This is a genomic window from Methylobacterium sp. J-048 (genome assembly GCF_022829515.1).
Classification (GTDB): Bacteria; Pseudomonadota; Alphaproteobacteria; order Rhizobiales; family Beijerinckiaceae; genus Methylobacterium.
Window position 1 is genome coordinate 1 of the sequence record NZ_JAKSYL010000223.1, and the last position, 56109, is coordinate 56109.

Genomic DNA, 56109 nt, shown 5'->3' on the forward strand with positions numbered 1-56109 from the left:
GTCCGGGGTCGTGGAAGGAACGGGCAGGCTCCCAAGCTGAGGTGCGGGCTTCAGTGCCCCAGGATGAGCCGGGGTCCTGCCCGTCGCCGCGGATCCGACCTTACCAGATCGGACGCCGACTGACTTACAAGGATGAGGGGATCTGGGTTGGAGACGCCGCGCTCCTCAAAACTTCCCCAGCATCGGGAAATCCGCCGTCAGCGTCGATTCCGCCGCGATCGGGGCGTCGCGCTTGCGCGGCTTGCGGTTGAGCACCTGCTTCAGCTTGCTTTTCAGCACCGCCATGTCGAACGGCTTGAGGATGAAGGCGTCCGCCCCGGCCTGGTGGGCGAGGTTGATGTCCTCGAAGTCGAAGGACGATTCGGTCAGCATGAACGGCGTGTTCATCAGCGCGTCGTCGGCGCGGATCTCGCGCAGCAGGCTCAGCCCGTCCATCGGCTCCATGGTCAGGTCGGAGATCACCAGGGCGTAGCGGCGCGTGCGCAGCCGCTCCAGGGCCTCGGCGGCCGTGGTGACCCCCTCGACGTCGGGGAAGCCGATCCGGGTCATCAGCATCACCTCGAGACGCAGGAGCTTCTCCTGGTCGTCGACGATGAGGATCGGGGGCGTATCGCTCTCGGGCATCGTTGCGCTCAGATGAAGAGGTGATCGATGCCCTGGCGGGACATCGCGTCGTTCTGGAGCGCCAGGCAGAGCCCGTGGATCGCCGTCGCCTTCGGAGTCCCGCGCTGGAGCATCGGCAGAAGGTTGGCCTTGGCGAACAGGCCGTCATTCGCCGCACTGCGCTGGGCGCTCTTGAAGGAGTGGACGAATTCGCGCTTGGCGATCTCCCGCCACTCGTTGATCTGGACGTCGCGGTGGCGCTGGTCGGCGCTGACCCGGTCGAAGGTCTCGTGCACCGACGAGCGCTCGCCCTCGATCACCTGGCAGGCGAAGTTGCCCTCGATGATCAGGAAGCTCGTGATCACCGAGAACTCGTTCTTCTTCTGTGCGACCCGGCCGATCTCGGCGATCTGCTCCGACCGCTTCGCGGGGTCCGACGACAGATTGAGGCGCGAGAAGTAGATGATGTGGACGAGGCTCGTCCGTTTCGCCCGCATGACCTCGAGATCCGCAATCCGTTCCGCTTCAGCGTGTTCGGGCAGGACGCGCCCAGCCCAGCTTAGTCCGCCTGCCATCCTCGCGCGAGCCGGATAACGCCCCGTAAACGCACAGACCCCACCCGTTCACATCGGCGTGGTTTCCGGTCCGGCAGAAATTGCCGGGTCGGCATCTCCGGCCGGTCAGCGTTGCCGAGCCCACTGCGCTCCAAGCCTTATCCGGCAAAGACTTAGCTCTGGCACGACGGTTGCGCTCGCTGGATCCTGCGGGCCATTGCGGCGCGTATCGGGATCGCATGCCATGGATCTTTTTACCGCCCTGCAGACCTCGGTCTCCGGACTGCAGGCGCAGTCCTACGCCATCAGCAACATCTCCGGGAACATCGCGAACTCGCAGACGACCGGATTCAAGCGGATCGACACCAGCTTCGTCGACATGATGTCCGAGACCACGCCGAAGCGCGAGGTTTCCGGCTCGGTCCTGGCCCAGTCGCAGCTCACCAACACGATCGCCGGCAACGTCGTGGCGTCGAGCGTCCCGACCAACATGGCGATCAACGGCACCGGCTTCTTCACGGTTGTGCAGAAGACCGGCGATTCGAACGGCGCCGCGACTTTCAGCGGCACGAACGTCTACACCCGCCGGGGCGACTTTTCGCAAGACAAGGACGGCTACCTGGTCAACGGCGCCGGCGGCTACCTGACCGGCACGAATCTCGACCCGGTCACCGGCCAGGCGACCAGCACCGGGCTGCTCAAGATCGGGAACACATCGCTTCCGGCCCAGCCCACGACCTCGATCACCTATGCGGCCAACCTTCCGGCGACGCCGGCCACCACCGCGTCGACCACGTCGGGCTCCGACGTCTACAACCAGCTTCCGGCGGCCGTGGTCCTGAGCGGGACCGGCCAGACCGGCGTCTCGGTGCCCTCGACGGGGGCCGGGACCTTCGTGAACAACAGCGTCGCGGGACCGTCCCTCACAGCCTACACGCAGACCGGCGCGCCGGTCACCTTGAGCACGCGCTGGGCGAAGGTGCAGGATGCCACCACGACGCCGTCGCAGCCGGCCGTCTGGAATCTCTATTACGCCTCCAATCCCTCGGCTTCGGCGAATTCCACGGCCTGGCAGAATGTCGGGACCGCGTTCACCTTCGACTCGACCGGCAAGCTCACGTCGCCCGCTACGAGCCCGGTCTCGCTCGGCAACGTGACGGTGGGCGACTACACCTTCTCGAACATGACCATGAATGTCGGCACCGCCGGCCTGACCCAATATGCCGACACGTCCGGTGCCGTGACCACGAACACGCTGAGCCAGAACGGCAACAGCGCCGGTACGCTGACCAGCGTCGCGATTGGCGAGGACGGCAAGATCAACGGCACGTTCTCGAACGGTTCGGTGCTGGGGCTCGCCACCGTCGGGATCGCCCAGTTCGCCAATCCCGACGGGCTGAAGGCCGATTCGAACGGCAACTACCTCCAGACCGCCGATTCCGGGCCGGCCCTCGTCGGGCTGAACGGCAGCACGATCACGGGCGCCAGCACGGAGCAGTCGAATACCGACATTGCCACCGAGTTCTCTAAGATGATCGTAACCCAGCAGGCCTACTCTGCGAATACACGGGTCATGTCGACGGCCCAGACGATGATGTCCGACCTGCTCAACGTGATCCGCTGAGTGAGGGCGCGATCCGAACCGCGGAGGCCGTGAGATGTCGCTGAACGCGCTTTCCACCGCGACCGCCGGGCTTGCGGCCACGCAGGCGGCGATCAACCTCGTCTCGCAGAACGTCGCCAATGCGGGCACGGCCGGCTACGTCAAGCGGACGCTCTCGACGGTCGCCACCGGGACCAACAATTCCGGTGTCGCCACCGGGACGATCACCCGCAGCTTCGATGCCGCCGCGCTGAAGCAGCTGCGGCTCGAGACCTCGGGGGCCGCCTATACCAGCACGAAGGCCGGCATCGCGTCCCAGCTCGACACGCTGTACGGGACGCCCGGCAGCTCGGCGTCGCTCGACGGCACGCTGAACACCTTCACCGAATCGCTGCAGGAGCTGTCCGCCAACCCGACCTCGGCGGCCGCCCGCACCACGGTGCTGAGCAACGCCTCGTCGCTGGCCAGCCAGATCAACGGCGCAGCCGCCTCGGTGCAGAACCTGCGCACCGGGGTCGAGGCGCAGCTCGGCACCGACACGCAATCGGCCAGCACCCTGCTGTCCAACGTCGCGAGCCTGAACGCCAAGATCCAGAACACCACCGACGCCTCGTCCCTGGCCGATCTCCAGGACCAGCGCGACCAGGTGATCAACACGCTCTCGAACTACATGGACGTCCAGACCGTCCCGCAGCGCGACGGCACCGTCTCGGTGCTGACCCAGTCGGGCGTGACCCTGGTCGATCGCGGCAATGCCGCGACGCTGAGTTTCGACGGGCACGGGACGCTGAGCGCCAATTCGAGCTACTCGACGGACCCGACGAAACGGACGGTCGGCACCATCACGGCGACGCTGCCGGGCGGCGGCAAGATCGATCTCGGGGCCCCCGGTGCCATCCGGTCGGGGAGCCTCGCCGCCGGGATCGAATTGCGCGACCAGACCCTGCCTCAGGCCCAGCGTCAGCTCGACGACCTTGCAGGCGGGCTCGCCAGCGCGCTCACCGACAAGTCCGTGACCGGCACGGTGACCGGTTCGTCGGCGGCGATCGACCTCACGGGCATCCAGGCCGGCAACAGCCTCACGATCCCGGTCACGGCCGCGGACGGCTCGGTCCGCAACGTCACGCTGATCGCCTCGAACAAGGCGACCACCGGGGTCGATCCGAGCCAGACCGACGATGCCAGCGGGCTCGCGCAGACCTTTGACATCTCCGGCGGTCCCTCGACCTACGCCAGCGCGATTGCGACCGCCCTGGCGGCGCTCAACACCCGGGCGACGGCGGCCGGCATCAAAAATGTCCCGAACCTCACGGCCACCGGCACCGGGGCGTCGGTCACGATCGGGCCGGCGCCTGCCAGCACCGACAAGGTTTCGGGCGCCAGCGCCAACATCACCCTGCCGACATCGCCGAGCGATCTGACCACGGGCTACCCGCAGATCGCTCTGTTCACCGATGTCTCCGCTGCGCCGCCGCCCGTCACCCAGCTGTTCACCGGCTCACTCGACAGCGGCTCACAGCTCACCGGCTTCGCGCAGCGGATCGCGGTCAATCCGGCGGTCTCCGGCAACACCTCGGCGCTGACCGCATCGAGCGCCACGGATACGAGCGCCTCGGGCGGTCGGGCGCAGGCGATCTTCGCGGCCCTGACCTCGACCCAGCAGACGTTCTCGTCGTCGAGCGGAATCGGCGGCGTCTCGGCGCCCTACCAGGCGAGCGTCGTCGGTTTCGCCCAGGACGTGATCGCCTCGCAGGGGGCCGCAGCCTCGAACGCGTCATCGCTCAACGATACCCAGCAGACCGCGCTCTCGACCGCGCAGAGCCGGTTCTCCGCGGGAGCGGGGGTCAATATCGACCAGGAAATGTCGAACCTGATCGCCCTGCAGACGGCTTACGGCGCCAATGCCCGGGTGCTGACCGCCGCCCGCGACATGCTCAACCAGCTGCTGCAGATCTGACCATGACGACGATCTCACCCTTCGCGGCCGGTTCCTACGTCGCCAACCGGAACACCTCGCAGCTGCTCACGCTGAAGAATCAGCTGAACGACCTGTCGAACCAGCTCTCCAGCGGCAAGGTCTCGCAGACCTATGGCGGCCTCGGCACCGGGCGCTCCACGGCGCTCGCCGCCCAGGCGACCTTGAGTGCGCTCGACGGCTACGGCGCCGGCATCACCGCCGCCCAGACCCGGACCGACCTCGCGGTCACCAGCCTGACCCAGGTCGCAAAGCTGGGCACCGACGCCCGCACCGCCCTGAACAACGGCCTGCAGAGCGTGGCGGCCAACACCACCGCGGGCCGCTCGATCGCGCTCGCCAACCTGCAGACGACCCTCGACACGCTCAACCAGTCGGCGGCGGGCAGCTACCTGTTCGGCGGCCGCGACGCCACGACCCAGCCGGTGCTCGATTCCGACACGATCCTCAACGGCACGACCGACAGCCAGGGCAACAAGCTTGCCGGCCTCACCTCACTCATCAACGAGCGTGTCACCGCGGAGCTGGGCTCGGGCGGCAACGGCCGGCTGACGCAGAGCTCGCCCAGCGCTACCTCCGTCCAGGTGACCGACGAGACCAACTCCGCGACCCGCGGCAAGTTCGGCTTCACCCTGACCGGCACTCCGACCACCACCGGAACGGCGCTCAACGCCTCCGTCACCGGCACCGGCCCGGCCTCGCTCAACGTGGGCCTGTCGGCCCAGCCCGCCGCCGGCGACAGCGTCAGCTTCGCGCTGAAGATGCCGGACGGCACCTCGACGACCGTGACGCTGACCGCGGCCACCAGCGCGGATTCGACCTCGACCACCAACTTCGCCATTGGGGCGAGCGTCACCGATACGATGAAGAACTTGTCCGCGACGCTGACCAACGCCCTCAAGGGCGCGGCCACCAGCACCCTGGCGGTGAACGCCACCGCTTCTGTCACACAGGACTTCTTTACCGGCTCGGCGAAGGGCGGCCCGAACGGGACCGGCATCATGCCCCAGCGCATTACCTACGATGCGAACAAGAACCCGGTCGGCTACACGCCCGCGACAGCGACCAACACGGTGCTCTGGTACCAGGGCGAGAACACCTACACGACGCCGGCGGATCCAACCAAGGCCGTGCCGACCTCCGCGCTCGACACGCAATCGGTCCAGGTCAGCGCTACGGGCAAGGTCGGCACCGGCGCGCGCGCCAACGACCCGACGATCCAGAACGTGCTCGCCGGCCTGGCGACCATGGCGTTCGCGCTGCCGACGACGAGCGACGCCAACACCAGCGCGACCTACCAGACGGTGGTCGACAAGGCCGGGACGCTGCTGTCGTCAGCCGACCAGACCAATCCCAGCGTCCAGGACACCGTCACGCAGCTGAGCGTCGCCTCGACGCGGCTCTCGAATGCCGCCACGACCAACACCGCCACCCAGACCACGGTCCAGAATACCCTCGACGGAATCGAACAGGCACCGACCGAAGAAGTCGTCGCCAAGCTGCTCGACGTCCAGAACCGGCTCCAGGCCAGCTACTCGGTCACGGCCTCGCTCTCGAAGCTCTCGCTGGTCAATTACATCAGCTGACGCCTCTCCGTAGGGCAAACGTCCCTCTTCCTGCACCGCGACCATAGTCTCGCCGCTTTCCCGCAGTGAAGCGCGGGTGGCGTTCGGCGCGATCGCCCGATCGAGGAGAGGTCCGCATGGCGCTGTCCGAACCCGTCCGCGCGGTCCGCCGCCTCGGCTCCGCGGCGCAGATCGGCGCGATCGTGATGGCCGAGCCGGCGATCGACGCCTCTCTCGACAATCATGGCCAGCCCGACGACCGCGCCATCGCCCTCGATATCCTGCTGCGCGACCTCGCGCGGCTGCAGTGTCTGGAGCCCGACCTCGACGGCGTCATCGGCGAAGTCGAGCACTACATCGATCTGCCGTACCGGGACCTCTCGCGGCGGGCCGCCTGAGATGCTGCATCTGCCGCTGACCGCCCTGGTTCTCGCGACCGCGGCCCTTGGTCTTGGCCCTGCCGAGGCCCGAGACCTCGAAAAAGCTCAGATCACGCCGTCCGTGATGCCGTGCCCGTCGAATGGCCCCGGCTTCGTGCGCCTGCCGGGCAGTGCGAGCTGTATCCGTGTCTCCGGCCGCGTCGCCGCGGGCGCGGATTTGCGGACCGGCCATGGGATCGGCGCATCGGGCACGCCCGCCGTCACCGGGCGCCTCGCGATCGACAACCGCGCGGATACGGATCTCGGCGAGGTGCGGACCTTCGTGCGGATCGGCAACGGCCGGCGCTGACGCGGCCGTCAAAGATTCCGTGACAGCACCAGCGGCCCGCTGCGCACGCCGCGGCCGTATGGGGAGGGGGCCGGGGCCTGCCGACCATAACCCGACGGCATCTGCGCCCGGCCGATCTCCTCCGCCAGCGATTTGATCAGCCCCTCCGAGACGGATTTCGCGCTGTCGAGGACCGATTGGTTCGCCTCCACGGCGACGGTGAAGCGGCGATGGGCGGCCCGCAGGGTCTCGACGCCGTCCGGGTTGAAGCGCTTCAGCGCCACGGCATTCGCCTTGGCGACTTCGAGGCCCTGCATGTAGGCGGCCGCCAGGGCGGCCTTGGGCTCGGCCGCGGCCAGGCCCTCGCGCAGACGCCCGGCCCGGACATGGGCGGCTTCCTCGGCCAGCACCGCCTCGAGCGCGGCCATGTTGGCCAGCACGCCCCCGACCAGCGCCTCCGCAGTGATCCGGTCGCCGACGCGCAGCGGCTCAGCCCTTTGCATTGCCGGCTCCATTGATGGTCGCGCCCTGCATCTTCATGATCTCACGGAACACCGAATCGGCGATGCCGACACCGCCGCTCTTCACGATCTGTCCCGCGTATTCCTTGGTCAGCATCGAGCGGTAGACGCCGCCGCCGGTGCCGTTCTCGCCGAGCGGGCCTTCGGTCCCGTCCGACTGGGTCATCCGGTCGAGGCTGTTCTCCAGGAACATCGACTCGAACTCGGTGGCGGTCTTGTGCGCCTTGGCCGTGTTGGCGGTCTTGAGGATGCCCTCGGACACGCTGCCCGCGATGGCGTTCCCGACGCTGGCGGCGGCATTGGCCGCGATGGTGGCGAGTGGCAGCATGATTTGGCCCTCCTGTCCTTCCTGGGGCATCGTCCCGAAAGCCGGCAACCGCCTTTCGGGACGATGCACGCGACAATCACATCAGTTCGATATCGGCCTGGAGCGCCCCGGCGGTCTTGATCGCCTGGAGGATCGAGATCAGGTCGCGGGGGCCGACGCCCAGGGCATTGAGCCCGTCGACCAGCTCGCGCAGGCTCACGCCCTCCTTGACCAGGGCCAGCTTGTTGCCGTCGCCGGTATCGACCTTCACGCTGGTGCGCGGCACCACGGTGGTGCGTCCGTTCGACAGGGGCGCCGGCTGGCTGACCTGCGGCTGCTCGCTGATCGTGACCGTGAGGTTGCCCTGGGCGATCGCCACCGTGGAGACGCGCACGTCGCGGCCCATCACGATGATGCCGGAGCGCTCGTCGACCACCACCCGGGCGGTCTGGTCCGGCTCGACCTTCAACTGTTCCACCTCGGTGATCAGGCGGATCATGTTGCCGTTGTACTTAGCCGGGATCTGGATCGTGACGGTCGCCGGATCGGTCGGCTCGGCCGTGTCGGCGCCCATGAAGTCGTTGATTGCTGCCGCGACCCGCTTGGAGGTGGTGAAGTCGGGGTTGCGCAGGGACAGGCGCAAAGCATGCGCGTCGTTCAGCTTGAACGCGATCTCGCGCTCGATATTGGCGCCGTTGGAGATGCGGCCGTTGGTCGGCACGCCCCGGGTGATCTTGGCGGCGTCGCCCTCGGCGGAGAACCCGGCGATCGCCACCGAGCCCTGCGCCAGGGCATAGACCTCGCCGTCGGCGCCGAGCAGCGGCGTCACCAGCAGCGTGCCGCCCTGGAGGGACTTGGCATCGCCGAGCGACGAGACGGTCACGTCGATGCGGGTGCCCTGCGCGGCGAACGGCGGGAGGCTCGCCGTCACCATCACGGCGGCGAGGTTCTGGGTGCGCATTGTGGCGCCCCGCGTGTTGACGCCCAGCCGCTCCAGCATCGCCTGCAGCGACTGCTTGGTGAACGGGATGTTGTTGAGCGTGTCGCCGGTGCCGTTGAGGCCGACCACGATACCGTAGCCGACGAGCTGGTTCTGGCGGACGCCCTCGATGGAGGCGAGGTCCTTCACCCGCGATAGGGCCAGCGCCGGGCCGCAGGCCGTCGCCAGCAGCAGCGCGCCGACGACCAGCGCGAGGGCCGATCCGAGGAGACTGAAGGGGTGGCTCGGGCGCATGCCGGGTTTTTCGAGGGTGAACGGACCTGCCCCTCTCCTGCCAGCCCCGTGCCAGCCGGCTTTTTTGGTTAAGTCTCTGAGAGACAATATCATTATGCGGCCGGTATGCGGACGCCGATTACGATCGACCGGCACCGAACCTGCCGACCCGGCAGCTTCTGCCGGCCTGTTTACCGGTGCTTAACCCTGCCGGCGCGAGTGTCCGGGGAGCGCAGGGGCGCCCGGAGCGACACGAACAGCATCATGCGCGTCGAGACTCGCCAGCCGATCCAGAATGCCGGTGGCGTCGCGGCCAAGGCCCGGGTCGAGGGCGGTCGCGGCTTCAGCCTGGACGCGGCGCCCACTTCCGCCTCGGGCACCGGCGCACCGGCCGCGGCGGCGACCCTGGCCGGGCTCGACGCGGTGCTGCTGCTTCAGGGCGAGACCGAGACCCCGCACGAGCGCCGCCGCCGCACGGCCAAGCGCGGCCACGACCTGCTCGACGGCCTCGACCGGCTGAAAGCCGCGCTCCTCGGCGGCCGCGTCGCCCCGCAGGACCTGCGCGCCATCGCCGGCCGCCTGGCCGAGCGCTCGGCGTCATCGGGGGATCCCCGGCTCGACGGGCTCATGGCCGAAATCGAGCTGCGCGCGGCGGTGGAACTGGCCAAGCTCGAAGGCCGGCGCAGCGAATAAATGCCCCGCCGTCCTTGCTTCGCTACGCTCGCAAGCACGGATCGCTTGACGATCGCTACCCCGCCCGCCGCTTCGGCCCGGTGGGCAGCATCTGTGGCTCGCCCGGGCCGGTCTCGACCCCGAGATCGGGCACCGCGATGATCGGCGCGCCGCGCAGGTCCTTGCGGGTGACAATCGCGCCGCGCTCCTCGAGATAGGCCAGCATCCGCCGGGCGCGGCCGCCCGAGCTGGTGCCGTAGGCGTCCGCCAGCATCGCGTCGGTGGGGCAGGGGGCGCCCTCGATCGCCGCCCGGGCGACCACCAGGAACAGGCCGGCGAGGTCGTCCGGCAGGCCGGCCGCGATTCCTTGCGCTCGCTCCCAGGTGGAATTGTCGGCGACCGTGCCGCCGGCCTCGGCCCGGGCGACCGCAAGCCGGCGCTTGAATTCCGGCAGGCCCATCGCGTCGCCGCGCAGGCGCCGGATGCGGCAGCGAACGGTGAAATCCTGGTAGAGCGTCGCGGGGGTGCAGGCGGCGGCGTCGGCATCGGCCAGCACGGAGGCCAGGACCTCGGCCAGCGCGGCTTCGCGGGCCTCCGGGTCCATCGGTTCCTCTTCGGGCTCCTCCACAGGGGCCGGGGGGCGATAGCTGGCGAGTTGGACCAGCACGTCCGGGGCCGCCACCGGGCGGGGCTTCGGGCGCGGCATCGGCGGCGCCAGGCTGTCGGCCGGGCTTGCCGTGAGGATCAGCGCCCGGGCATCCTTGGTCGGATCCGGGAGGGGAACCAGCACTGGCGATGAGGAACGGCTCACCGTCAGGGTCGGACCCACCGCAATGGTCAGAGGCCGCCGCGACAGGGCCGGCCCGAGCGCCACGAAGTGGCCCCGCGGCAGGTCGCGAAACGTCTCGGCCTGGCGGCGCTCCAATCCCAGAAGATCGGCGGCGCGGGCCATGTCGATATCGAGGAAGGTCCGGCCCATCAGGAAGTTGGAGGCCTCGGCCGCGACGTTCTTGGCCAGCTTGGCGAGGCGCTGGGTTGCGATCACGCCGGCGAGCCCGCGCTTGCGGCCGCGGCACATCAGGTTGGTCATGGCCCCGAGCGAGAGGCGGCGGGCCTCGTCCGAGACCTCGCCGGCCGCCGCGGGGGCGAAGAGCTGCGCCTCGTCCACCGCCACCAGCATCGGGTACCAATGGTCCCGGTCGGCGTCGAACAACCCGCCCAGGAACGCCGCAGCGGCGCGCATCTGCCCCTCGGCATCGAGATTCTCCAGCGACAGCACCACCGAGACCCGGTGCGTGCGCACCCGCGCGGCGATGCGCTGGAGGGCGACATCGTCGCCGTCGGCCTCCACGACCACGTGGCCGTAGCGGTCGGCGAGGCTGGCGAAATCGCCCTCCGGGTCGATCACCGCCTGCTGCACGAGCCCGGCGCTCTGCTCCAGCAGACGCCGAAGCAGGTGGGACTTGCCGGAGCCCGAATTGCCCTGGACCAGGAGCCGGGTGGCCAGCAGTTCGGTGAGGTCGAGCAGCGCCGGCTGCCCGCCGGTCAGGCCGAGATCGATATCGGAACGCATGGCCGCTCCATACCACGCCGAAACCGGATCCGTGCGTGCTCCGGATGCGCTGTCCACGCTTCCTGCGCGGCTGCAATGCCGCGGCCGCGCTGGACCCGGACGCCGCCGCCCTGTAGGGGCCGCCCTCCCTCGAAACAAACCGGATCCCCACCACGATGGCGGCCTGCGGCCTCGATTTCGGCACGTCGAACACCACCCTGGGGCACCTCGCGGCGGCGGGGCCGGCCCTGCTGCCGCTCGAGGGCGCGCACCGGACCATCCCCAGTGCAATCTTCTTCGAGCCGGGCGAGGCGCCGCTGATCGGCCGGGCCGCCACCGCCGCTTATGTCGACGGCCATGCCGGCAGGCTGATGCGCGGCCTGAAATCCGTGCTCGGCACACCCCTGATGGACGAGGCGACCCCGGTCGGCCGGGAGCGTCTGCGCCTGCGCGACATCATCGCCCGCTACCTCTCGGCCGTGAAGGCGCGCGCGGAGGCCGCCTGTGGGCAATCCCTCGACACCGTGGTCCATGGCCGCCCGGTGCATTTCGTCGACGGCGACGCGGAGGCCGACCGGCGGGCGGAGGATACGCTGCGCGACATCGCCCGCGACGTCGGCTTCCGGGAGGTCTCGTTCCAGTACGAGCCGATCGCGGCAGCCCTCGATTACGAGCGACAGGTCCAGTCGGAGGAGATCGCGCTGATCGCCGATATCGGCGGCGGCACCTCGGACTTCTCGATCGTGCGCCTGTCGCCCGAGCGGCGCGGCCGTCCGGACCGGGCCGGCGACATCCTGGCCAATGACGGCGTGCGCATCGGCGGCACCGATTTCGACCGGCAGTTGAGCCTCGGAACGGTGATGCCCCTGCTCGGCCTCGGCACCCCCATGCGGCGCGGGGACCTCGCGGTGCCGAACGCCTATTACCACGACCTCGCGACCTGGTCGGCGATCAACCGTCTCTACAACGCCAAGACCCTGCGCGAGATCGACGAGGTGATCCGCGACTGCGCCAAGCCCGACCTGGTGGCGCGCCTGCGCGCCGCGGTCGAGGGCGAGCGCGGCCACGCCTTGGCCGGGGCCGTGGAGGGCGCCAAGATCGCCGCTTCAGAAGCCGGAACGACGGATCTCGATCTCGGCCTGATCGAGTCGGGCCTCGCGGCTGAGGTGAGCCGCGACACCCTCTCGACCCAGACCGGCGACCTCGCCCGGGCGGTCGCCGCCCGGATCGCCCGCTGCCTCGCCCAGGCCGAGCTCGGACCGGAGCGGATCGACGCGCTGTTCCTCACCGGCGGCTCTACGGGCTTGCCGCACCTGCGCGCCGCGCTCACCGCCGCGCTGCCCGCGGCCCGGGTGGTGGAGGGCGATACGTTCGGGTCGGTGGGGCTGGGCCTGACCATCGAGGCGGGGCGGCGGGCGGGGTGAGCCTCCGCGATTGACGGGCCCGCCGCGATCCCCGACAAGGCGGGCGCCTCGCGCCCGGAGAGACCGGCGGCCCATCCTTCCCCTCCGCGCCGCCCCGCCCGATGCTGTTCAACTCCTTCGTCTTCCTCCTCGCCTTCCTGCCGGCCGCGCTGATCCTGCACGCGCTGGTCGCGCGCGCGGCGCCGGCCTGGCGGCTGCCGCTGCTCGTCGGCCTGTCCTTCGTGTTCTACGGCTGGTGGGATGTCCGGTTCGTGCCGCTGCTTGCCGGCTCGATCCTGGCGAACTGGTGCGTCGCCCGCGTCTATCGGCAGCGGCCCGGGCGGTGGCTGATCCCGGGGGCGATCGCCGCCAACCTCGCCCTGCTCGGGCTGTTCAAGTACCTCGACTTCTTCGCCGACCTCGCCAACCTGATCCCGGGTCTCGAGGCGCCGCGGCTCGGGCTGGCCCTGCCGCTCGGCATCTCGTTCTTCACCTTCCACCACATCATGTATCTGGCCGACCTGCGGGCCGGCCGTGCGCCGGCCTTCGGGCTAGTCAAATATGCCCTCTACATCGCCTTCTTCCCGCAGGTTCTCGCCGGCCCGCTCGTGCGCTGGAGCGAGATCATGCACCAGTTCGACGAGGCGCCCTACGCGCGTCCGGACGCCGCCGAGCGCTTCGCCCGCGGGCTGATGCTGCTCACGGTGGGTCTCGCCAAGAAGGTGTTTCTGGGCGATCCGCTCGCGGCTTACGTGAACCCGGTGTTCCAGGCGGCCGCCGCCGGCAAGGTGATCACCGTCGCGGAGGCGTGGCAGGCGACCCTGGGCTTCACCTTCCAGATCTATTTCGACTTCTCCGGCTATACCGACATGGCGCTCGGCATCGCGCTGCTGTTCGGGCTGGTGCTGCCGCAGAATTTCGACGCGCCCTATCGCGCTACCTCGCTGCGCGATTTCTGGCGGCGCTGGCACATGACCCTGTCGCGGTTCCTGCGCGACTACCTCTACATCCCGATGGGTGGGAACCGCCGCGGCCTGCCCCGGCAAGTCGGAGCGCTCGCCACCACCATGACGCTGGGCGGCCTCTGGCATGGGGCGGGGCTGACGTTTCTCGCCTGGGGCGCCCTGCACGGGCTCGGCCTCGGCGCCGGATTGCTGGCACGGCGGGCGCGGATTGCGGTTCCGGCGCCCCTCGGCTGGCTGCTCACCAGTCTGTTCGTGATGCTGACCTGGGTGCTGTTCCGGGCGACCAGCTTCGAGGCGGCGCTCGCGATCTTCAAGGGCCTGTTCGGGCTGGCGCCGCACGGCTCGGGCTTCAAGTGGCGCACCATCGCGGTGGCCGCCCTCATCGCCACGATCGGTCCGACCGCCTGGGCGGCGGTGCATCGCCTGCCGCCCCGGCGTCTCCTGGCCTTCGGCTTCGCGCTCCTGTTCGTCGTCGTCCTCCTCAAGATCGGGGACGATGCGAATTACGAGTTCATCTACTTCCAGTTTTGAGGATGGCGCTCGTTCAACCCCCACAGGATCGGGCCTGGCGCGAGTTCACCCGCACCCTGTTGCTGGCAATGGCCGGGTTGTTCGTGGCCTATCTCGGCCTCGCGGTCGTGGTCGATCCCTACGACACCGGCCGCTCGACCCTGCTGTCCCGCGGCGCCGTCCGCCCGCAGGGGCCGCGCACCGCCTCGGCCTTGCGGGGCCGCGACCCGGCCTATTCCGGCGCGGTGATCGGCAATTCGCACATCCAGCTGATCGAGCCGGCGGCGCTGACCCGGCTCACCGGGATCCCGTTCGTCCAGCTCTCGGTGCCGGCCACCGGGCCGGCCGAGCAATTCGCGCTGCTCGGCTGGTATCTGAAGCACCACGCCCAACCCGACGCCATCGTGCTGTCGGCCGACGCGTTCTGGTGTTCCGACGATCCGACCTTTCCGAGCGAGCACGGCTTTCCGTACTGGCTGCTCGGCGACGGGCCCACCTATCTCCAGGGCCTGCTGCGCTTCACCGCCGCGCAGGAGACGATCAACCGCCTCGGCTGGCTCCTCAACCCGCGCCGCAAGCAGGCCGCGTCCGACGGTTGGTGGGACTACGAGTCCAATTATCTCAGCCAGGGATTCGGCCGCGACCCGGCCAAGAAGGCAGCCCTCGAACGGACGGTCGGCCCCGAGCCCGAGCCGCATCACGGCGGCCCGTTCCCGGTCGCCGACCGGTTGCGCGCCGAACTGGCGCGGGTTCCGGCCGAGACCGCCGTGGTGCTGGTCTTTCCGCCGGTCTACGCCCGTGCCGAGCCGCCGGCGGGCAGCCCCCGGGGGGCGGCCGAGGCCGCGTGCCGCGCCGAGGTCCGGTCTGCACTCGCCGTGCACCCCCTGAATACGGTTATCGACGGCCGCGCCGGGCGCCCGGAGGCAGCCAATCCCGACCTGTTCTTCGACCAGACTCATTACCGGCTGCCGCTGGCCCAGTCCCTGACGGGTGAGATCGCCGCCGGGATCGTACGGTTGCGGACACAGGCGAAAGACTAGGGTCTCGGCGGCCGCCCGGCGGCGCATCCACGGTTCGCCGGCTTGGGCCGTTGATGAATAAGGGTTTTTTGGCGCGGTGCCGCACCCTGCTTTTGCGAAACGTGCCTAGACCGTGGCTTGTTTGTCGCACGCACCGACGCATTCGAGACAGGATCCAAGCCCTGCAACGCTGTGCGTTGTCGCGATTAAGCACCTCGACTATACGGCACCTTACGTTATCGCCGCGCACCGGCCATCCCCTGGTGGGCGGTTACGATCCAGCGAGGGTGACGCATGGCGAAGGTAACGCTGGAGGACGGCTACGTCCCGTCCGACGACGAGCCCTTCATGAACGACCGGCAGCGCGAGTACTTCCGGCGCAAGCTCCTGAGCTGGAAGAGCGACATCCTGCGCGAGGCGCAGGACACGCTGGTCGCGCTGCAGAGCGAGAACGAGAACCATCCCGATCTCGCCGACCGCGCCTCGTCGGAGACCGACCGGGCGATCGAGCTGCGGGCGCGCGACCGCCAGCGCAAGCTCACCGGCAAGATCGACGCGGCCCTGGCCCGCATCGAGGACGGCTCCTACGGCTTCTGCGAGGAAACCGGCGAGCCGATTTCGCTCCGCCGCCTCGACGCCCGGCCGATCGCGACTCTGTCGCTCGAAGCCCAGGAACGTCACGAGCGCCGGGAGAAGGTCTATCGGGACGATTGAGGGCGCGGCTCGGTCGAAGCGGCTCGCTCGATCGCAATGACGGATGCGGCCGCTGCCCATCTCACGGATAGGCCAACCGCGTCTCTTACTGCGTCAGCCGCAGCGCGCCGATGCTCGCCTGAATCTGCTGGAACGCCTTGATCAGGTCGTCCGAGGTGTTCGCGAGGAAGAACTGGCTCGCCGAGGAGGCGCAGTTCTTGAGGAGCGTCTGGCCCGCGGCGTCGATCGGATCGGAGGGGACACTGAAGCCGATCGTGTAGATCGCGATGTTGACCGCCTTCGCGTTATTGCACGCGGTCGCGGTCAGTGCATCGAGCGCATTGCGGGCGCTGGTCCCGTCAGACACGTTCTGATTACCGCTGGGCATCCGCCCGTTTGCATTGGTGGCGTTAGCATTCTGAAAATAACCGTCGGCAAAGTAGAGTGATCCGGTGGGCGCATTCGGATTGGCCGACCAGCTATTCGTGCCGTCGGTCATCAGGATGATGATCTTGTTGATGGTCGTCGTATTCGAGGCGCTCGATGTCGACGCGTAGGCCGCGGGTGGGCTGCTACTGGCTGGGGTTGCGCCGCTTGCAAAAACGCTCTTCGGCGAGAGCGTCCGCCAGCCCCACATGAAGCCCTCGTGGATATTGGTCGACCCCAGGGGCGCCATGCTGCCGATCAGGCTCTTGAGGGCGCTCGTGTCGCTCGTCAGGGTCAGAAGTGGCTTCGTCGTGCAGCCGAAATTCGGCCCGTTCGGGATCCCGAGATAGCTGTTGGATGTGGCGTTGCGCGGACTGACGTATTTGCAGGCCCGACCGAGAGAGGCGCTGTATGACAAAGTCTTGATCGGGCACGTGCCGCTTGAGCTGCTGGTGTCGTCGTCGATGTAGCTGTTGTAGGACCTATAGGTGCCGGTGGTATCGCTGAAATCCCTGTAGCTGCTGCTGGCATCCCCAGGCTCGTCGGGCGAGAACAGCGGGACGTAGTAGGAATCCTTGTTCGCGGCCGTGGGCGCGCCGTCCTGGACGTTGAGCGGGTAGGGGAGTGCTTCCAGGCAGCCGGCCCAGCCCCAGCCGGAATAGACGCCCTGAAGCTTCGTGAAGATGTCGAACCGGCTCGCGAAGCCGGACCCGCTGGCGGAGAGCACGTTGGTCCAGTGATAGCTGGATTGCGCGTTCAGATCGATCCAGCTGGCATAGCGGTAAGCCACTGGATCGACCGCCACGGCGCCGGCGAACGGCACGATCGAGATCCGGGTCGCGCTCGAGAAGGCCGCGTTGGTGTAGACGTAGTTGACGAAGTTCGTCGCTGCGGTCTGCACGGCCTGGAGCTTGGACTGGCCGCCGCTCGACTCCGCCATCGATCCGGTATTGTCGAGGACGAGCGCGATCTCGAAGGTCTTGGGCAGCGGCGTTGCGCATTGCGCGGCCGAGCCTGGGTTGATGCGGGTCGTCCCGGTGAATTTGCCGAAGAACACCGTCGAGAGCTTGTGGGCGGTCAGGGTGATCTGGCGCGGGCTGCTGGTGATGATCAGCGGGTCGACCACGAGGTTGGCCACCCCCATGGCGCCGGTCATCGCCGTCTGGGCAAGCAGGTTGAGGTCCGCGTTCGTGGTCGTGAGCGGTGTCTGGCACAGAAGCAGCGCCGTGGCATCGGTCGCGGCCTGCAGCTTGGTCTCCAGCCGGGTCGCGAAGCCGTAATCGATGGCCGCGCCGGTGAACATCAGCATCGGCACGCTCAGGAAGGCGAACAGGACCGCGACGTTACCGCCCCGTTCCCGTGCGAAGCCGAACCGCCCCGGCGGGCGGGCGCGGTCAGGGTGTCGAGCCATCGCACGCCTTCGCGCTGGTGCCGGGCACGACGACCTCGGTGTAGGTGTTCGACCCGTAGGTGGTGCCGCCGCGGGTCGGCCACGGGACGGATGCGGTGAAGGTGATCTGGTTGCCGACGCCCTTGACCAGCTTGACCAGGGCGGAGCCGATCATCGGTGTGTAGCTGATGCTGACCTCGGCCAGCACGTAGCGCATGCCCGTGGTCTGGTAGCCCGGGGGGACGATCAGGTCGATGGCGGTGCCGGTGGTCCGGGCCGTGGTGTTGCCGTTGGCGATGCTGGAGCAGACTCGTGGGAACAGGTTCAGATTCTTGAGATCGACGCCCAGCGCGCTGACGACGATCTTCACGTTCGTCGTGTCGAACGGGCGCATCACCTTGGCGGCGGAGGCGACGATGTCGCTCATCAGCGCCGTGCCGATCGGGTTCTGCGTGTCGCCCTGCGCGGTCAGGTCGGCCACGGTGCGGGCGAGCAGCGTCAGCTTGCGCCACTCGTCGATGGCGTGGGCGATCTCGGTCATGCCGGCCCAGATCGACAGCAGCACCGGCAGGATCACGGCGAATTCCACGATCGCGCTGGCGCGCCGATCCCGGCGCAGCCGGGCGGCCTTGAGGGCGAAGTGTCTCAGCACGGGCTCGACCCGGTGATCTGGTAGGGCTCGGTCCGGAACACCGCCGTCGCGGTGAGCAGGCTGGACCCGGCCCCGGAACCGGTGGTGAACTTCTTGGTACCGAGCCCCATCAGGTTGAACAGGGTCGGGAACTGCACCGCCGCGGTCACGACCACGATGGTGCCCGGCTTGGCGCAGGCGTAGTTCGAACCGAAGCTGGTGTTCCACGTGCCCGTGGCGGCATTGACCGGCGTTGCCGCACTGGCGCCGGCGAGCGTGCTGGTGGTGGCGACGTCGATCTTGACGTTCTGGCAGTTGAACACGGTCGGTATGGTACCGGCACCGGTGCCGCACATCGTGGTCTTCAGCGACGCGAGCAGGGTCGCCGCGTCGGTCTGCCCGGCATTGGCGAGCTGGAACTGCCCGGTGAAGATGGTCCGGACCGCGTTCTGCAGGGCGCGGTCGAAATTCTGGGTCGCCCAGATCTGGAACGCGATCTGGAAGACCGCGCCGACGAGCGCCAGGAACGGCAGCGCCACCAGGGCGAATTCCACCGCGGCCGCGCCGCCGGCTTCCCGCCTGAATCGAGCGACGAGGCAACCTGAGGTAGGTTTCGTTCGTGGTAATATTTGTACTCGGCGAGTCATGGACTCAAATTTTCGCCTGAAAACCAGCACGCATCCTGATGTGGTACTAATCGTTTGCGAAAAGCTTAAATCCGGCAAGCACAGTGCCGCCGACCCCGATGTTCTACTGAAAGTTGTATTAAGCGAAGGGATACGCTGCCCGTTCGGCAGAGGATCGCCATTGACGCCAGCCGGCCCGGCGCCACTTCGTCGGCGGCAGCCCGGCCGGAGAACCGTATGCGAATCCCAAGGAAGGCCGCGCTCGTCCCGGGGCTGATCGCGGCGCTGGCGCTCGCCGGCTGCGAGGCGCCAAAGCCCGGGCCCGCCGGGCCGCCGGGTCCGAAGGGCGAGCAGGGGCCACCGGGACCGCAGGGGCCGCCGGGCCTGAACGGCGCCACCGGCGAGCGCGGTCCCGCCGGGGATCGTGGCCCCGCCGGTGCGGCCGGACCTCCGGGGCCGGCGATGAACACGCTGGTGCGGCTCGACGTGGCCTGTCACCGCGACGAGGACCTGATCGGCGCCTATTGCCAGGGCATGGCCGTGGTGCCGTCCGTGACCGTCACCGACGGCGTGGCCACGGTCGGATGCCTCGACATGACCGCCAAGGCCGCCAAGGATGCGAAGCCGGTCGCCGTCTGCATGAGGAAGCCGTGAGACCTCTCGCCCTCGCCCTGCTCGCCGCCTCGGTCGCGTCCGGGGTGCACGCACAGCCGTTTCTGCCCACTGAGCGGGCCGCGATCGACCTCGTGCGCACGCGGCACACCGACAGCCTCGCCACGGTGGACGGGACACTCGCCTATGCCGAGCGCGCCACCGGCGGCGCCTTCACGCGCGGCGGCTACCGGGTCCTCCGCCGCCCCGGCGAGCCCTTCGCCCGGGTGCAGGTCTGCTACCGGCTGGGGATCGACCCGCCGACCTGCGGCCTCGATTACCTCGTCACCGTCAACCCGCCCCATGTCGAGCCGGCCGAGCGCTACGACGGCCTGGCCCGGGACCTCGAACACGGCCCCCGGGCGTTCCTGCGGGCGCTCGCTCGCGAGGCCGAACTCCAGCGGCAGCCGCAGATCCTGCGGCGGATCCAGGCCGCGCTGGAGCCCTACAACCCCTACGATTGGCGCTGACGCTTACAGCAGCCGCGGCCAGCCCAGCAGGCGCTCGGGCGCGAAGGCCGCCACCGGCACCGCCGGTTTCCGCCCGGTGGCGAGGTCGGCCACGATCTCCCCGGTGATCGGCCCGGTCGACAGGCCGATATGGCCGTGCCCGAACGCGAACAGCAGACCCGTGTGCCGGGGCGCCGGGCCGATCACCGGCATCCCGTCGGGGGTGGACGGCCGCGAGCCGAGCCAGGGCTCGTTGTCGAGAGGACCGCCCAGCCGCAGGGTCTCGGCGGCCTCGCGGGAGGCCGCCTCGATCTGGGTGTGGTCCGGGGCTGCGTGCCTGGCGTTGAGCTCGACCCCGGAGAGCACCCGGACCCGATGCTCGCCCATCGGCGACAGGATCGAGCCGGCGCCGGTATCGAGCACCGGCCGGGTGAGGGGCGGACTGTCGGGGTGCAGGGCGTAGTGGCGGTGATAGCCGCGCTCGGCCGCCACCGCGAAGCGGTAGCCGAGGGTTCGAGCGATTCCCCCGGAGGCGGCGCCCGCCGCCAGCACGACCTGCTGGGCCCGTACCGCGCCAGCCTCGGTGACGACGCGCCATCCTTCGGCCTCGGGCGACAGCCGTTCGACGCTCCCGCGCACCCGTCTTCCGCCGAGACCGGCGAACAAAGCCTCGCAGGCCTCGATCAGGCGCCCGGGCTCGCGCACCGAGCCGGTCTCGGTGAGCAGCATCGCCCGCGCGTAGGGGCGCACCAGCGCCGGCTCCAGGTCGCGGATGCCCACCGTATCGAGGATGTCGAACGCCACCCCGTGCCCCGAAAGGATCTCCCGCTCCAGGGCGGCGGCCTCGAAGGCGGCGTCGGTGCGGTAGGCCTTGAGCCAGCCGGTCCGCTGCAGCCGCTCGCTGGTGCCGGCCCGGGCGGCGAGGCGTTCATGGGCCGGGTAGGCGGCGCTGGTCAGGGGCAGCAGGGCGGCGGCGGCCCGCCGCCAGCGCGACGCCCGCGCGCTCGCCAGGAAATGCGCCGTGTAGGGGATGATCCGCGGTAGATGCGTGTAGCGCAGGCGCAGGCCCCGGTCGGCGTTGCGCAGATAGGCCGGCAGCTTGCCCCACAGGGCCGGGCTCGACATCGGCAGGATCGAGCCGCGGCTGACGACGCCGGCATTGCCGTAGGAGGTCCGGGCCCGGGCCTCGCCGGGGTCGCACAGGACCACGTCGAGGCCGCGGTCCTTGAGCGCGATGGCGCAGGCCAGCCCGACCATCCCGCCGCCGACCACCACGATATCGGCCGTCCCGTCCATCCCGCTTACCCCGACCCGCGCCAAGCGTGGCGTTCTGACGGGTTTTGCCGGCGCTGGGTAGCGGGCTGGACGCCGGGGCGGGGGCGGCTCGCGCCACCCATGCGCGAAGGGACGCGCAAAACCCGGCGCAGATCGGCTACAGAGCGGATCATGACGCTCGTCCGCTTCGCTCCCTCGCCCACCGGCTACCTGCATATCGGCAACGCCCGCCCGGCTTTGCTCAACGCCCTGTTCGCGCGCAAGGCGGGCGGCCGGTTCCTGCTGCGCCTCGACGACACCGATGCGGAGCGCTCGACGCAAGTCTTCGCCGAGGCGATCCGGGAGGATCTGGCCTGGCTCGGAATCGAGCCCGACCTGTTCGTCCGCCAGAGCGACCGCAAGGCCCAGCACGACACGGCCGCCGACCACCTGCGCGCGGCGGGGCGACTGTATCCCTGCTACGAGACCCAGGAGGAGTTGGAGCGGCGGCGCAAGCGCCAGCTCGGCCGCGGCCAGCCACCGATCTACGACCGGGCGGCGCTGCAGCTCACCGCGGAGGAGAAGGCGGCTTTCGAAGCAGAGGGCCGCCGGCCGCATTGGCGCTTCCTGCTGGAGGCGCGCACGGTGACCTGGGACGACCTCGTGCGCGGACCGGCGCATGTCGATTGCGCGTCGCTGTCCGACCCGGTGCTGATCCGCGCCGACGGCAGCTACCTCTATACGCTGCCCTCGGTGGTGGACGATGCCGATCTCGGCATCACCCACGTGATCCGCGGCGAGGACCACGTCACCAACACCGGCGTGCAGGTGCAGATCTTCGAGGCCCTGGGCGCCACTGTCCCGGTCTTCGGCCACCACAACCTGCTCACCACGGCGGACGGGGAGGGGCTGTCGAAGCGGCTCGGCCACCTGTCGCTGCGCGGGCTGCGCGAGGCCGGCTACGAGCCCGCGGCCGTGCGCTCGCTGGCCGTGCTCACCGGTTCGGCCGAATCGGTGCGGGCGGTGCCCGACCTCGACACCCTGGCGAGCCTGGTCGATCTCGGCGAGATCTCCCGGGCGCCGGCCCGGTTCGACCCCGCGGAGCTCGACGGCCTCAACGCACGGCTCGTCCACGCCATGCCGTACGCGGAGGTCGCCCCGCGTCTGGCCGATCTCGGCATCCCGCCCGAGACCGCGGAGGCGTTTTGGCGGGCGGTGCAGCCCAATGTCGGCCGGGTCTCGGAGGTGCGGGACTGGTGGCAGGTGGTGGCCGGCCCGATCGATCCGGTGCTCACCGAGGAGGCCGTGATTGCGGCCGCCCGCGAGACCCTGCCGCCGGAGCCGTTCGGCCCCGAAACCTGGAAGGCTTGGACCACCGAGATCCGCAGCCGCACCGGCGCCAAGGGCAGGGGCCTGTTCATGCCGCTGCGCCTCGCGCTCACCGGCCTGGAACACGGGCCGGACCTCGCCGGGCTGCTGCCGCTGATCGGCCGCGACCGGGCGGAACGTCGCCTTGCGGGCGACGCGGCGTAGCGCCTACTCCGCCTCCGCTTCTTCCAGCTGCGTCGCCAGCAGCTTGTCGACCCGGCGGCCGTCGAGATCGACCACCTCGAAGCGCCAGCCGGCGATGTCGCAGGTCTCGCCGGTCTCCGGCAGGCGCTGGAACGCCGCGATGACCAGGCCTGCCGCCGTGGCGTAGTCGCGCGACGGCGGCAGGCGCAGGCCGAGCTGATCGGCCAACTCGTCGGCGGGCATCGAGCCGGCGATCAGCCAGGAGCCGTCCGGTCGGCGCACCGCGTCCGGCTCGAGGCTCTCGGAATGGAACGCACCCGCGATGGCGTCGAGGATGTCGGCCGGGGTCACGAGCCCGTCGAAATGGCCGTACTCGTCGTGCACCAGTGCCATCGGCACGGGACCCTTGCGCAGCGCGTCCAGGGCATCGAGGGCGTCGAGGGTATCGGGCAGCACGGGCGCCCGGCGGACATGCGCTCGCAGGTCCAGGGGCTCGCCGCGCGAGAGCGGGCCGATCAGGTCGCGCACTTGCACGACGCCGATCATCGCGTCCGGGCCGCCCTCGGCCACCGGCAGCCGGGCATGGGGGCTCGCCAGCAGACGTTCCCGGATGGTCTCGGAATCGTCCGAGAGATCGAGCCACACGACCTCGGTCCGCGGGGTCATGACGCCGCGCACCAGCCGGTCGCCGAGCCGCAGCACGCCCGAGATCATCGCGCGCTCGCCGCCCTCGATGATTCCGGCGGTCTCGGCCTCGGCCACGAGGCTACGGATTTCCTCCTCAGTGACCGCGCTGGCGCTCTCGGTCTCCTGGCCGATCAGCCGGAACACCGCCCGGGTCGAGGCGTCGAGCAGCCACACCGCCGGCAGGGCCGCCCGGGCGACGAGCCGCATGCCGGGCGCCACCGCGCAGGCGATCCCCTCCGGGTTGCGCAGGGCCAAGTGCTTCGGGACCAGCTCGCCGATGATCACCGACAGGTAGGTGATCGCCCCGATCACCAGGGTGTAGCCCAGCGTGTCGGCCCAGCCCTTCGGCAGACCGAGATCGATCAGCGTGAGCGCCAGGCGGTCGCCGAGCGCCGCGCCCGAGACCACGCCCGACAGGATGCCGATCAGGGTGATGCCGATCTGGACCGTCGATAGGAACCGCCCCGGCTCCTCGGCGAGCGCCAGGGCCGCCTTCGCGCCCGGCCGCCGCGCGTCGGCATAGGCGCGCAGGCGGCTCTTGCGCGACGAGACCACCGCCAGCTCCGAGAGAGCGAAGACGCCGTTCAGCGCGATCAGCAGGACGACGGTAACGAGCTCAAGCAGGCGGACTTGCAGAGCCGCGATCCCGCAGGGCGGGCCGGGCTTCCTCTGATGAAGCGGGATCTTGAGATGGGGGCGGGGGCCGGACCGTTCAACGGCCAAGCCTCTGCCGGTGTTTCAGTGCGGACGCGCCTCGATCAGCACCGAATCGAGCAGGAAGCTTCCGTCGGCCTCGATCGAAAAATGCCTGGTCACCTCGACCGCCGCCGCGGTCTGGAGGGCGCGAATCGCCGCGACGTGGATCTCCGGCGTGCGCATCCGGGCGATCCAGCTGGAAAACTCCATGCGCGGCCGGCTCGCGAGCGCTTGGCCGGGGGCGAAGCCCGCCGCCGCCAGCATCGTGCGCCATTCCGAGACCCGGTAGTCGCGCACATGCGAGGGATCGCGCAGCAATTCCACCGCCTGGAGATGGGTGTCGAGTAACGGCTCCTCCGGGGCGACGGCGTCGCAGACGACCATCAGCCCCTCCGGCTTCAGAACGCGCCGCGCCTCCGCCAGGGCAGCGGGAACGTCGCGCCAATGGTGGGCGCTGTAGCGGGTCAGCACCGCGTCGAAGGCGGCATCCGGGAAGGGCAGGGCCTCGGCGGCGCCCTGCCGGGTCTCGACCCGGTCGAGGCCGCGCCGCCCGGCCTCGGCGGTGACCGCCGCCAGCATCTCGCCCGAGAGGTCGTAGGCCGTGACCGCGGCGCCCGCTGCGGCCGCCGCGAAGGCGACGTGGCCGCCGCCGCAGCCGAGATCGAGCACCCGCGCGCCCGGCATGGTGCGAATGAGCGCGCCGATCCGGTCGAGATCGGCGCCCGCGGCGTGGACCGCGCTCGTCACGTAGGCCGAGGCCTGGGCGCCGAACTGGTCGACGACGTGACCGGCATGGGTGCGCACGCTCATTGTTTCCCTCCCGAGATCAAACCGTCAGCGGCGCCAGTCGCGACAGCCGAATCGCGATGGCCAGCGCGAGACCGTAGAGGGCGCCCACGAACAGCACCACGCCGGTCCAGCCGGAATGGGCGAAGAACCAGCCGCCCGCAGTGCCGAGCACCGAGGAGCCGAGATAGTACAGGCACAGGTAGATCGAAGAGGCCTGCGCCCGGTCGCGCAGCGCCCGCCGTCCGACCCAGCTGCTCGCCACCGAATGCGCCCCGAAGAAGCCGATGGTCACCACCACGACCCCGGCGACGATCAGCAGGATGTTGTCGGCGGCCGTCATCAGGATGCCGACCAGCCCGAGCCCGGTGGCGAGCCACAGCACCCGCCGCCGGCCGAAGCGGCTCGCCAGTTCGCCCGTCGCCGGGCTGCTGACCATCCCGGCGATGTAGACGGAAAAGATCAGGCCGATCACCGTCTGGCTCAGGGAGAACGGTGGGTCGAGCAGGCGAAAGCCGATGTAGTTGTAGATGCAGACGAAGCCGCCCATCAGCAGGAAGCCTTCGGCGAACAGCCAGGGCAGGCCGGCATCGCGGAAATGCTGGCCGAAGCTGCCCGGCACCTCGCGCCAGGCCATCCGGCGCGACACGAAGTTGCGCGCCGGCGGCAGCCAGCGCCAGAAGGCCAGGGCGGCGACGAGCGCCAGCCCGCCGATCGTCGCCAGACCAATCCGCCAGTTCATGTGATCCGCCATCACGCCGCTGATCAGCCGTCCGGACATGCCCCCGAGCGCGTTGCCGCCGACCAGCAGCCCCATCGACAGGCCGATCGCGCGCGCGTCCATCTCTTCGGCGAGATAGGCCATCGCCACCGCGGGCAGGCCGCTCGCGGTCAGGCCGGAGAGCGCCCGCAGCACTAGGAAGCCGTGCCAGCTCGGCACCAGGGCGGCCACGATGGTCAGCAGCGCGGAGGCGAACAGGGAGGCCAGCATCACCGGCTTGCGGCCCCAGATCTCCGAGAGCGGGCTCACCACCAACAGGGCCACGGCCAGCAGCCCGCAGGGCAGCGACAGAGCAAGGCTGCTCTCGGCCGGCGAGACGCCGAATTCATCCGAAAAAATCGGCAGCAGCGGCTGCACCGCGTAGAGCACCGCGAAGGTCGAGAACCCGGCGGCGGCGAGCGCCAGAGCCGTCCGGCGGAAGTCCGGCGTGCCCGACCGGATCAGCCGCTCGTTGCGTTCGCTCGCCATCGTGGTCCTGCGCTGCTTCACTCGCTCGGTGGTGCGGCGCAGGGCTGCCCGCGTCAACCGCAGGCGGCGCGACGTCGCCATGCGGGCGGATCAGCCCGGATCGAGGGCGCGCAACGCAGGATCGATCAACGCGCGCAACTCGGCCCGCGTCGCCCCATCCCGGGCCTGGAACGAGATCGCCTGCATGATGCCGTGATAGAACGCGGCCAATTGGGGGATGTCCGTATCCCCGGGCAACTCGCCCTCCGCGACGCCGCGCCGGAGCCGGTCCGAGACCAGCGCGACGGTCTTGTGCCGGGCCTGCAGCAGATGCGCGCGCACCGCCTCGTTCGCCGGCAGGCAATTGACCACGCCGAGGATCAGCAGGCAGCCGCCCGGTTTGGTCGAGAGCGCGACCGCGACGCTGCCCTCCAGCATCGCGCGCAGACCGTCCCGAAAGGTCGCCGCGTCTTGGAGCGCCTGCATCTGGGCCGAGCCGATCGTCGCGATGTACAGGTCGATCGCCTCGCGGAACGCCGCCTCCTTCGAGCCGAAGGCCGCGTAGAAGCTCGGGGGCTTCACCCCGATCGCGGCGGTCAGGTCGTTGAGCTGCGCACCCTCGTAGCCCTTGGCCCAGAACACCTGCATCAGGCGCTCCAGGGCCTGATCGCGGTCGAAGCCGCGGGGCCGTCCTCGCGCGGAAGCCATCACAAACCTTTCTGTAGCGGGATTTATAGAATCACTTGACCGGTCGCGGCAAGCCAGCCTAGCCATTCTGTAGTCGATTTTACAGAAACGGGGGCGACGATGCGGGCAGCGGAGACGAGGATCGAAACACCGGCCGTCACCGACGAGGTAAAGCCCGGCGCAGCCACGGTGCCGCCCTGGGTCTATCTCCTGAGCGCGACGATCTTCGTGATCACGACGGCGGAATTCATGGTCGCCGGGCTGATGCCGTCGCTGGCCACGGCCTTCGCGGTCTCGGTGGGCGAAATCGGCAACCTGATCGCGCTGTTCGCCCTCGGCATGACGTTCGGCGGACCGCTGGTGATCGCCCTGCTCCTGCGGCTGGGCGTTTCGAACAAGGACGCGCTGCTGTGGCTGCTGGCCGTGTTCCTCATCGGCAGCACGCTGGCCGCCGTGGCGCCGAGCTACGCGTTAATGGCGCTCGCCCGCACCCTCCAGGGCATCACCAGCGCCGCCTGCTTCGGGATCGGCCTGACGCTCTGCGCCGAATCGGTCCGGGCCGACCTTCGTGGCCGGGCCGCCTCCCTGGTCCTGGCCGGGCTGATGATCTCGCCGGTGGTCGGCGTGCCTGCCGCAGCCCTGATCAATGACCTGGTCGGCTGGCGCACAAGCTTCTGGCTCGTGGTCGGGTTGACGGCCCTGTGCCTCGCCGTCGTCGGACCGACGATCCCGAGGCCCGCTCACAACACGCAGGTCGATCTGGCGTCCGGTTTGGCCGACTTGCGCAACGGCCGCCTCTGGGCGGCCTACGCGACCAGCGGGCTGATCATCGGCGCGACCTTCGCAGCCTTCAGCTACGTCACCGCCATCTTCACCGAGGTCACCGGGCTGGCGCCGCGGCTGATCCCGATCGTGCTCGCCGCCTACGGCCTCGCGACGGTGATCGGCAATCTCGTGATCGGCCGGCTGGCCGATCGCCATACGATCCCCGTCCTCGCCATCGGCCTCGTCGTCCTGGCCGCGGCTCTGGCGAGTTTCGCGGCCTTCCCGTCCGACGCGGCCGTCAGCGTTGCCGCGTTCCTGATGATCGGCCTGACCGGCGTGTCCCTCAACCCGGCCATGGTCGCCCGGGTGATGCGGGTCGCCCATCCCGGCCCGCTGGTGAACAGCCTCCATACCTCGGTGATCACGGCCGGCCTCGCCTTCGGAACCTGGCTCGGCGGCCTCGCGATCGACCGGGGCTACGGCCTCGCGGCCCCGCTCTGGATCGGCGCGGGGCTCGCGGTGCTGGGCCTGCTCAGCTTGGCCCCGCGCCGGGCGCGGGACCTGACGACGTGACGGACCCGCTCAACGCGGCGGTGCGCCCTGCGCCGTCCCCTGCTGCAGCAGCGGCGTGATCCGCCGGACCGTGACGCGGCGGTTCTCCCGGGAGGCGCTCTGCGTGTTCACCTTCAGGTACTGCTCGCCGTAGCCCTGGGTGGTCAGGTTCTCGGGCGGGACCTGGAACTGCTGGGTGAGCACGGTCGCCACCGATTGCGCCCGGCGGTCCGACAGGGACAGGTTGTCGATGTCGGACCCGACCGCATCGGTGTAGCCCTCGATCAGGAACACCTCCTGCGGGTTGGCCCGGATCGCCCGGTTGATCGCGGCCGCGATCACCGACAGCCGGGCCGCTTGGTCAGGCGTGACCGTGAACGAGGCTGTGTCGAAGGTGATCGTGTCGATGTCGACCGAGCGCATCCGGGCGCGCAGGTCCGGGCTGTAGCGGACCTGATCCAGGGTGTAGCGGCGGTCGACCGCGACCACCGGCGGGGCCGTGAGCGCCTCGTAGACAGCGCCCTCGTCCGCCTGCTCGTACTCCACCACGTAGCGGTCGCGCGGGATGCGGATGTCGGGCGGCGGAAGCACGACCACGTCGTCGTAGATCGGGCGCGGCGGCCCGCCATAGCTGTTGTCGATGATCACGACCTCGCGGCCGTCCCGGAAGCGGCGGTAGCGGCGCAGCATCCGGCCGTCATCATCCGTGACGGTGACGATCTGCTCGCCGCCCGGCCGGTCGATGAAGCTGTAATAGTCGGCGCCGCGCCGCTCGGAGTGGAAGCCGCGCGGGTCGAGGTCCCGGAACCGCTCGTTCTCGTCGTGGCGGATCAGGTAGCCGTCGCGGTCGCGGACGATGATGCGGCCGGGCTCCCGGTAGAAGGTCCGGCCGCCCTCGCTGTATTCGCGCCGGTCGCGGCGGACCTGCTCGTAGTCGCGCACGTCGTCGTCCGCGCGGAAGCCGCCCGGGACGTAGCCGGGCTGGCCCGGCGTGTTGAACGCGCCGCGACCGCCTGGGCCGCCGGCCGGCGGCTGACCCGGCTGTGCGCCGGTCGGCGGGAGTGGAGCGTTGGCGCCGGGCGGCGGTCCCGGCGGCTGGACGGGGCGTCCGGGCACCCCCGGTGCCATGTTGGGCGGCAGCGGACGTCCGGGCTCGGCGCCCGGCTGCGGCTGGGCGCCGGGCTGGTTTTCCAGGCGTTGGACGGGCCGGCCCGGGACGCCGGGGGCCATGTTGGGCGGCACGGGCCGCCCGGGTTCTGCACCCGGCTGGGGCTGAGCGTCCGGGCGCTGCACGGGCCGGCCCGGCACGCCGGGGGCCGCCCTCGGAGGCGGCGCGCTCGGGCCGCCGGGGCGCTGGGCCGGTGCCTCGCGATCGGGAACGGCGTCCCAGCGCTGCGCCGGAGCGTTCGGCGCGGCATTGGGCGCCGCCCGCTCCGGGTCGGGCGCCCGGCGGTCCTGATCCGGCGCACGCTGCGGCTGCGGCGGACGCTCCGGCGTCGACCGGGGTGGCGGCGGAGGTGCTGAATCCCGCTGCGCCGGCGGCCTGTCGGGTCCGGGCCGTTCCGGCGAGGGGCGATCGGGCGCACGCCGCTGCTCAGGCGCCGGACGCTCCGGCCCGGGGCGTTCCGGGCCGTCCGGCCCGCGATCAGGCCGACGCTCCTGCGCGGGCGGACGGGCCGCCGGCGGCTCGGGCCGGCGCTCGGGAGCGCGCTCGCGCGGGGGCGGCTCTCCTTGAGGCTGGCGCTCGTGCGGCGGTTCGGGACGCTCCCGCGGCGGCGGGGCACGCTCCGGCCGCGGCTCGGGCCGCTCGCGCGCGGCGGGGGGCGGCCCCGGCGGCGGTCCCGGACGCTCCTGTGGTGGCCGCTCCGGACGCGGGCCGCCATGCGGAGGCTCGCCGCCGCCGCGCGGGCCGCGCTCGTCGGGGCCGCCCTGAGCCAGGAGGATCGGACCCGGGGATGCGCCCGCGGGCTGCATCACGGTCAGGCCCGGGAGCACCGTGCCGGTGAGAAGGAGAAGTCGCAGGAGCCGCATCGGGGCCTCGTGTCGGATCGAGCCGACCCGAACCCCGTGCGCGCCCTATGGTTCCGGTCCGACCGCTCAAGACTCCGTCAGGGCGTCAGCCGCTGAGGAACCGCGATCATGTCCGGGGCGATGATCCGCACCGCGACATGGTCGGGCTTGGTGCCGCTCGCCAGGGGAGCGTCCGGCTTGGCCTCGCCCGACGCACCGGCATTCATCTCGACCCCGGCGCGTCCGGCGGCGTCGGCGGCGAGTTCGGCCGCGGTCCGGTCGGCGCGGCCGACCAGGGTCAGGCGCACCTTCGGGCGCGACAGCGCCTCGGCCTGCATCGGCGTGACGAAGATATCGCCCTTGTGCCGCACCAGCATGCTCTCGGCCTTCACCAGGGATTGCGCCCAGGTCTGGTTCTGCGGCTTGCAGGAGCAGTTCGGCACGAATTCCTTGCGGAACTTGAACGCGTTGGCGAGGCTCACGTAGGCGCGGCTACCCTTCACCGAGGCGGCGTGCTTCAGCGCCTCGTCGCCGTAGGGCATCGCATAGGCCTGCGCCTCGGTGCCGGGGCAGAGCGCCTGGCACATTTCGTCGGCGCCGCCGCGCCCCTCGGGCAGGTTGCGCATCGGGAAGAAGCCGCCGTCGCAGGTCCGCACGCAGACCATCTGCGGGCCGCCCTTGGCATAGACCTCGCCGCTGGCGGCGTAGGTTTCCCGGGCCGGGCAGTTGGTGGTGACCAGCCCCTGCAATTCGCGCTTGCGGGCGCCGCTGTCGTCGAACACCGCGCCGCCATAGGTGGCCTTGAGCGCGCGGATGCGCTGCTCCACGGCGCCGCACTGGGGCGGGCGCGTGTCGAAGAACAGGAACTTGCCGCCCTCGCAGTTGAGGCCGCGGAAATACGCTTCCAGCCGCCCGATCTCGTCGTTGAGCGCCCGGGTCGTGCTGGCGCCGTTCTGGACGGAGGCGAGTTCGGCCCGGTAGCGCCGGCAGAGCGGCGACGGAAGCTGCGGCACGCCCGGCCTCACCTCTCCGGCGACCGGCGGGCTGGGCGGCGCGTCCTGCGCCCGCGCGGCGTCGAGGCTGAGAGACAGACCGCACGCCAGCACCGCACTCAAGATGAGGCGGCCGAGCGAACGGACGATCGGGCGGTCAAGCATCGGCTGCTGCATCGCGTTGATCGGAAATGCCGCAATCCACCCTGGTCGGGTGCGGTCCTGCCCCGGCCTCGGGACCGAAGCACCTTGAGTGTACGCCCCCTCGCAAGGCGGCGACAGCCCTCCTACATCCGGGCCGCGTGCTTGGGCAGGGAATTGACCCGTGATGTGGTTTCGGAGTCTCACTTGTGTCGGGCTTGTCGCCCTCGGCCTCTCGGCGGCCGGACCGGCCTCGGCCCAGGAGCCGGACCGGATCTTCTCCAAGTCCACGGTCTGGCGGCCCCTGACCCCCAACGACAAGCTCGTGGTCTACGGCATCGACGACCCGGCCGTGTCGGGGGTCGCCTGCTGGTACACGCAGCCGGAGAAGGGCGGCATCAAAGGGACGCTCGGCCTGGCCGAGGACGTCTCCGACATCTCGCTGGCCTGCCGCCAGACCGGGCCGATCGCCTTCAAGGGCAAGCTGGGCCAGGGCGAGGTCGTGTTCAGCGAGCGGCGTTCGCTGATCTTCAAGTCGATGCAGATCGTGCGCGGCTGTGACGCCCAGCGCAACACGCTGATCTACATGGTCTATTCGGACAAGGTCATCCAGGGTTCGCCGAAGAACTCGACCTCGGCGGTGCCGCTGGCGCCCTGGGGCACCGAGCCGGCGCCGAAATGCTCGGATTTCGTGAAGGGCTGACGGCGCGCGTCAGTCAGTCCCGGCAGGTGATGCGGATCGGGCGCTCGGTCGGGGTCGAGATCGGCTGCTCGATGGCGCCGGTATACTCGTCGGCAGCGGCGGTCCCGAAGGTATTGGCGGCGGCGTAGCCCTGCGCCTCGCACCAGGCGTTGGCGACGACCTGGCCGCACTCGCTGCCGGGGGTCGTCAGGCAATCGCCGACGCCGTAGCCGTCGCTCGACGGGATCAGGAACGTCTTCTCGACATGGGCCGGCACCTTCGCGGGCGTCTCGCCGTCGCTGCCGGCGAACGCACCTTGCGCGAGGCAAGCCGTGGCCAGGCAAGCGGCGATGACGAAGTAACCGGCGGCCGTGCGTCGCATCGAAGGTCCTTGTGTGCAGTATCTTAGGTGTGAGGAGCTTGGGCCGGACGGTCCGACGGCGCGGTTAAGGAAGGCTTACCCCTCCCTCGCGAGGACCACCTCGAATTCCTCACGCTTTTGCGTTAGCCCCATCGGGCGGGCGGCACCGTCGCCGCAGTGCAACAGCGGGCGGCTGCGGCAGGGTCGGAGACGCCATGGTTCGGCCGTTCTTCGCGTCGCAGGGCCCGCAGGTCGTTGAAGGCAGGGCCGGTTTTCCGGCGACGGCGCGGTGCCGGATTTCGGCCGCGGCGCCGGAAGGGGATGGGTTTCATGGCGCCGATGTTGCGGCTCTACAACACGCTGACTGGTGCCAAGGAGGCGTTCGCGCCGATCGATCCCGCCCAGGTGCGGATGTATGCCTGCGGCCCGACGGTCTGGGATTTCGCACATATCGGCAACGCGCGCCCGATCATCGTTTTCGACCTGTTGTTCCGGTTGCTGCGCCACCTCTACGGGCCGGCGCACGTGACCTACGCCCGAAACGTCACGGACGTGGACGACAAGATCAACGCCCGCGCGGCCGAGCGCGGCATCACCATCCGCGCGCTCACCGACAGGACGCTGGAGCAGTTTCACCGGGACATCCGCGATCTCGGTATCCTGATGCCTGAGGACGTGAACCGGCCGGGTGAGCCGCTCCGCTTCATCGAGCCCCGGGCCACCGATCACATTGCCGAGATGCGCACCATGATCGATGCTCTGGTCGCAGGCGGTTACGCCTATGTGGCGGAAGAGCACGTGCTGTTCGACGTGCCGGCGATGCCCGATTACGGCCGCCTGTCGAAACGCCCGCTGGACGAGATGGAGGCCGGCGCCCGGGTCGAGGTCGCGCCCTACAAGCGCTCGCCCCTCGACTTCGTGCTGTGGAAGCCGTCGAAGCCCGGCGAGCCGTCCTGGCCGTCGCCCGCCGGTATCGCCGAGCCGGGCCGGCCCGGCTGGCATATCGAGTGCTCCGCGATGTCGGCCAAGCACCTCGGCAAGACCTTCGACATCCATGCGGGCGGCATCGACCTGATCTTCCCCCACCACGAGAACGAGGTGGCCCAGTCCCGCTGCTGCTTCGGGACGCCGGTGATGGCCAATGTCTGGCTGCACAACGGCTTCCTGCAGGTGGAGGGGGAGAAGATGTCGAAGTCGCTCGGCAACTTCATCACCATCCGCGACGTGCTGAACGACTGGCCGGGCGAGGTCGTGCGCCTGACCATGCTCAAGACGCATTACCGGCAGCCGATCGACTGGACCCTGCGCGGGCTCGAGGAATCGAGCCGGGTGCTCGACCGCTGGTACAACGCCGCCGGGGATGCGCCGGTCGCCGAAGCGGTGCCGGGTTCCGTGCTCGACGCGCTCTGCGACGACCTCAACACGCCGGCCGCGATCAACGCGCTGCACGGTCTTGCCGGCGGCGGATCCGACGAGGCGTCCGCCCTGCGGGCCGGCGCGAACCTGTTCGGCCTGCTCGCCCGCACCCGCAGCGACCGCGAGCAGGATCAGGTCGCCGCGGCCGGGATCGACGTGCCCGCCGTCGAAGCGCTGATCGCCGAGCGCCGGGCCGCCCGGGCGGCCAAGGACTGGGCCGCCTCCGACCGGGCCCGCGACGCGCTGGCCGCCATGGGCGTGTCGGTGAAGGACAACAAGGACGGCACCAGCACTTGGACCGTGGCGCGCTGATCGGGCCGCTGCGGGCCGCGTCCTCTCGCCCGCTTGCGCCGGATGCCCCTTGCCGCATCTGTGGTTGTAGGACCCTGGGCAGCAAGGTTTGCACGTGACCATCGTCAGGATCATCGGAACGCAGCTTTCCGGCGCGGCATTCGCGGTAGCGCTGGGGCTCGGCTCGTCCGGGCCGGCCGCTTCCATCGAGGGCGGGGCGCCGGCGGCACGGGATGCGCTGGCGCAGGCCACCGTCGCGATCGGGACGATCACCCAGCCCGAGGAAGCCCTGAAGCTTACGCGCTGCACCGGCATCCTGATCGCGCCGGACCTCGTGCTCACCGCGGCGCATTGCGTCAACGGCGATCCGCTGGGCGCGCTGGTTGTGTTCTTCCGCGGGACGGAGCCGGCGCGGCCGGTCTACGGGGCGCGGGTCGCCGCCCGCTACAGCCCCGATCCCGGCGAGATGCTGCCGAACGCGGCCCCCGACGTGAGCCTCGCCGACCTGTCCCTCGACCTCGCGGTCCTGCGCCTGACCGAGCCGGTACGCGACCGGCGCCCTGTGCCGCTCGCGGCCGATCCGCGCCGCCTGCCCAAAACCCTTCGGATCGCCGGGGCCGGCCTGTCCGGGCGCGGCGTGGGGCGCCTGCGCACCGCGAGCCTGACCCCGGTGGCGGCCAGCAACACCGGCCTGACCATCGCCCGGGCGAACGGCGCCCGGATCTGCTTTGGCGATTCCGGTGGCCCCGTCGTCGCGCAGGATCGCGGCGGCACCTATGTCTGGGGCGTGGCGAGCGCCGTGATCACCCGCACCGCCCCGTGCGGCGGCTACGTCGTGGTCGCGCCGGCGGCCCAAGTCTTTTCCGGGACCGGGGTCCGGTAGCGCTCGACCGGTCGGTCCCAAACAAGCGAAAACCCCGCGCGGCCGAGCCGCACGGGGTTTTTCAAGGACCGGGGATGACCCGTGGCGGATCAGACCGCCATGCGCTCTTCGGCGTCCATCGGCTCGCGCAGCACGTAGCCGCGGCCCCAGACGGTCTCGATGTAGTTCTTGCCCTGGCTGGCATTGGCGAGCTTCTTGCGCAGCTTGCAGATGAACACGTCGATGATCTTCAGTTCCGGCTCGTCCATGCCGCCGTAGAGATGGTTGAGGAACATCTCCTTGGTCAGCGTCGTGCCCTTCCGCAGCGAGAGGAGTTCCAGCATCTGGTACTCCTTGCCGGTCAGGTGCACCCGCGCGCCGCCGACCTCGACGGTCTTCTGGTCGAGGTTCACGATCAGGTCGGCGGTGGTGATCACCGACTGGGCATGGCCCTTCGAGCGACGCACGATGGCGTGGATGCGGGCGACCAGCTCGTCCTTGTGGAACGGCTTGGTGAGGTAATCGTCCGCCCCGAAGCCCAGACCCTTCACCTTGTCCTCGATCCCGGCCATGCCGGAGAGGATCAGGATCGGCGTCTTCACCTTCGCCACACGTAGGTTGCGGAGCACCTCGTAGCCCGACATGTCGGGCAGGTTCAGATCGAGCAGGATGATGTCGTAATCGTAGAGCTTTCCGAGGTCGATCCCCTCTTCGCCCAGGTCGGTGGTATAGGTGTTGAAGTTCTCGGACTTGAGCATCAACTCGATGCTCTGCGCGGTCGCGCTATCGTCCTCGATCAAAAGTACCCGCATCGTCGGTCCCCAGCCCAGCCGGCCGCATCAGCGCGCAGACACGTCCCCACCTTCGCCCGCCACCGGCCTGTGGACGGGCGCTCCGTCGCTCTTGACGTGGAACGCTATGGATTAATCGTTAACAAAACCTGATTCCCACCCGCAAGCGTCTCGTTCACCGGCCTACGAGCTTGACGGGAGGAACAGGGTCCCTCCACCCCCGCCCGGGGCTATGATTCCGCTCCATTCACGACCGGTCCGCCCACGCGCTTGGGCGTAAGTGTCTCCCCCGTAACGACCCGGTCCCGGCTGTGACCCTGCGGCCACAACCCCACGACTTCGTGAAGCGTTAAAAGCCGCCGGAGCCCGGACCGGGCCGCTACGAGCCCGATGACCGCAGTGTTAACGAGGCCGGTAAACGAAGCGTTGAGAGCGAGGCGGATGACACAGGATCCCGCAAGGTCCGTTACCAGTCTCGCCGCGGCCCAGGCGGCCCTCGATCGCATCGAGGTGCTGGAGACTTACGGACGCGTGGTGGCGATCCGCGGCCTGCTGGTCGAGGTCGCCGGCCCGGTCGCCGCCATGCGGCTCGGCGGCCGGATCGACGTGGAGGGCGCCAACGGCCTCGGGCTGGTGCCCTGCGAGATCATCGGCTTCCAGGGCGACCGGGCGCTGGCCATGCCGTTCGGCTCCCTGGAGGGGGTCCGCCGCGGCTGCCCGGCCTATGTGCGCGACGAATCGGCCGGCGCGATCCGCCCTTCGGCCGCCTGGCTCGGGCGGGTGGTCGATGCGCTGGGCCGGCCGGTGGACGGGCTCGGGCCGCTGCCGCAGGGGCCGGATGTCTATTCGCTCCGCGCCGACCCGCCTCCGGCCCATGCCCGCACCCGGGTCGGCGGACCGCTGGACCTCGGGGTCCGGTGCATCAACACCTTCCTGACCATGTGCGCCGGCCAGCGGATGGGCATCTTCGCCGGCTCCGGCGTCGGCAAGTCGGTGCTGCTGTCGATGCTGGCCCGCTACACCGCCGCCGACGTGGCGGTGATCGGCCTCGTGGGCGAGCGCGGCCGCGAGGTGCAGGAGTTCCTGCAGGACGATCTTGGCGCTGCCGGCCTCGCCCGCTCGGTGGTGGTGGTGGCGACCTCGGACGAGCCGGCGCTCATGCGCCGCAACGCCGCCTACGTGACCCTGTCGATCGCCGAGCATTTTCGCGACCAGGGCGCGAAGGTGCTGTGCATGATCGATTCGATCACCCGCTTCGCCATGGCCCAGCGCGATATCGGCCTCGCGGCGGGCGAGCCGCCCACCGCCAAGGGCTACACCCCGACGGTGTTCTCCGAATTGCCGCGCCTGCTCGAGCGGGCCGGACCCGGGGTGGGCGCCGGGACGATCTCGGCCCTGTTCACCGTGCTGGTCGAGGGCGACGACCACAACGAGCCGGTGGCCGACGCGGTGCGGGGCATCCTCGACGGCCACATCGTCATGGAGCGGGCCATCGCCGAGCGCGGGCGCTATCCGGCGATCAACGTGCTGCGCTCGGTCTCCCGGACCATGCCGCGCTCCTGCGATCCGACCTACCTGCCGCTGGTCCGCCAAGCCCGGCGGGTGCTGTCGACCTACGCCGACATGGAGGAACTGATCCGGCTCGGCGCCTACCGGGCGGGCTCCTCCCAGGAGGTCGACGAGGCCGTGGCGCTCATGCCTCAGCTTGAGGCTTTTCTGGGGCAGGGTAAGGAAGAAGCAACGTCCATCGGCGATGGTTACGCACGGCTCAGCCAGATCATCGGCGGGGCCTAGGCATCATGCAGCGAAGCGGTAACCGCTTGGGTGCAGTGAGTGATGCGGAACTAGGGTCTGAGCAGGTTCGCCGTCGCGATCCTGCTTGGGGCACGGGCCGGGTACGGTCCCTGGCGCGGCCCTGAGCGTTGCGTGGAGTGAGCGTCCCAATGAAATCGCGTGACACGCTGATCCGGCTGCGTCGCTTCCAGGTTGATGAGAAGCGGCGGCGTGTGACCCAGATCGAGATGATGATGGCCGACTTCCAGCGCATGGCGGTGGAACTCGATCGGGAGGTCGCCGTCGAGGAGGCCCGCGCCGGCATCACCGATGTCGGGCATTTCGCCTACCCGACCTATGCCCGCGCCGCCGCCGGCCGCCGGGACAACATGCGCCAGTCCGCCCAGGCGCTGGAAGGCCAGCTGGCCGAGGCCAAGGCTGAGCTCGGCGAGGCGTTCGAGGAACTGAAGAAGGTCGAGATACTGAACGATCGCGAGCGCACCGCCGAGCGCGCCGCCGACGCGATCCGGGACCAGGCCGCCATGGACGGCATCGGGCTCAACCGCGCCCGCGGCTGACGCGGTCGTACGGGGCCTTGCGCACCCACGCGTTGCACCCGGTGCGGCGCCGGGTTTTCCGAGTTCGCGTGTGACGTGCCTGCAACGCGGCACGAAACCGTCATGATCGCCTGACAAGGGGGATCGGGATGGCCTCGATCCGCTTGCGGCGTGTTGCAGGGCGGCGCATCAGGGGCTCTCCCCGGGGCGTCGGTGTACATGAAGAAGCTCAGCGAGTTCATCTGGCCGTTGATCGGCCTCGCCGCAGTCGTCGTATCGGGCTACTTTCTCTATCAAGAGTTGAAGACTACGTCGCTGTCGGCGATCTGGTCCGCCATCCTGGCGATCCCGCCCCACCGCATCCTGCTGGCGGCATTCTCGACCCTGGTCGCCTACGCCGCGCTCGCCTGGTACGACCGGATCGCGCTGCTGCATCTGGGCGTAAGCCACATCTCGTGGCTGTTCGTCTCGCTCTGCTCCTTCACCACCTACGCCCTGTCGCACAATATCGGCGCCTCGGTGTTCTCCGGTGCCCTGGTGCGCTACCGGGCCTACACGGCCAAGGGCCTGTCGGCCGCCCAGGTCGCCGTCCTGGTGGCCCTGTGCTCGTTCACGTTCTTCCTCGGCACGATCCTGCTCGGAGGCTTCACCCTGGTGGTGGATCCGAACCTCCTGACGCGGCTCGAAGGCCGGCTCCCCGGCTTCCTCACCGATCCCAAGACGGCCCTGGTGGTCGGCATCGGCATGCTGGGCTTCGTAGCGCTCTACGCGCTGGGCTCGATCCTGCACCTGCGCCCGCTGCACATCCGTTCGTTCAAGCTCGAATATCCCCGGCCGGGCATCATGGTCCGGCAGCTGCTGGCGGCGCCGCTGGAGCTGCTCGGCGCAGCGGGCATCATCTACTTCGCCCTGCCGGAGGCGATGAACCCCGGCTTCATCCCTGTCCTGGCGATTTTCCTGGCCTCGTTCTCGGTGGCGCTCGCCTCGCACGCCCCGGGCGGCCTCGGCGTGTTCGAAATCGTGTTCATCACCGCGATGCACATCACCGACGACGCCCAGAAGGACGCCATCATCGCGGCGGTGATCATCTTCCGGATCTTCTACTTCTGGATCCCGGCGCTGATCTCGGTGGTCGTCGTGGTGCTGTTCGAGCGCTCCCGCCTCGCCGCCGTCATCGCGACGCCCGCCACGGTGCCTTCGACCGTGCCGGAGCCGCCGGTGGTCGTGCCCGGGCTCGACGCCCACGAATTGGAGCGGGAGCTGAAGCAGAAGGCGATCTGAGGCGGGGGGCCGGCGGGCTGGGGGCGAGCGCTCGGCTCACTTCCCCTGCTGAATTTTGTACCGATCGTTGGATCGTCCACTGCGTCATTCCGGGGCGCCGGAGGCGAGCCCGGAATCCAGATACGCCGACAGTGCCAGATCTTGATCTGTCAGCGGCTATGGATCCCGGGTTCCGCTGCGCGGCCCCGGGATGACGAGGTGGGTGTTTCGCCGTCCGCCCAACTCACAAATCGTTGCGTGACGAGCTTTCCCCGTCGCGCTGCCGGGTAGACCCCAGCCCGCCGACCCGCTCAGATCGACCCCACGGTGCGAAGCCGCGCCCGCGGGTGGATCTCGGCCTGGCTCATCACCGGTGTCTCGCGGCGGAAGCGCTCGATGATCGAGCGCACGAACGGTCGCGACTGCGCCGAGGTGACCAGCACCGGCATCTCGCCCTGGCGGGCCGCGGTCTCGAAGCGGTCGCGGACCGCGGTGACGAACTCGCTGAGCTTCGAGGGCTGCATCGCCAGGTAGCGCTCCTCGCGCTCGCCGACGATCGATTCCATGAACGCCTGCTCCCAGGCGGGCGACAGGGTGATGATCGGCAGTGTGCCATTCTGGTCCTGGTACTGGGCGCAGATCTGCCGCCCGAGCCGGGCGCGGACATGCTCGACCACGTCGCGCGGGTTCTTCACCGCGCCGGCCACCTCCGCGATCCCCTCGACGATCGCCCCGAGGTCGCGGATCGAGACCCGCTCGGACAGCAGGAACTGCAGCACCCGCTGCACGCCGGTGGTCGAGATCTGCGACGGCATGATCTCCTTGAGTAGCTCAGCGTGCTCCTTGGGCAATTCGCGCAGGAGCTTCGAGACCTCGACATGGTTGAGCAGCTCGGAGACGTGGGCCTTGATCAGCTCGGTGAGGTGGGTCGAGACCACGGTGGCGGCATCCACCACGGTGTAGCCCTTGAGCTGCGCCTGGTCGCGCAGGGATGCGTCGATCCAGGTGGCGGGCAGCCCGAAGGTCGGCTCCAGCATGTGCTGGCCGGGCAGCTGCACCTGGCCGCCCATCGGATCCATGGCCATGAACTGGCCAGGAAAGATCCGGCCGGTGCCGGCCTCGATCTCCTTGACCCGCACCACGTAGGAATTGGCATCGAGCTGGACGTTGTCGAGGATGCGCACCGACGGCATCACGAAGCCGAGCTCCGCCGCGAGCTGGCGGCGCAGGGCCTTGATCTGGTCGGTGAGCCGGTCCTGGCCCTCGCCGTTGACCAGGGCGAGGAGCGCGTAGCCCATCTCGAGCTTCAGGTCGTCGAGCTTCAGGAGGTCGGTGACGGTCTCCTCCTTGGCCGTCGCGGCGGCCGCGACCGCCTTGGCGTCCATCGGGACGCCCTGCGCGTCCAGCGGCGGGGCCTCGTTGGCGGTCTTGTTGGTCCGCCACGCGGCGTAGCCCGCCCCGCCGCCGAGCAGCAGGAACGGCAGCATCGGCATGCCCGGCAGGAGCGCGATCAGGAACATCACGGCGGCCGACATGCCGAGCGCCTTGGGGTAATGCGCCAGCTGCTTGCCGAGCGCCTTGTCGGCCGATCCTTTCACGCCCGCCTTCGAGACCAGGATGCCGGCCGCGGTGGAGACGATCAGCGCCGGGACCTGGCTCGCCAGCCCGTCGCCGATGGTGAGCAGGGTGTAGCTCTTGGCGGCGTCGCCGAAGCTCAGGCCCTGCTGCGCCACGCCGATGACGATGCCCCCGACCACGTTGATGAACGTGATCAGTAGGGCCGCCACCGCGTCGCCGCGGACGAACTTCGACGCACCGTCCATGGCGCCGAAGAACGAGGATTCCTCCTCCAGGGCGGCCCGGCGGGCCTTGGCGACCTTCTCGTCGATCAGGCCGGCGGACAGGTCGGCGTCGATCGCCATCTGCTTGCCGGGCATCGCGTCGAGGGTGAAGCGGGCCGCGACCTCGGCGATGCGGCCCGAGCCCTTGGTGATGACCACGAAGTTCACGATGATCAGGATCGCGAACACGATGATCCCGATGACGAAGTTGCCGCCCATCACGAAGTTGCCGAAGGCCTCGATGACGTGGCCGGCGGCCGCCGTGCCCTCGTGGCCGTGGCCCAGGATCAGGCGGGTCGAGGCGAGGTTCAGCGCCAGCCGCAGCATCGTGGCGATGAGCAGCAGCGTCGGGAAGACGGTGAATTCCAGCGGGTTGTCGATCGACAGGCCGGTCATCATGATCAGCACCGAGGTGATGATCGAGACCGCGAGCAGCAGGTCGAGCAGCACCGCCGGCAGCGGGAAGATCAGGACCGCCAGGATGCCCATGACGCCGGTGGCGAACATGAGGTCCGAGCGCTTGGACAGCGCATGGAGGTCGCCGCGGGTGGGCAGCGCGAGCTGACCCAGGACCGAAGCGGCCCCGCTCATAGCCCTGCCGCTGGCCGGCGCGCTCGCCGTCTCCGCCATAGTTTCCGATCCATCGCCGTCCGCCTCGGAGGGATCCGAGGGGCGCACCCGGCAAGATCTGCCGAGTGGATGGTTAGCGTGCCGTTAAGAACCGGCCCGGCGCGGGTGGAACCCGCACGGTCTTGGTTACTTGACCGGGCGGCAGCCCACCGAACGAGAGACCCCGTATGGCCGCGCGCGTCCTGACCGCCCTGTTCGACGAGTACGACACCGCCACGGGGGTGGTCGACCAGCTCGAGGCTGTGGGGATTCCCCACGCTAACATCAGCATCCTGGCGAACCGGGCCGAACCGGCCGCGATCCAGGATCGGCCGTTCGGCGACCCCCATCCCGACGTCGTCGATCCGGTGGATGCCGCCGGAACCGGCGCGACCGTCGGCACGGTCCTGGGTGGGGGCGCCGGATTGCTCGCAGGGCTCGGGCTGCTGGCGATTCCCGGCCTCGGGCCGGTGGTCGCGGCGGGCTGGCTTGTGGCGGCCGCGACCGGCGCGGGGGTCGGCGCCGCGGCGGGCGGGCTGATCGGCGGATTAACAGGGGCCGGGCTCACCGAGGGCGAGGCCGAAACCTATGCCGAGGGCGTGCGCCGGGGCGGAACCCTCGTGACGGTCCGGGCCGAGGACCATCAGGCCGACCACGTGATGGCGATCGTCGATCGGGCCGGCTCGATCGATCTCGACGAGCGCGCCGAGGGCTGGCGCGCCGATGGCTGGACCGGCAATGCCGGCGGGTCAGCGGCGCGGCGCTGAGCGGCTCAGTTCATCATCTTCCGGGCGAACATCGAGGCGGCGAACAGCACGGCCGCACCCGCTGTGACCAGGCTGATCATCAGGACCCGCCGCGGCTCGACCGAAGATTCCGCCTTCACCGGCTCGACGATCGGGCTGAAGAACTCGATCTGCCGGGCCGCCACGATGCGCGCGCGCTCATGGGCTGTCAGCACCTGCTGGTAGTACTTCTCGGCGTTCTTGCGGTCGTTCTCCAGGGCCTCGAACCGGGTGAGCGCGTCCGAGAGCAGGCGCTTCTGCTCGGGATCCTGGCTGGCCGATTGCCGCTCGATCCGGGCGATGTTCTCGTCGAGATCCTTGATCTGCTGCTTGATGTCGATGATCCGGCGGGATTCCGGGCCGAGGTCGCGCTGGCCGATGGCGAGCTGCACCGCCAGGTTGATCCGGGCCGCCCGCAGCTCCGAGACGATCTTGAGATTGGCTTCGTTCGACTTCTGCGCGTCGAGCACGCCCTCGCGGTTGCGCAGGTCGCGCATCGCGAGGCGGATCTTGGTCATGCGCTCCTCGGCGAGCTTCAGCTCGCGGGTGCTCTCGGCGACCGCGTCCTCGCGCGCTTTCACGCTGAGGTCGTTCACCATCCGCTCGGCCTCCGTCATCACGGCTTTCGCGATGGCGAGGGATTCGTCGGGGTCGAAGGCCTCGACCGTGAGCGACATGATGCCGGAGCCGGATTCGATGTCGACGCCGACGCGCCGCTTCCAGTAGCGGAGGAATTTCTCGATCGGTTTTTCGGGATCGAACCGCGAGAAGTAGTCGATGCTGTCGCGGCTGAACCACTCGCGGATCGGGAGCTTCGCCTCCATTGTTTCCAGCATCGGCCGGCTGAGGATGTACTCGTTGGTGATCAGCGTGTCCTGCGCCACCATCTGGCTCGGGACGCCCGAAGAGGTGCCGACCGAGTCGGGCGCCGCCTTGTCGGCCGTGCCGAGTGCCGGGCGGATCGCGAATCGCGCCTCGCTGACGTAGCGGTCCGAGGCGATCAGGCCGAAATACAGCGCTCCGGCCAAGGTCGGCAGCACGAAGCAGATGACGAACAGGATCGGGATCCAGGGATCGTTCTTGACGTGGCTCTGGTAGGACCGGATGCCCTTCTTGCGGTCGACGAACCGCGACATGCGGGCGATCTGCCGCAACGACTCGGTGATCGCCTGCTGGCGATCCGCGGTCGTCAGCGGCTGCCCCTCGGCTTTCCGGATCTCCATATTCATGACCTGATCCCCGGCCTCCCCGGCCTCGACGGTCGGCCCGTCACCGGGCCCTCGACCGCGCCGAAACGCTCGCGTCGGATGCCTCTCGCACGGGGAGGCGGCAAAAGCATGTCTTCGCGGGTCCGATCGCTCAGGCGTTCAGGCGCCGATAGACCTCGATCGCGTCGTTGACGTCCTCGTAGACGATCGCGCGCCCGTTGAGCAGGACGAGGCCCTGCGTGCACCACTGGCGGATGGTCTCCATCGAGTGGGACACCATGATGATGTCGGCGTTCTTGCGCCGCTGGGAGAACACCTCGTCGCAGCGCTTGGAGAAGCGGGCGTCGCCCACCGAAGTGATCTCGTCGATCAGGTAGCAGTCGAACGGGATCGCCATGCTCATGCCGAAGGCGAGCCGGGCGCCCATGCCGGACGAGTACGTGTAGATCGGGACGTCGAGATAGCTGCCGAGTTCGGAGAAGTCCTCGACGAAGTCGAGCACCCGGCGGGGGTCCTCGCCGTAGATGCGGGCGACGAACATGACGTTGTCGCGGCCTGTCATCTTGGGATGGAAGCCGCCGGCAAAGCCCAGCGGCCACGAGATCCGCAAGCCGCGGTGGATCTTGCCCCGGGTCGGATCCTCGGTCCCGGCGATGAGCCGCATCGTGGTCGACTTGCCGGCGCCGTTGATGCCGAGAATGCCGTAGGAAACGCCGGGCTTCAGGGTGAACGACACCTGCTCCAGGATCGTCCGCTTGTGGCCGTCGGTGCGGTAGACCTTGCTGACTTTCTCGAAACGGATCACCGGGGTGGTCTCCAGGGCGGATTGCCGAAACGCCGGCCCGTGCTGTCTGGCTGTGCGGCTCCTGCCCTCGGAAAGCGGCGAATCTGAGAAGGCGGCCCGCTGAGCCGCGCCGCGCTGACCGTGCCGATAGGGTTGCTTGAGGGCCCGCAGCCTGACCGTCGTTGCGTGCGCCGCGAAGCAAGCCGGGGCAGCGCACGGTTTCAAACCGTGGTGGAACGCTGGGGCGCTTCGCTTCGCTCGCGATGACGATGCGGGCTGACCGGTCGACTGTTCGTCACAACGATCGTCCCTCAGACGCGCCGAGCGAACTGCAACAAAATGCCGTTTTCGCCTTCTCGGTTGACGTACTGAGGTATTTGGCATACCAAATACCAACACGCACAGCGAGATGCGGCGCCAAGCTCCGGGCCAAATGGAACTTTAGCGCCGTATCGTAGGAAGGCCGCGATGACGGACCCGAGCTTCGATCGCCTCGACAGACCCCGCATCACGGCTGCCGAATATCGACGGTGCGCGTGTCGGCCCGTCCATGTCGGCCACTGATGCCATGCTCGATCGCCCGCCTGCGGATGATCTGACGAACCTCGTCGAGGCCGTCGGCGACGCCGTAGTGGTTGCCGATCCTGAGGGCGCGATCACGGTCTGGAACCCGGCGGCCGAGCGGATCTTCGGCTTCACCGCCGCGGACGCTCTCGGGCAGACCCTCGACCTGATCACGCCGGAGCGGCACCGGCGCCGCCACTGGGACGGCTACGCCAAGACCATGCGGACCGGAATCACCCGCTACGGGGCGGAGACCCTGCGGGTGCCGGCGATCCACAAGGACGGCCGCCAGCTCTCCATCGCCTTCACGGTCGGGATGATCCGGGACGCGTCGGACCAGGTGACCGGGATCGTCGCGGTGATCCGCGACGAGACCGAGCGCTGGACCGAGGAGAAGCGCCTGCGCGAGCGCGTGGCCGAGCTCGAAGCCCTTCCGAACGGATCCTGACAAACGGGACCGTCCGAAGACCGCAAGCCTCACCGTGCAAGGGAGAACGCCAGATGAGCAAGCCGTTGGATGGGATCAAGATCATCGACTTTACCCACGTCCAGGCCGGTCCCGCCTGCACGCAGTTGCTCGCGTGGTTCGGCGCCGACGTGATCAAGGTCGAGCGGCCGGGCTCGGGCGACGTGACCCGCACGCAGTTGCGCCACGTCGAGGATGCGGACGCGCTCTACTTCACGATGCTCAATTCCAACAAGCGCTCGCTGACGCTGGACACCAAGACCCAGGCCGGCAAGGAGGTCCTGGAGAAGCTGATCCAGGATTCCGACGTGATGGTCGAGAATTTCGGCCCCGGGGCGCTCGACCGGATGGGCTTCTCCTGGGCACGGATCCAGGAACTCAACCCCGGGATGATCCTGGCCTCGGTGAAGGGCTTCTCCGACGGGCACCATTACGAGGATCTGAAGGTCTACGAGAACGTCGCCCAATGTGCCGGCGGCGCCGCTTCGACCACCGGCTTCTGGGACGGCCCGCCCACCGTCAGCGCCGCGGCCCTCGGTGATTCGAACACCGGCATGCACCTCGCCATCGGCATCCTCACGGCGCTCCACCAGAAGAACAAGACCGGCACCGGCCAGAAGGTCGCCGTCTCGATGCAGGATTCGGTGATCAACCTCTGCCGGGTGAAGCTGCGCGACCAGCAGCGCCTCGACGCCCTGGGCTATCTCGAGGAATATCCGCAATACCCGCACGGCGAGTTCTCGGACGTGGTGCCGCGCGGCGGCAATGCCGGCGGCGGCGGCCAGCCGGGCTGGGTGCTGAAGTGCAAGGGCTGGGAGACCGACCCGAACGCCTACATCTACTTCACGATCCAGGGCCATGCCTGGGCGCCGATCTGCAAGGTGCTCGGCCGGGAGGAGTGGATTTCCGACCCCGCCTACAACACACCCCGCGCCCGGCAGGACAAGATCTTCGACATCTTCAAGACCATCGAAGAGTGGCTCGCCGACAAGACCAAGTTCGAGGCGGTCGACATCCTGCGCACCTACGACATCCCCTGCGCGCCGGTGCTGTCGATGAAGGAGATCGCCGAGGACAAGTCGCTGCGCGCCAGCGGCACCGTGGTCGAGGTGCCGCATCCGAAGCTCGGCAGCTACCTGACCGTCGGCAGCCCGATCAAGTTCTCCGACATGACCGTCGAGGTGAAGGCCTCGCCATTGCTCGGCGAGCATACCGACGAGGTGCTGACCGGCCTCGGCTACAGCCCCGCGCAGATCCAGGCGATGCACGAGGCCCGTGCGGTCTGATAAGCGGCTCCCGACCTTTGCTAGTCTGAAGCGGGACGGCGCCCTCTGCGCCGTCCCGTCTCGTCTGCGGGATCCGGATCCGATGCGATCACTGCTCAGCCGCCTCCTTCCGGAGCTGACGCCGGTCAGCACGCGTGAGCGTCTGCGCTCGGCCGCCGGCGCCCTGCTGGGGATCCTGGCCACCGGCCTGGTCTGCCGCGCCGCGATCGGACCCGAGGCCGCCCCGGTCCTGATCGCCCCGATGGGCGCCTCGGCGGTGCTGCTCTTCGCGGTGCCGGCGAGTCCGCTGGCGCAGCCGTGGTCGATCCTCGGCGGCAACCTCGTCGCCGCCCTGGTCGGCGTTACGGCGGCGATCTGGGTGCCGGACCCCTTCGTGGCGGCTTCCGTGGCCATCGGCCTGGCGATCGCCCTGATGATGGCGCTGCGCTGCCTGCACCCGCCGAGCGGGGCGGTGGCGCTCACGGCGGTTCTGGGCGGCCCGGCGATCCGGGAACTCGGCTACGGCTTCGTGCTCTGGCCGGTGGCGGCCAATTCGCTGCTGCTGCTCGCCGCGGCGCTCCTGTTCAACAACCTCACCGGCCGCGCCTATCCGCACCTGCGCCCGGCCGGCAAGCGGACCGATGATCCGGCGCCGGCCTCCCGCCTGGGCTTCCTGGCCTCGGACCTCGACGCGGCGCTGGAGGATTTCGACCAGCTGCTCGATGTCGACCGCGGCGACCTGGAGCAGATCCTGCGGCGGGTGCAGATGCGCGTCTACGGGCGCCGCCCGGGCCAGACCACCTGCGCGACGATCATGTCCCGCGACGTGATCGGGGTCGCGCCGCACGAGTCCCTGGACGAGGCACTGCGGCTGCTGCGCCGCCACCGGATCAAGGCCCTGCCGGTCACCGACGAGCGCGCCCGGGTGCTCGGGATCGTCACTCAGACCGACCTCCTCGACAAGGCCGCCTGGGACAAGAGCGGCCCGCGCCTCGGCCTCGGCCGCCGTCTGCGGCTGACCGTGGAGCGCGGGCGGGCGCCCCATGGCTGCGCTGCCGACATCATGAGCGCGGTCGAGCCCGTCACGCCGGACACGCCCCTGGCCGAACTGGTGCTCAAGATGGCGGAGGCGGCCCTCCACCACCTGCCGGTGGTCGACCCGGACGGCCGCCTGATCGGGATCGTCTCGCAGACCGACCTGATCCCGGCGCTGATCGCCGATGCCGGCAACACCGCGCGGGCCGGCGCGCCTCCGGACGCCGTACCCGCCTGACGCGCCGGATCAGCCCTTCTTGACGTTCCAGAACACCGGCACGCCGTCGAGCACCCCGGTCACCGAGGGCTTGTACGAGGTCTGGTTGAAATACTGTCCGAGCGGCAGATAGGGCACGTCCGCAAAAGCCTGCTTCTGCAGGGCGTCCGCCAGCGTCTTGCGCGCGGCGGTATCGGGGGCGTCGAGCCATTCCTGGCGGAGCGTCTCGAGCATCTCGCTGGTCGGCCAGCCGACCGGGGCGCTCGCGCCGGTCCCGCGCAGGAACGCGCTGACCGCCGGGTTGGCTTGGTCGAGCCCGGCCCAGAAGGTGCAGAAGATGCTCCAGCCGCCCTGGGCGATCGGGTCGCGCTTGGCCCGCCGCTGGACCACCGAGCCCCAATCCATGACCTGATAATCGACGTTGAACCCGGCGCGAGTCAGCATGTCGGCCGCCACGTCGGCCAGTGCCTTCAGGCTCGGGTAGTCGGAGGCGCCCATCAGCACCACCTTCTCGCCCTTGTAGCCGGCGGCGGCCAACGCCGTCTTGGCGGCGTCGAAGTCGCGCTTGCCGGTCAGTACGTCGAGGCCGGCCTCGCTCGCCATCGGCAAGCCGGGACAGAAGAAGCCGGTCGGCACGTGCCTCAGCTTCGGGTCGTCGCCGGTCACCGCCTGCATGAAGTCGGTCTGGTCGACCACCCTCAGCAGCACCTGCCGGATCGCCGGATTGTCGAAGGGCGGCAGCAGCTGGTTCATGCGCAGGCAGCCGATCAGCCCGGTCGGGTCCTTGATCGAGGTCTTCAGGCTGCCCAGCGTCGGCACGAGGTCGGCGGGCGGCTGCTCCCACCAATCCATCTCGCCGGTCTGCATCGCCGAGGCGGCGGTGGCCTGATCGGGGATGACGTGCCACTCGACCCGGTCGAGGAAGGCGCGCTTCGGGCCCGAGGTCCATTGCGGCTCGCCGCCCTCGCGCGGGACGTACTTGTCGAAGCGCTCGTAGACGACCCGGGCGCCGACCATCCGCTCGTCCGCCTTGAACCGGAACGGACCGCTGCCGACCATCTCGGTCACTTGCGTGAACGCATCGGTCTTGGCCAGCCGCTCCGGCATGATCGCGCAGATCGGCGAGCCGACCTTGCCCAGGGCATCCGGCAGGAGCGGGAAGGGCTTTTTCAGCCGGAATTGGATGGTCCGGTCGTCGGGAGCCGAGAGCTCATCGGTGTAGGCCATGAGGGTCTGGCCCATCGGATCGCGCTTGGCCCAGCGATTGATGCTGGCGACACAGTCGCGGGCGAGCACCGGCGTGCCGTCGTGGAAGGTCAGCCCGGGCCGCAGCGTCATGCGCCACAGCTTGCCGTCATCCTCGACGACGTGGCCGGCGACCATCTGCGGCTGCGCGGCGTAGGTCGCATCGGTCCCGTACAGGGTGTCGAACACCGCGAGCCCGTGGTTGCGGGTGACGTAGGCGGTCGTCCAGATCGGATCGAGCACCGTCAGGTCGGCCTGCGGGATGAACTTGAGCACCCGCGAGGACGCGCCCTGTGCGAGCGCCGGGGCGGCGAGCGCCGCGCCCGACAGGGCCACGAAGGATCGTCTGGTCAGCATGTCGGGCGGCCCCTGCGGTGCGTGTCGCCGAAGCTTAGCACGAGGCGGGCCACGGGGAGGGGCGGGGGGGCGTTTCTCATGTGCAGGCTACAGGCATCACTTTGCCGACAGATGAGCGCTATGGCCCGGCCCGCGCGCCTCTCCCTCCCCCGCAGAGGGGGGAGGGAGCGCGCGTGTCCTTGAGAAGGGTATTGTCGTCCCGCTTGCTTCACGTCTTCTTCTTGATCCCACTCTGCGGATTGAGGCTGCCGATATTGCCGCTCTCGCTGCCGGCGGCCGGGTCGATCACGGCGTTGACCAGCGACGGCCGGCCGGAATCCATCGCGGCGTTGACCGCCCGGGTCAGCTCGTCCGGCGAGGTGACGTGGTAGCCGTCGCCGCCGAAGGCCTCGATCATCTTGTCGTAGCGGGAATCCTTGACGAACACCGTGGTGGCCGGGTCGCGCCCGGTCGGGTCGGCATCGGTGCCGCGGTAGATGCCGTTGTTGTTGAACACGACGATGCAGACCGGCAGCCCGTACCGGCAGATCGTCTCGACCTCCATGCCGGAGAAGCCGAAGGCGCTGTCGCCTTCCACGCACAGGACCGGCTTGCCGGTCTCGATCGCGGCGGCGACGGCGAAGCCCATGCCGATGCCCATGATGCCCCAGGTGCCGACATCCAGGCGCTTGCGCGGCTGGTACATGTCGATGATGCCCCGGGCGAGGTCGAGGGTGTTGGCGCCCTCGTTGACCAGGATCGCGTCGGGCCGTTCCTTCACGATGGTCCGCAGGGCGCCGAGCGCCGCGTGGAAGGTCATGGGCGAGGCGTTGCTCATGAGCTTGGGCGCCATCTTGGCGATGTTCGCCTCGCGCTTGGTCTTGAGCGTGTCGATCCAGTCGGCCGGGGGCTGCTGCCAGCCCTGGCCCATGCCGTCGAGGAGCGCCTGAACGCAGGAGGCGATGTCGCCGACCACCGGGGCGACGATCTCGACGTTCGAATCCATCTCGCGGGGCTCGATGTCGATCTGGATGAACTTGGTCGAGCCCGGCTCGCCCCAGCTCTTGCCCTTGCCGTGCGACAGCAGCCAGTTGAGCCGGGCGCCGATCAGCAGCACCACGTCCGAATCCTTCAGGGCGGTCGAGCGCGCGGCGCCGGCCGAGAGCGGGTGCGTATCGGGCAGCAGGCCCTTGGCCATGCTCATCGGCACGTACGGGATGCCGCTGGTCTCGACGAGGGCGCGGATCGCGTCGTCGGCCTGCGCGTAGGCCGCGCCCTTGCCGAGCACGATCAGCGGCCGGCGGGCGGATTTCAGCACGTCCAGCGCCCGCGCGATCGCCTCGGGGGCGGGGCGCTGGGCCGGGGCCGGATCGATCACCTTCACGAGCGACGTCCGGCCGGCCTCGGCCTCCATCACCTGGGAGAACAGCTTGGCCGGCAGGTCGAGATAGACGCCGCCGGGCCTTCCGGAGCAGGCCGCGCGGATCGCCCGGGCGATTCCGATGCCGATATCGGCCGCGTGCAGCACCCGGAAGGCCGCCTTGCACAGGGGCTTGGCGATGGCGAGCTGGTCCATCTCCTCGTAATCGCCCTGCTGGAGATCGACGATCTCGCGCTCGGACGAGCCCGAGATCAGGATCATCGGGAAGCAGTTGGTGGTGGCGTTGGCGAGCGCCGTGAGGCCGTTGAGGAAGCCCGGCGCCGAGACCGTGAGGCAGATGCCCGGCTTCTGGGTGAGGAAGCCCGCGATCGCGGCGGCGTTGCCGGCATGCTGTTCGTGCCGGAACGATACCACCCGCATGCCCGCCGCCTGCGCCATGCGGCCGAGATCGGTGATCGGGATGCCGGGAACGCCGTAGATCGTCTCGATGCCGTTGAGCTTGAGCGCGTCGATGACGAGGTGGAAGCCGTCGGTGAGATCCGGCTCGGCCTCGATCTCGGGGGCGGTGTGGACGATCTTTGCCAGAGCGGTCATCGCTGTTTCTCCCGGAAATTCAGTGTCGGTACGGGCGGCCCTCAGGGGCTGTGTTTGTGCGATCTCCGACCCGCTTCCCTCCTCCTGCGGTGCCCGCGCCGGCGGGCCTCGAAGGAGCCCTTCAGAAGTCTCTGCGATCCCTGGAGCCCTCCTTCGAGGCCTCCGCTTCGCTTCGTCACCTCAGGATGAGGAGGAGGATAGGAGATCCGTGGATTCAAGCGGCGTTCGATGCAGGTCGTGACATCGGGAGCATTCAGGCCACCCGGATCGGCTGGGCGGCGAGCGCCGCGGGATGTTCGCCCTCGGCGAGGTAGCGGGCCCGCAGCGGCCGCAGCACGAAGATCGCGAGCGCGGCGGCGGCGACGTTCAGCCCGATGATCAGCGCGAACACCGCCGACCAGCCATAGGCCGCCGAGAGCAGGCTCGCGAACGGCACCAGGAACGCGGCGGTACCCTTGGCGGTGTAGAGCAGGCCGGCATTGCTGGCGGCGTATTTCGACCCGAACGTATCCCCGCAGGTCGCCGGGAACAGCGAGTAGATCTCGCCGAACACCCCGAAATACACCGCGGTGGCGAACACGAACACCATCGGGTGGTGGCCGTAGGTGAGCAGCACGATCACCGCGAGCGCCGCCGTCGAGAAGGCGATGAACATCGTGTTCTCCCGGCCGATATGGTCGGAGACGTAGCCGAAGAACGGCCGCCCGAACCCGTCGAAGATCCGGTCGAGGGAGATCGCCAGGGTCAGCGCCGCCATCTGGAGACCGAACAGGCTGACCGGCACGCCGGCCACGTGGAAATCGTGGGCGATCGGGGCGATCTGCGCCGCCGCCATCAGGCCGCCCGAGGCGACCATGACGAACATCGCGTACATCACCCAGAAGACCAGCGTGCGAACCGCCTCGCGGGGGCTGCGGTCGACCTTGGTCTGGGGCAGGCGCAGGCTCGTGCGCTGCATCGGCGCAGCGCTCACGGGCTTGCGCAGCAGGAAGGCGAGGGCGAGGACGACCGCGCCCTGGCCGATGCCGAAATACAGGAAGGCGTCCTGGTAGCCGCTGGTGGCGATCATCCGGGCGATCGGCACCACCGTGATGGCCGCGCCCGCGCCGAATCCGGCGGCGGTGGCGCCGGCGGCGAGCCCACGGCGATGCGGAAACCACTTCAGGGCGTTGCCGACGCAGGTGCCGTAGACCGAGCCGGCGCCGATGCCGCCGACCACGGCGCCGAGATAGAGCAGGGCGAGGCTGTCCGCGTAGGCGTCGATGGTCCAGGCCAGGGCGATCATCACGCCGCCGAAGGCGACCACCAGGCTCGGGCCGTAGCGATCGACGAACCAGGCCTCCACGGGCACCAGCCAGGTCTCGGTGGCGACGAACAACGTGAAAGCGAGCTGGATCGCCGCCCGCCCCCAGTGGTAGCGCTGGTCGATGGGATCGACGAACAGCGTCCAGCCGTATTGCAGGTTGGCGATCATGGCCATGCAGATCACCCCGAAGGCGAGCTGCCACCATTTCGCCGACGGCGAATCCTGGCGTTCCATCCCTGAGCCTCTCTGGTGGGCGGCGCGTCCTTGCGATGGCGCGTCTGGCGTGCAGGCTCAATCATGCATATCCGGCTCAGGCATGCAATATACCAGAGCGACAGAGCGGCGGCCCGTTGTCATTTCAGGTACTATTGTTCCACTTTCCGATCAGGCCCAGCGAGAACCCCAAGCGCCGAGGGTCGGCTCCCCCGCTTGGATAAGCGTCTCATCGAGGTTCGGTATCCCTGCGTCGTCGGAGGGGATGCCGATCACCGCCCCGGCCGCCTCCCAATCTGCGTCCCCGTCGGCTTCCGCCAGGATCTGTCGGTCGAGGCCGGTGACCCGGCCGCGGTCGAGGCGCAAGAACACGCGGCCGGTCTCGGCCCTTGCGAACCGGACCGTGTCCATCCTGCGCAGGCAGTCGCGCAGGAAGGTCGTGTTGGCTGAGGCCGAAAGATCGACGCCGCGAAACACCTCCTCCGGCGTCCGGGCGAAGATGTCGACCTTGCGGAACCGGTCGATGTCGATCAGCCCCTTCACGTCGAGGATGTTCAGGACGCCGCCGGCCCCGAACGCGATGGTGCGCGGGCGCTCGCCCTGCGGGACGCTGTTGTCCAGAAACTCGCAGACGACCTGCTTGTCCCGGGCGAGCGCCCAGTTGAAGAACAGGCGCGGCATGCCGGTATAGGCCTCGACATTGTGGGCCAGCAGGTCTTCCACGGCCTTGAACCGGCCGAACTGCTCACCGCGCTTATAGGCGCGCTCCACCGTGTCGGCCGGAGGCGTGACCATGAACTGCATGTAGACCCGCTCGCCGAACCGGGTGAGCAGCTGGCCGCCGCCATCCGAGCCGGCCTCGGCCTGGAAGCTGTCGAACCGGAACCGGTCTATGAGCAGGTTCGAGATCCGCCGTTCCGCCGCCTTGCGGGTGACGTAGCGGTCGAGCTTCATGTCGATCATCTCGACCTCGTAGCCGGTGAGCGTGCCGGCATACCGGGTGGCCGGGCCGAGGCTGTCGTAGTCGAGCAAGAACTTGCGCCAGACATCCGGGGTGATGACGGCGAAGTCGGACCACGCCATCCCGAGGCGCCGGGCCAGCCCGAGCTGGTAGGGGCGGATCGTGCTCTTGCCGGAGGCCGAGGCGCCCTTGACGTTCATCACCACCGGATGGGCCTGCGGGGCGAGGCGCCGGTAGCCGCTTGCCTCGACCACGGCGGCGATCCAGGGCTCGATCAACTCGCCGATGCGGCGGCTGCCGTAGCCGTTCGAGACCAGGGTCCCGGCGATGCCGCGCAGCAGGGCGGGGTCGCGGATCAACGTGTTCTGCCGGGCGAGGATGCCGGAGACGACGCTGCGCAGGGCCTCGCAGGCGGCGATCTCCAGCCCGTCCCCGGCCTGCAGCGCTCGGCTTTGCCAGGCGTCGAGATGGCCGAGCGCCCGGGTCGCGGGATCCTGGCGGGGCGGTGGGCTGCGCGATGGCGGCCGGCGACCGAGCAGCCGGTCGAGCCAGCCGCGCTCCCGTGGCGGCGGGGCGGGCGGGTCGTCGAGGATCGCGGCGATCTCACGCTGGAGCACTGCATCGGCCTCGGCCCGAAGCGCGGCCAGGGCGGCCTCGACTTCACCGAGTCGGGGCTCGATGCCCTCGCGCAGGATGGCCGAGACGATCGACCGGAAATTGACGCCCAGATCGGCGTAGACCGCGCCCACCGGCACCGACAGGTCGGACATGACCCGGATCAGCACCTCGTGGACGACGAGGCGCCCCGGCCGGATCCGGGTGAGCTGACGGGCCGGCAGCCCGCACAGGTCGCTCATCTCGAGCGCGTCGCGCAGGGACGTCTCGACGTGCTCGGGCCGGTAGACGGTGATCAGCGGCGTGAAGGCGGCCGGCAGGTCGGACTGGACGCCGGGATTCCACGGCCCGGCGGTCGTTTCCGGGATGCTGCTGGCTGCCGCTTCCGTCATCCGCGCATCTCCCTCCCCCGCAAAGGGGGGAGGGAGATGCGTGGCAGATCCGGAGCGCGAACCGGGCAAAACGACCCCACTCCCGCGGCGAAAAAAACCCTAAAAAACCTTCTGGAACCAGCCGCGCGATTCCTGGGTCGTGCCGCGCTGGATGTCCACCAGCAGGCTGCGCAGGCGGCGGGCCACCGGGCCGGCCACCGCGTCGCCGATGGTGAAATTGTCCTCGCGGCCCTTCACGGTGCCGATCGGGGTGATCACCGCGGCGGTGCCGCAGGCGAAGGCCTCGGTCAGCCGGCCGGCGCGGACGTCGGCCCGCCAGGCGTCGATCGTGTAGGGCTCTTCCTTGACGGTGAGCCCGGCTTCGCGCGCCAGGGTGATCACCGAATCGCGGGTGATGCCGGGCAGGATGCTGTCCGAGAGCGGCGGGGTCAGCAGCGAGCCGTCCGCGAACACGAAGAACACGTTCATGCCGCCGAGTTCCTCGATGTAGCGGCGCTCGGCCGCGTCGAGGAACACCACCTGCTCGCAGCCCTGGCGCGTGGCCTCGGCCTGCGCGGCGAGACTCGCCGCGTAGTTGCCGCCGCACTTGGCCGCGCCGGTGCCGCCCGGCGCCGCGCGGGTGAAGTGCTCGGAGAGCCAGACCGTGACCGTGCCGTTCGGATCCTTGAAGTAGGACCCCACCGCCGAGGCGATGGTGATGAACAGGTATTCCGAGGCCGGCTTGACCCCAAGAAACGCCTCGTTGGCGATCATGAACGGGCGCAGGTACAGGCTGCCGTCGGGGGTGTCGGGGATCCAGTCGCGGTCGATCTGCACCAGCTTGTGCATGGCCTCGACGAAGGCATCCTCGGGGAACGGCGCCATGGCCATGCGCTCGGCCGACAGCCGGAAGCGGCGGGCATTGGCATCGGGGCGGAACAGGGCGGCGCCGCCATCGGTGGTGCGGTAGGCCT

At 69.5% G+C, this 56109-nt stretch carries 50 protein-coding genes (1 of these 50 only partly in view); 24 read left to right on the plus strand and 26 right to left on the minus strand.

The genetic code is table 11. From position 1 onward, the window contains the following. Positions 1–165: 165 nt before the first annotated feature. Together MKL09_RS21450 and MKL09_RS21455 are read right to left on the minus strand one after the other, a co-directional pair. Entirely contained in the window at positions 166–624 is a 459-nt protein-coding gene (locus tag MKL09_RS21450) for a response regulator (RefSeq protein ID WP_244023507.1), read from the minus strand. Between the two features lie 8 nt (positions 625–632). After that, complete coding sequence (locus MKL09_RS21455) at positions 633–1100, minus strand: BLUF domain-containing protein (protein ID WP_244023509.1); 468 nt, start codon at positions 1098–1100, stop codon at positions 633–635. Positions 1101–1401: 301 nt separating this feature from the next. Here MKL09_RS21455 and MKL09_RS21460 point away from each other — a divergent pair, with 301 nt between their 5' ends. From MKL09_RS21460 to MKL09_RS21480, 5 genes are all read left to right on the plus strand, one after another. Beyond that, positions 1402–2781, plus strand: a complete 1380-nt coding sequence (locus tag MKL09_RS21460) for a flagellar hook protein FlgE (protein WP_244023511.1) — start codon at positions 1402–1404, stop codon at positions 2779–2781. A 34-nt stretch (positions 2782–2815) separates the two neighbouring features. Next, positions 2816–4717 (plus strand): flagellar hook-associated protein FlgK, encoded by a 1902-nt coding sequence (gene flgK / locus MKL09_RS21465; RefSeq protein ID WP_244023513.1) that lies wholly within the window; start codon positions 2816–2818, stop codon positions 4715–4717. A 2-nt stretch (positions 4718–4719) separates the two neighbouring features. Further along, the gene (locus MKL09_RS21470; RefSeq protein WP_244023515.1) at positions 4720–6321 is read left to right on the plus strand and encodes a flagellin; all 1602 of its coding nucleotides are present in this window, start codon (positions 4720–4722) and stop codon (positions 6319–6321) included. A gap of 116 nt (positions 6322–6437) precedes the next feature. Next, entirely contained in the window at positions 6438–6698 is a 261-nt protein-coding gene (locus MKL09_RS21475; RefSeq protein WP_244023517.1) for a hypothetical protein, read from the plus strand. A gap of 1 nt (position 6699) precedes the next feature. After that, positions 6700–7029, plus strand: coding sequence for a porin (locus MKL09_RS21480; RefSeq protein ID WP_244023519.1), 330 nt, complete (start codon positions 6700–6702; stop codon positions 7027–7029). A gap of 8 nt (positions 7030–7037) precedes the next feature. On the opposite strand, the gene MKL09_RS21485 is transcribed toward MKL09_RS21480, so the two are convergent. From MKL09_RS21485 to MKL09_RS21495, 3 genes are all read right to left on the minus strand, one after another. Beyond that, entirely contained in the window at positions 7038–7511 is a 474-nt protein-coding gene (locus MKL09_RS21485) for a hypothetical protein (RefSeq protein WP_244023521.1), read from the minus strand. Beyond that, entirely contained in the window at positions 7498–7857 is a 360-nt protein-coding gene (locus MKL09_RS21490; protein WP_244023523.1) for a rod-binding protein, read from the minus strand. The genes MKL09_RS21485 and MKL09_RS21490 overlap by 14 nt, the downstream gene beginning before the upstream one ends. Positions 7858–7933: 76 nt before the next feature. After that, positions 7934–9070, minus strand: coding sequence for a flagellar basal body P-ring protein FlgI (locus MKL09_RS21495; protein WP_244023525.1), 1137 nt, complete (start codon positions 9068–9070; stop codon positions 7934–7936). 243 nt (positions 9071–9313) lie between these two features. On the opposite strand from MKL09_RS21495, the gene MKL09_RS21500 reads away from it, so the two are divergent. Continuing rightward, on the plus strand, positions 9314–9742 hold the full coding sequence (locus tag MKL09_RS21500) for a flagellar assembly protein FliX (protein WP_244023527.1): 429 nt from the start codon (positions 9314–9316) through the stop codon (positions 9740–9742). 55 nt (positions 9743–9797) lie between these two features. Here the strand turns inward: MKL09_RS21500 and MKL09_RS21505 are convergent, their stop codons facing one another. After that, positions 9798–11294 (minus strand): ATP-binding protein, encoded by a 1497-nt coding sequence (locus MKL09_RS21505; protein WP_244023529.1) that lies wholly within the window; start codon positions 11292–11294, stop codon positions 9798–9800. 155 nt (positions 11295–11449) lie between these two features. On the opposite strand from MKL09_RS21505, the gene MKL09_RS21510 reads away from it, so the two are divergent. The 4 genes from MKL09_RS21510 to dksA all read left to right on the plus strand — a co-directional run bounded on the left by MKL09_RS21510 (position 11450) and on the right by dksA (position 15884). Further along, positions 11450–12697, plus strand: coding sequence for an Hsp70 family protein (locus MKL09_RS21510; RefSeq protein ID WP_244023531.1), 1248 nt, complete (start codon positions 11450–11452; stop codon positions 12695–12697). 101 nt (positions 12698–12798) lie between these two features. Next, on the plus strand, positions 12799–14172 hold the full coding sequence (locus MKL09_RS21515) for an MBOAT family O-acyltransferase (protein ID WP_244023532.1): 1374 nt from the start codon (positions 12799–12801) through the stop codon (positions 14170–14172). A 2-nt stretch (positions 14173–14174) separates the two neighbouring features. Continuing rightward, positions 14175–15191, plus strand: a complete 1017-nt coding sequence (locus tag MKL09_RS21520) for a hypothetical protein (RefSeq protein WP_244023534.1) — start codon at positions 14175–14177, stop codon at positions 15189–15191. A 273-nt stretch (positions 15192–15464) separates the two neighbouring features. Next, positions 15465–15884 carry an RNA polymerase-binding protein DksA gene (dksA, locus tag MKL09_RS21525; protein WP_244023536.1) on the plus strand — a complete coding sequence of 140 codons (420 nt, stop codon included), beginning with the start codon at positions 15465–15467 and terminating at the stop codon, positions 15882–15884. 85 nt (positions 15885–15969) lie between these two features. Here dksA and MKL09_RS21530 read toward each other — a convergent pair whose 3' ends face one another. From MKL09_RS21530 to MKL09_RS21540, 3 genes are read right to left on the minus strand one after another with little or no spacing between them, the layout of a single operon-like run. Continuing rightward, on the minus strand, positions 15970–17700 hold the full coding sequence (locus tag MKL09_RS21530; protein ID WP_279606043.1) for a pilus assembly protein: 1731 nt from the start codon (positions 17698–17700) through the stop codon (positions 15970–15972). Further along, positions 17684–18331, minus strand: coding sequence for a TadE/TadG family type IV pilus assembly protein (locus MKL09_RS21535; protein WP_244023539.1), 648 nt, complete (start codon positions 18329–18331; stop codon positions 17684–17686). Before MKL09_RS21535 ends, MKL09_RS21530 begins: the two co-directional genes overlap by 17 nt. Beyond that, entirely contained in the window at positions 18325–18864 is a 540-nt protein-coding gene (locus tag MKL09_RS21540) for a TadE/TadG family type IV pilus assembly protein (RefSeq protein ID WP_244023541.1), read from the minus strand. The genes MKL09_RS21535 and MKL09_RS21540 overlap by 7 nt, the downstream gene beginning before the upstream one ends. Before the next feature lie 309 nt (positions 18865–19173). On the opposite strand from MKL09_RS21540, the gene MKL09_RS21545 reads away from it, so the two are divergent. Next, entirely contained in the window at positions 19174–19590 is a 417-nt protein-coding gene (locus MKL09_RS21545; protein WP_244023725.1) for a hypothetical protein, read from the plus strand. Next, complete coding sequence (locus MKL09_RS21550) at positions 19587–20057, plus strand: hypothetical protein (RefSeq protein ID WP_244023543.1); 471 nt, start codon at positions 19587–19589, stop codon at positions 20055–20057. The genes MKL09_RS21545 and MKL09_RS21550 overlap by 4 nt, the downstream gene beginning before the upstream one ends. Positions 20058–20060: 3 nt before the next feature. On the opposite strand, the gene MKL09_RS21555 is transcribed toward MKL09_RS21550, so the two are convergent. Beyond that, positions 20061–21332: an NAD(P)/FAD-dependent oxidoreductase gene (locus tag MKL09_RS21555; RefSeq protein ID WP_244023545.1), complete on the minus strand. Its 1272-nt coding sequence runs from the start codon at positions 21330–21332 to the stop codon at positions 20061–20063. Between the two features lie 150 nt (positions 21333–21482). On the opposite strand from MKL09_RS21555, the gene gltX reads away from it, so the two are divergent. Continuing rightward, a complete protein-coding gene (gltX, locus tag MKL09_RS21560) occupies positions 21483–22823 on the plus strand; it encodes a glutamate--tRNA ligase (protein WP_244023547.1) in 1341 nt (446 codons plus the stop codon). 3 nt (positions 22824–22826) lie between these two features. On the opposite strand, the gene MKL09_RS21565 is transcribed toward gltX, so the two are convergent. From MKL09_RS21565 to MKL09_RS21580, 4 genes are all read right to left on the minus strand, one after another. Next, positions 22827–24113: a hemolysin family protein gene (locus tag MKL09_RS21565; protein WP_244023713.1), complete on the minus strand. Its 1287-nt coding sequence runs from the start codon at positions 24111–24113 to the stop codon at positions 22827–22829. A gap of 114 nt (positions 24114–24227) precedes the next feature. Then, a complete protein-coding gene (locus MKL09_RS21570; RefSeq protein ID WP_244023549.1) occupies positions 24228–24995 on the minus strand; it encodes a class I SAM-dependent methyltransferase in 768 nt (255 codons plus the stop codon). 16 nt (positions 24996–25011) lie between these two features. Further along, on the minus strand, positions 25012–26220 hold the full coding sequence (locus MKL09_RS21575) for an MFS transporter (RefSeq protein WP_244023715.1): 1209 nt from the start codon (positions 26218–26220) through the stop codon (positions 25012–25014). A 90-nt stretch (positions 26221–26310) separates the two neighbouring features. Next, positions 26311–26907 carry a TetR/AcrR family transcriptional regulator gene (locus tag MKL09_RS21580; protein WP_244023551.1) on the minus strand — a complete coding sequence of 199 codons (597 nt, stop codon included), beginning with the start codon at positions 26905–26907 and terminating at the stop codon, positions 26311–26313. A gap of 99 nt (positions 26908–27006) precedes the next feature. On the opposite strand from MKL09_RS21580, the gene MKL09_RS21585 reads away from it, so the two are divergent. Beyond that, a complete protein-coding gene (locus tag MKL09_RS21585; protein WP_244023552.1) occupies positions 27007–28224 on the plus strand; it encodes an MFS transporter in 1218 nt (405 codons plus the stop codon). A 9-nt stretch (positions 28225–28233) separates the two neighbouring features. Here the strand turns inward: MKL09_RS21585 and MKL09_RS21590 are convergent, their stop codons facing one another. Both MKL09_RS21590 and MKL09_RS21595 read right to left on the minus strand, forming a co-directional pair. After that, on the minus strand, positions 28234–30234 hold the full coding sequence (locus MKL09_RS21590; RefSeq protein WP_244023554.1) for an OmpA family protein: 2001 nt from the start codon (positions 30232–30234) through the stop codon (positions 28234–28236). A 77-nt stretch (positions 30235–30311) separates the two neighbouring features. Further along, the gene (locus MKL09_RS21595; protein ID WP_244023556.1) at positions 30312–31370 is read right to left on the minus strand and encodes a DUF2865 domain-containing protein; all 1059 of its coding nucleotides are present in this window, start codon (positions 31368–31370) and stop codon (positions 30312–30314) included. Positions 31371–31533: 163 nt separating this feature from the next. On the opposite strand from MKL09_RS21595, the gene MKL09_RS21600 reads away from it, so the two are divergent. After that, positions 31534–32049, plus strand: coding sequence for a CreA family protein (locus MKL09_RS21600; protein ID WP_244023558.1), 516 nt, complete (start codon positions 31534–31536; stop codon positions 32047–32049). Between the two features lie 13 nt (positions 32050–32062). Here the strand turns inward: MKL09_RS21600 and MKL09_RS21605 are convergent, their stop codons facing one another. Beyond that, entirely contained in the window at positions 32063–32410 is a 348-nt protein-coding gene (locus MKL09_RS21605; protein ID WP_244023560.1) for a hypothetical protein, read from the minus strand. A 309-nt stretch (positions 32411–32719) separates the two neighbouring features. Here MKL09_RS21605 and cysS point away from each other — a divergent pair, with 309 nt between their 5' ends. After that, positions 32720–34117: a cysteine--tRNA ligase gene (cysS, locus tag MKL09_RS21610; protein ID WP_244023562.1), complete on the plus strand. Its 1398-nt coding sequence runs from the start codon at positions 32720–32722 to the stop codon at positions 34115–34117. A gap of 94 nt (positions 34118–34211) precedes the next feature. After that, positions 34212–34979, plus strand: a complete 768-nt coding sequence (locus MKL09_RS21615) for a S1 family peptidase (protein ID WP_244023564.1) — start codon at positions 34212–34214, stop codon at positions 34977–34979. 89 nt (positions 34980–35068) lie between these two features. Here MKL09_RS21615 and ctrA read toward each other — a convergent pair whose 3' ends face one another. After that, positions 35069–35770, minus strand: a complete 702-nt coding sequence (gene ctrA / locus MKL09_RS21620) for a response regulator transcription factor CtrA (RefSeq protein WP_147857559.1) — start codon at positions 35768–35770, stop codon at positions 35069–35071. 420 nt (positions 35771–36190) lie between these two features. Between ctrA and fliI the strand changes: the two genes are divergently transcribed. The 3 genes from fliI (at position 36191) to MKL09_RS21635 (ending at position 39360) form a co-directional block, all read left to right on the plus strand. Further along, positions 36191–37543 (plus strand): flagellar protein export ATPase FliI, encoded by a 1353-nt coding sequence (gene fliI, locus MKL09_RS21625; RefSeq protein WP_244023566.1) that lies wholly within the window; start codon positions 36191–36193, stop codon positions 37541–37543. A 149-nt stretch (positions 37544–37692) separates the two neighbouring features. Then, positions 37693–38100 carry a flagellar export protein FliJ gene (fliJ, locus tag MKL09_RS21630; RefSeq protein WP_092042766.1) on the plus strand — a complete coding sequence of 136 codons (408 nt, stop codon included), beginning with the start codon at positions 37693–37695 and terminating at the stop codon, positions 38098–38100. Positions 38101–38298: 198 nt separating this feature from the next. Next, positions 38299–39360: a lysylphosphatidylglycerol synthase domain-containing protein gene (locus tag MKL09_RS21635; RefSeq protein ID WP_244023568.1), complete on the plus strand. Its 1062-nt coding sequence runs from the start codon at positions 38299–38301 to the stop codon at positions 39358–39360. Between the two features lie 290 nt (positions 39361–39650). Here the strand turns inward: MKL09_RS21635 and flhA are convergent, their stop codons facing one another. Beyond that, a complete protein-coding gene (gene flhA / locus MKL09_RS21640) occupies positions 39651–41810 on the minus strand; it encodes a flagellar biosynthesis protein FlhA (RefSeq protein WP_244023570.1) in 2160 nt (719 codons plus the stop codon). Between the two features lie 167 nt (positions 41811–41977). On the opposite strand from flhA, the gene MKL09_RS21645 reads away from it, so the two are divergent. Then, complete coding sequence (locus tag MKL09_RS21645; protein WP_244023572.1) at positions 41978–42556, plus strand: hypothetical protein; 579 nt, start codon at positions 41978–41980, stop codon at positions 42554–42556. Between the two features lie 5 nt (positions 42557–42561). Here MKL09_RS21645 and MKL09_RS21650 read toward each other — a convergent pair whose 3' ends face one another. Beyond that, positions 42562–43803 (minus strand): capsule biosynthesis protein, encoded by a 1242-nt coding sequence (locus tag MKL09_RS21650; protein ID WP_244023574.1) that lies wholly within the window; start codon positions 43801–43803, stop codon positions 42562–42564. Between the two features lie 130 nt (positions 43804–43933). Then, positions 43934–44587: an ABC transporter ATP-binding protein gene (locus MKL09_RS21655; protein ID WP_243972939.1), complete on the minus strand. Its 654-nt coding sequence runs from the start codon at positions 44585–44587 to the stop codon at positions 43934–43936. A gap of 547 nt (positions 44588–45134) precedes the next feature. Between MKL09_RS21655 and MKL09_RS21660 the strand changes: the two genes are divergently transcribed. The 3 genes from MKL09_RS21660 (at position 45135) to MKL09_RS21670 (ending at position 48134) form a co-directional block, all read left to right on the plus strand. Next, positions 45135–45578: a PAS domain-containing protein gene (locus tag MKL09_RS21660; RefSeq protein ID WP_244023576.1), complete on the plus strand. Its 444-nt coding sequence runs from the start codon at positions 45135–45137 to the stop codon at positions 45576–45578. Positions 45579–45631: 53 nt separating this feature from the next. Beyond that, positions 45632–46882 (plus strand): formyl-CoA transferase, encoded by a 1251-nt coding sequence (gene frc / locus MKL09_RS21665; RefSeq protein WP_244023578.1) that lies wholly within the window; start codon positions 45632–45634, stop codon positions 46880–46882. An 82-nt stretch (positions 46883–46964) separates the two neighbouring features. Next, complete coding sequence (locus tag MKL09_RS21670) at positions 46965–48134, plus strand: HPP family protein (protein WP_244023580.1); 1170 nt, start codon at positions 46965–46967, stop codon at positions 48132–48134. Between the two features lie 9 nt (positions 48135–48143). On the opposite strand, the gene MKL09_RS21675 is transcribed toward MKL09_RS21670, so the two are convergent. The 5 genes from MKL09_RS21675 to MKL09_RS21695 all read right to left on the minus strand — a co-directional run. After that, positions 48144–49715: an ABC transporter substrate-binding protein gene (locus MKL09_RS21675; RefSeq protein WP_244023582.1), complete on the minus strand. Its 1572-nt coding sequence runs from the start codon at positions 49713–49715 to the stop codon at positions 48144–48146. Positions 49716–49923: 208 nt separating this feature from the next. Further along, the gene (gene oxc, locus MKL09_RS21680; protein WP_244023584.1) at positions 49924–51669 is read right to left on the minus strand and encodes an oxalyl-CoA decarboxylase; all 1746 of its coding nucleotides are present in this window, start codon (positions 51667–51669) and stop codon (positions 49924–49926) included. Between the two features lie 253 nt (positions 51670–51922). Next, positions 51923–53209, minus strand: a complete 1287-nt coding sequence (gene oxlT, locus MKL09_RS21685; protein ID WP_244023586.1) for an oxalate/formate MFS antiporter — start codon at positions 53207–53209, stop codon at positions 51923–51925. A gap of 150 nt (positions 53210–53359) precedes the next feature. Continuing rightward, the gene (locus tag MKL09_RS21690) at positions 53360–55156 is read right to left on the minus strand and encodes a zeta toxin family protein (RefSeq protein ID WP_244023588.1); all 1797 of its coding nucleotides are present in this window, start codon (positions 55154–55156) and stop codon (positions 53360–53362) included. A 99-nt stretch (positions 55157–55255) separates the two neighbouring features. Then, positions 55256–56109, minus strand: the 3' portion of a protein-coding gene (locus MKL09_RS21695; RefSeq protein WP_244023590.1) for a branched-chain amino acid aminotransferase. The gene runs 250 nt beyond the window's last position; 854 of the gene's 1104 nt are visible here — the last part of the coding sequence; the start codon falls outside the window, past its right edge; the stop codon is at positions 55256–55258.

Excerpts from the sequence above, each read along its gene's own strand:
- MKL09_RS21450 (WP_244023507.1), bottom strand. The coding sequence starts at position 624 with ATGCCCGAGAGCGATACGCCCCCGATCCTCATCGTCGACGACCAGGAG.
- MKL09_RS21455 (WP_244023509.1), bottom strand. The coding sequence starts at position 1,100 with ATGCGGGCGAAACGGACGAGCCTCGTCCACATCATCTACTTCTCGCGC.
- MKL09_RS21460 (WP_244023511.1), top strand. The coding sequence starts at position 1,402 with ATGGATCTTTTTACCGCCCTGCAGACCTCGGTCTCCGGACTGCAGGCG.
- flgK (WP_244023513.1), top strand. The coding sequence starts at position 2,816 with ATGTCGCTGAACGCGCTTTCCACCGCGACCGCCGGGCTTGCGGCCACG.
- MKL09_RS21470 (WP_244023515.1), top strand. The coding sequence starts at position 4,720 with ATGACGACGATCTCACCCTTCGCGGCCGGTTCCTACGTCGCCAACCGG.
- MKL09_RS21475 (WP_244023517.1), top strand. The coding sequence starts at position 6,438 with ATGGCGCTGTCCGAACCCGTCCGCGCGGTCCGCCGCCTCGGCTCCGCG.
- MKL09_RS21480 (WP_244023519.1), top strand. The coding sequence starts at position 6,700 with ATGCTGCATCTGCCGCTGACCGCCCTGGTTCTCGCGACCGCGGCCCTT.
- MKL09_RS21485 (WP_244023521.1), bottom strand. The coding sequence starts at position 7,511 with ATGCAAAGGGCTGAGCCGCTGCGCGTCGGCGACCGGATCACTGCGGAG.
- MKL09_RS21490 (WP_244023523.1), bottom strand. The coding sequence starts at position 7,857 with ATGCTGCCACTCGCCACCATCGCGGCCAATGCCGCCGCCAGCGTCGGG.
- MKL09_RS21495 (WP_244023525.1), bottom strand. The coding sequence starts at position 9,070 with ATGCGCCCGAGCCACCCCTTCAGTCTCCTCGGATCGGCCCTCGCGCTG.
- MKL09_RS21500 (WP_244023527.1), top strand. The coding sequence starts at position 9,314 with ATGCGCGTCGAGACTCGCCAGCCGATCCAGAATGCCGGTGGCGTCGCG.
- MKL09_RS21505 (WP_244023529.1), bottom strand. The coding sequence starts at position 11,294 with ATGCGTTCCGATATCGATCTCGGCCTGACCGGCGGGCAGCCGGCGCTG.
- MKL09_RS21510 (WP_244023531.1), top strand. The coding sequence starts at position 11,450 with ATGGCGGCCTGCGGCCTCGATTTCGGCACGTCGAACACCACCCTGGGG.
- MKL09_RS21515 (WP_244023532.1), top strand. The coding sequence starts at position 12,799 with ATGCTGTTCAACTCCTTCGTCTTCCTCCTCGCCTTCCTGCCGGCCGCG.
- MKL09_RS21520 (WP_244023534.1), top strand. The coding sequence starts at position 14,175 with ATGGCGCTCGTTCAACCCCCACAGGATCGGGCCTGGCGCGAGTTCACC.
- dksA (WP_244023536.1), top strand. The coding sequence starts at position 15,465 with ATGGCGAAGGTAACGCTGGAGGACGGCTACGTCCCGTCCGACGACGAG.
- MKL09_RS21530 (WP_279606043.1), bottom strand. The coding sequence starts at position 17,700 with ATGGCTCGACACCCTGACCGCGCCCGCCCGCCGGGGCGGTTCGGCTTC.
- MKL09_RS21545 (WP_244023725.1), top strand. The coding sequence starts at position 19,174 with ATGCGAATCCCAAGGAAGGCCGCGCTCGTCCCGGGGCTGATCGCGGCG.
- MKL09_RS21555 (WP_244023545.1), bottom strand. The coding sequence starts at position 21,332 with ATGGACGGGACGGCCGATATCGTGGTGGTCGGCGGCGGGATGGTCGGG.
- gltX (WP_244023547.1), top strand. The coding sequence starts at position 21,483 with ATGACGCTCGTCCGCTTCGCTCCCTCGCCCACCGGCTACCTGCATATC.
- MKL09_RS21570 (WP_244023549.1), bottom strand. The coding sequence starts at position 24,995 with ATGAGCGTGCGCACCCATGCCGGTCACGTCGTCGACCAGTTCGGCGCC.
- MKL09_RS21575 (WP_244023715.1), bottom strand. The coding sequence starts at position 26,220 with ATGGCGAGCGAACGCAACGAGCGGCTGATCCGGTCGGGCACGCCGGAC.
- MKL09_RS21580 (WP_244023551.1), bottom strand. The coding sequence starts at position 26,907 with ATGGCTTCCGCGCGAGGACGGCCCCGCGGCTTCGACCGCGATCAGGCC.
- MKL09_RS21585 (WP_244023552.1), top strand. The coding sequence starts at position 27,007 with ATGCGGGCAGCGGAGACGAGGATCGAAACACCGGCCGTCACCGACGAG.
- MKL09_RS21590 (WP_244023554.1), bottom strand. The coding sequence starts at position 30,234 with ATGCGGCTCCTGCGACTTCTCCTTCTCACCGGCACGGTGCTCCCGGGC.
- MKL09_RS21595 (WP_244023556.1), bottom strand. The coding sequence starts at position 31,370 with ATGCTTGACCGCCCGATCGTCCGTTCGCTCGGCCGCCTCATCTTGAGT.
- MKL09_RS21600 (WP_244023558.1), top strand. The coding sequence starts at position 31,534 with ATGTGGTTTCGGAGTCTCACTTGTGTCGGGCTTGTCGCCCTCGGCCTC.
- MKL09_RS21605 (WP_244023560.1), bottom strand. The coding sequence starts at position 32,410 with ATGCGACGCACGGCCGCCGGTTACTTCGTCATCGCCGCTTGCCTGGCC.
- cysS (WP_244023562.1), top strand. The coding sequence starts at position 32,720 with ATGGCGCCGATGTTGCGGCTCTACAACACGCTGACTGGTGCCAAGGAG.
- ctrA (WP_147857559.1), bottom strand. The coding sequence starts at position 35,770 with ATGCGGGTACTTTTGATCGAGGACGATAGCGCGACCGCGCAGAGCATC.
- fliI (WP_244023566.1), top strand. The coding sequence starts at position 36,191 with ATGACACAGGATCCCGCAAGGTCCGTTACCAGTCTCGCCGCGGCCCAG.
- fliJ (WP_092042766.1), top strand. The coding sequence starts at position 37,693 with ATGAAATCGCGTGACACGCTGATCCGGCTGCGTCGCTTCCAGGTTGAT.
- MKL09_RS21635 (WP_244023568.1), top strand. The coding sequence starts at position 38,299 with ATGAAGAAGCTCAGCGAGTTCATCTGGCCGTTGATCGGCCTCGCCGCA.
- flhA (WP_244023570.1), bottom strand. The coding sequence starts at position 41,810 with ATGGCGGAGACGGCGAGCGCGCCGGCCAGCGGCAGGGCTATGAGCGGG.
- MKL09_RS21645 (WP_244023572.1), top strand. The coding sequence starts at position 41,978 with ATGGCCGCGCGCGTCCTGACCGCCCTGTTCGACGAGTACGACACCGCC.
- MKL09_RS21650 (WP_244023574.1), bottom strand. The coding sequence starts at position 43,803 with ATGAATATGGAGATCCGGAAAGCCGAGGGGCAGCCGCTGACGACCGCG.
- MKL09_RS21660 (WP_244023576.1), top strand. The coding sequence starts at position 45,135 with ATGCTCGATCGCCCGCCTGCGGATGATCTGACGAACCTCGTCGAGGCC.
- frc (WP_244023578.1), top strand. The coding sequence starts at position 45,632 with ATGAGCAAGCCGTTGGATGGGATCAAGATCATCGACTTTACCCACGTC.
- MKL09_RS21670 (WP_244023580.1), top strand. The coding sequence starts at position 46,965 with ATGCGATCACTGCTCAGCCGCCTCCTTCCGGAGCTGACGCCGGTCAGC.
- MKL09_RS21675 (WP_244023582.1), bottom strand. The coding sequence starts at position 49,715 with ATGCTGACCAGACGATCCTTCGTGGCCCTGTCGGGCGCGGCGCTCGCC.
- oxc (WP_244023584.1), bottom strand. The coding sequence starts at position 51,669 with ATGACCGCTCTGGCAAAGATCGTCCACACCGCCCCCGAGATCGAGGCC.
- oxlT (WP_244023586.1), bottom strand. The coding sequence starts at position 53,209 with ATGGAACGCCAGGATTCGCCGTCGGCGAAATGGTGGCAGCTCGCCTTC.
- MKL09_RS21690 (WP_244023588.1), bottom strand. The coding sequence starts at position 55,156 with ATGACGGAAGCGGCAGCCAGCAGCATCCCGGAAACGACCGCCGGGCCG.